Genomic DNA, 54770 nt, shown 5'->3' on the forward strand with positions numbered 1-54770 from the left:
CTGAGATGGGTAAGACATCGCGCACCGTCCTTGTCTCGGGGCCTCCCGACGTCACTACCTACGCGGGCCCCGGGGAACGGTTCGCTCGTGTGACGGTGCCTACTGGAAGTCGCAGCCCGGGTTGGGGGCGTCCTCCGACAGCGGCGCGCCGTGCGGCAAGACGTAGAGCACGTCCAGGACCACCTCGGTACGGCCGAGATTGCGCCCGATGTGCACGTGCTCGGCGCCCGCCGGCTCGAAGACGAAGGAGCCCTTGTGGTAGACCCCGTCGGACTCGCAGTCGGAGTCGAAGTGGCTCAGCGTGCCCTTCTTCACCACCGCGTAGAGGTTGCCGTCGTGTGTGTGCCAGCCGGTGCTCTGACCGGCCGGAAGGTGGATCTCCCGGTAGATGTAGTCCGTCGAGCCGACGGTCTTCTGCCACAGAATCGTCCCGGTCACGCCCGGCCCCGGCGGAGTGGCCTCGGCCGCGGTGCCGATGAGCGAGAACGCCCCGGCCATCGCGAGGATCGCCAGGGTCTTTCCTTTCCAGTTGCGCATATAGCCATCAACGGTCGCGGGGCTTTCCCGTTCACCGAAGGGGGGAAGGTTCTTGCCCTGCCAAGCCGTCCGGCGGCAGCGCAGTATTGCCTCATGACCTCTTCCGAGTTGGGCGCCTTCCTCAAAGCGCGGCGCACCGAGCTGACGCCGCGGGCGGTGGGCCTGCCCGAGTACGACGACCGCCGCCGCGTCAAAGGGCTGCGCCGGGAGGAGGTCGCGGCGCTGGCGGCGATCAGCGTCGACTACTACACCCGGCTCGAGCAGGGCCGGGTCGCCGCCTCCGCCTCGGTGCTGGCCACGCTGGCCCGCGCGTTGCGGCTCGACGACGACCAGGAGGCCTATCTGTACGAGGTCGCCGGCAAGACGGACGCCCGTCCGCGCCGCCGGCGGCCGGCCCAGAAGCTGCGGCCCGCGATGCGGCGGCTGCTCGACCAGCTCGGCGAGTCGCCGGCGATCGTCCTCGGCAAGCGGATGGACGTGCTCGCGTGGAACCGCGCGGCCGTGGCCCTGTTCACCGACTTCGCCGCCGTCCCCGAGCGGAACCGCAACTACGTGCGGCTGCTCTTCACCGACCCGGGGATGCGGGCCCTGCACGCCGACTGGGCGCACGACGCGCGGGACGCCGTCGCCGCCCTGCGCACGCGGGCCGCGGCCGACCCGGACGACCCCGAGCTGGCCCGGCTGGTCGGGGAGCTCGCGGTGCACGACCCCGATTTCCGGACGTGGTGGGCCGAGCACCGCGTCAACGGCGCCGGCTACGGCACCAAGCACTACCGCCACCCGGTCGTCGGCGACCTCACCCTCGACTGCGACGTCTGGGCCAGCCCCGACGGCAGCGGCCAGGAACTGATGATCGTCACGGCCGAGCCCGGCACCCCGTCCCACGATGCCCTGCGCATCCTGTCGTCCTGGACGGCAGTCCCCCAGCGGTAACCCGTTCCACAGCGGACACACGTGCCTCCCGCCCGGGACGCACGGCGATGCCGCGCGCCTTCCCGCGGTCCCATCAACCGCCGTCCTGCGGTCCTATCAACGAGAAAGGGCGTTTCGCCATGCAGAAGATCGACGTCAAGTTCGACAGTCAGGGCCTCCAGATCGCCGGCCACCTCTACCTGCCCGAGGGCACCGGTCTCCCGGCCGTGGTGGTGGGCCACCCCGGCACCGGGGTGAAGGAGCAGGCCGCCGGCCTGTACGCCCGCAAGCTCGCCGAACGCGGCTACGTCGCCCTCGCCTTCGACGCCGCCTACCAGGGCGAGTCCGAGGGCCTGCCGCGCGGCCTGGAGGACCCGGCCCACCGCATCGAGGACCACAAGGCGGCCGTCAGCTACCTGACCACCCGCGCCGAGGTCGACGCGGAGCGCATCGGCGTGCTCGGCATCTGCGCCTCCGGCGGCTACGTGCTCAACGCCGCCGCGAGCGACCACCGCATCAAGGCGGTGGCCACGGTCAGCGGCGTCGACGTCGCCCGCCAGTTCCGCTTCGGCGCCGACGGCGACCAGGACCCGGCCGTCTTCCAGGGCATGCTGGACGCCGCCGCGGCCGCCCGCACGGCCGAGGCCCGCGGCGCGCAGACGCAGACGTTCAACCTCTTCCCGGCGACCCCCGAGGAGGGCCGGGCGCTGGGCGGCGAGCACGGCTACGAGGGTGTCGAGTACTACTGCACCCCGCGCGCCCAGCACCCCCGTTCCACCAAGGCCCTGCCCTGGGAGAGCATCGACCACCTGGCCCTGTTCGACGCCTGGGCCGCCGTCCCGCTGATCGGCAACCGCCCCCTGCTGTCGGTCATCGGCCGCCGCGCCGTCACCGCGTGGATGGGCATCGAGGCCTTCCAGCGCCACACCGGCCCGAAGCGCATCGTCTGGATCGACGGCGCCAGCCACGTCGACCTCTACGACAAGCCCGAGTACGTCAACCCGGCGGTCGAGGAGCTGGACGCCTTCTTCACCGGCAACCTCGCCCCGAAGGCCGCCCTCGCCGCCGCCTGACGAACCCGCGAGCGCGGCTACCCGTGCGCCGCGTTGTGCCTCGCGACCAGGCCGGGGAGTGCGTCGAGCCCGTCGACGCGGAACAGGCACTCCCCGGCCACGGCGGGCATGTCCAGGATGTGTCCCCACGGGCCACGCCGGATCAGGCACGTCTTCATGCCGGCGCGCCGAGCCGGCAGCGCGTCGTTGTCGGGCCGGTCACCGACGTACAGGATCGTGGAAGGATCGCCGCCGGCCTCGCGCACCACCCGGTCGAAGAAGGCGGGCGACGGCTTCTGGACACCCCAGGCCGCGGACGTGCCGATCACGTCCACGGGAAGGCGGAGACTCCGCAGGACAGCCTCGGCGTGGGCCGGCTGATTGCCGGCCAGCCCCACCAGCAGACCCTGGCCCTTCAGCGCCGTCAGGCACGGTCGCGCGTCGGGATAGAGGTCCTCCTCGCCGAACGACTCCGGCACGCCGGCGGCCGCGCGTTTCGCCTGTTCGGCCGCGAGGTCGAAGTCAGGCCGGAAGACCCGGAAGGTCTCCCGGTAGTCGAGGCCCCGGGCGATCACCGACCCGAACACTGCCGAGAACGTGTGCCGCGGCACCCCGAGCCAGTCGGCCCAGGAGGCGAACTCCCGCGACTCGTCGAGGACCGTGCCACCTACATCGAAGAAGACCGCTTTGATCATCCGCCCATCATGGTCCAGGACTCCGCCGTGTGGGTCTCGCGCAGGCCCCGGAGGGACGATGCGTGCGTCAGCCCGGCCGTGCTGTCAGTTTGGCGGCGCAGCGTGGGCACTGCATCGGGCACGGCGTCAGCGGTGCGGCGCCGGCGAGGCCGCTGCCGTGCAGGACCTCCGCCACGGTGTCCTCGAAGCCGGACGACTCGGGGATGACCCGCTCACCGGGCACGCCGAGCAGGTCGAGCGGCGTGTACCAGGAGCGCATCTGCGCCGCCGTGACCGGGATCGGCTCCGGGCGCTGCTCGTGCCGGCGCAGGGTCTCGTCGAAGGAGACGTCCATCCAGTAGACGCTCGCCTCGTGCTCGGCGATCAGCGGGCGCAGCACGGTCCCGTACGACCTGCTGTGCAGGATGCCCTCCAGAACGACGTGGTATCCGTGCCCAAGCGCCTCACGCACCACCGCCGCGACGAACGACGGCGCGACCGTCGGCGTCTCGTCGCTGCCGTGTTCGCGCAACACCACCCGGCGCAGGTAGTCCTGCTCGATCAGGGCGCATCCCCGGCCGTAGCGCCGCCGCACCTCCCGGGCCACGCTCGTCTTGCCGGACCCACTGTTCCCGCGGATGACGACCAGTCGCACGCCACCATTCAACCCGCGCGACCGTGCTCACCGCGACCTCGACCCGCCACCCCGCCGGCTGCCACCGCGCGGCGGTTTCCTGGCGACTGCCGTTCTCAGCGCCGGCGGGTGGGGTGACGTGGCGGGTGCCGGGGGCGCCGGTCCGACAACGGGGCGAGCCAGTGGCCGAAGGGCTCGTTCGCCGAGACGCTCGATCGTTGTCCCGCTGTCGAAGCTCACCAGTGCGGCTTTGACCAGGCTGCCGACCGGCACCTCGCCGAGGTCCGGCCGTCGCGTCGTTGACGATTGCCGTCGCACGTTTTCACTCGAAGGGGCGACCGGTCGGCGGCTGCTCCGGCCGAACGGCCGGCCAAGTCGAGACGTCCGTGCCGAAAACCGGGACGCCGACGGCGGAACCTGACTTCGCGCCGATCGAGCACTGCGCCGCGCTGCGCCCGCCGGCGTACCCTGCCCCGGACATGAGAACCAGTCTGTACCTGCGCCTCCTCGCCGTTCTTGCCACGTTGCCGGTGACGGCGTGCACCGGTGGCTCCGACCGGCCGCTGCCGGCGCGTCCGCCGTCGATCACGCCCTACATGCCGGACTTCGTGCGGGCGGCGGACGGTGCCAACGCGCAGCAGCCGGGCACCGTCATCGCCGCGGGCGCCCGCCCCACCGTCACCGACCAGGGTGCCGGCGCGGAAGCCCTGACGATCCGCGACCAGGGGCAGGAAGCCTGGGCCGCGGGCACGTACCGGCTCGTCGTCCATTGCGCCGGGCTCTCGGGTGCCCTCCGCGCCTCCTTCACGCTCGGCGCGGCCTCGAGGACGGCCGACGTGTCCTCGTGCACGCCGGGCGTGACGACGCAGGAGGTCGTCCTCCGCCTCGCGACGGGCGCATCGAGCTCCGAGATCGTCATCACCCCGGCGGGAGTCGTCCAGGCCGCCGTCTCCTACCAGGTGCTCCGCGGGTAGCGTGACCGCGCTCACCGGGGACCTGCACCCGTCGTCGTCCCTGGCGCGCCCCGGTCGCGCGGGCGGCGATCGTCGAGGCATGACAGAGACGAAGGTGTGGCTGGTCACCGGCAGTTCCCGCGGCCTGGGCCGCTCGATCGCCGCGGCGGCCGCCAGGAGCGGGGCGCGGGTGGTGGCGACCGCCCGCCGGCCGGAGCAGCTCGACGGTCTGGTGGCGGAGTTTCCCGATGCGGTGCGTGCTGTCGCGCTCGACGTCACCGATCCGGCGGCCGCCGAGGCAGCGGTCGCCGCGGCGGTGGCGGCGTTCGGCCGGCTCGACGTCGTGGTGAACAACGCCGGGTATGCCAACAGCGCGCCCATCGAGGAGATGAGCGCCGAGGACTTCCGAGCCCAGGTCGAGGCGAACCTGTTCGGTGTGGTGAACGTCAGCCGGGCCGCACTGCCGGTCCTGCGCAGGCAGCGGAGCGGCGTCTTCGTGCAGGTCTCGTCGATCGGCGGGCGGGTCGGCGGTACGCCGGGCATGGGCGCCTACCAGACCGCCAAGTACGCGGTCGAGGGCTTCTCCGAGGTGCTGGCCGCCGAGACCGCGCCGTTCGGGGTCAAGGTGATCATCGTGGAGCCGGGCGCGTTCCGTACCGACTGGCAGGGGTCCTCGATGGTGCGGCACGCCGTGGGCGCCGACTACGAGGAGACCGTCGGCCGCTTCCACCAGCTGCGGGAGGCCACCGACGGCCGGCAGCCGGGCGACCCGGACCGGGCGGGCGAGGCCATCGTGCGGATCGTCGGCGAGCCGGAGCCGCCGCGCCGGCTGCCGCTCGGGGCCGCGGCCCTCGCCTCCGCGCTCGAGGCCGGCGCCGCCCGCAACGCCGAGGCCGAGAGGTGGGCGCACGTCAGCCGGTCGACCGACTATGCCCCCGATCACACCGGGGCGGCGTCCCGGTAGGGCCCGGCGGGCCTTGCGGGCAGTCGCCGCTGCCCGTGCGGCCCACCCCTTCGCAAAACGAGTTTGTGCTGCTCGACACCCTTGATCAAGCGCACAGCCGACTTCACGGGCACTACACAGGAGCCGCACAGAAGATGGCCTCATGACGCAGACCCGGGTGGCGCGGCCACCGCTCTCCAGGCGGACCATCGCCCGGCTGGTCCAGGTGGCCGGCCTCCTCGACGTCCTCAGCACCCTCGCCCCGCACCGGCGCGGGCACATGTCGGCGCTCATGGAGTTCGTGCCGGCCTTCGGGGTGCTCTCCGCCCGCGCGGGCACCGTCGTGGTCGGGCTGCTCCTCATCTATCTCGGCGCCGGTCTGCGCCGGGGCAAGCGCCGCGCGTGGCAGGTGGCCGTCGGGCTCTCCGCACTCGCGGTCGCGCTGCACCTGCTGAAGGGCCTCGACTACTACGCCGCCGGGGTCAGCGCCGTCCTGTTCGTGATGCTGCTCGCCACCCAGGACCGGTTCACCGCGCTCGCCGACCGGGCCAACCGGTGGCGGGCCCTGCAAGCCTTCGTGGGCTTCGCCGCGGCCGGGTTCGCCCTCGGCTTCGTCGAGATCGGGATCCGGGTCAACCACCTCGTCGGCACGCCCGGCGTCGCGCAATGGGCCGAGCAGGCCGCGCTGGGCCTCGTCGGCGTCCACGGCCCGCTCGAGTTCCGGCATCGGTTCGGCGGCGACATCGTCGCCTACACCACGGGCGCGTGCGGGCTGCTGGCCGTCGGGGTCGCGCTGGTGGTGCTGCTGCGGCCCGGCTCGCGCCGGCCCGAGCGGGGTGAAGAGGGCGAGGCGCGCCTGCGCGAGCTTCTCGAGCGGTACGGCAAAGCCGACTCCCTCAGCTATTTCGCGACCCGCGCCGACAAGTCCCTGATGTGGTCGGGCAACCGGGCGGCGGTCGTCGCCTACCGGGTGGTGAACGGCGTCAGCCTGGCGGCCGGTGACCCGATCGGCCCGGAGTCGGCGTGGCCCGAGGCGATCGGCGCGTGGCTGGCGGACGCGCAGGCGCACGGCTGGACCCCGGCGGTGCTCGGGTGCGGCAACGCGGCGGGCAAGGCGTACCGGAAGGTGGGTCTGGACGTGGTCGAGCTGGGCGACGAGGCCATTGTGGACACGGCGACGTTCTCGTTGAACGGGCGGCCGATGCGCGGCGTGCGGCAGGCGGTCAACCGGATGCGCCGGGCCGGATACACCTGCCGCGTGGTGCGCCAGCGCGACCTGGGCGAGGCCGAGCTGGCCGAGGCGATCCGGGCGGCGGACGCGTTCCGCGACGGGCCGGTCGAGCGCGGCTTCTCGATGGCCCTGTCCCGGTTGGGTGACCCGCGCGACGGCGACTGCCTGCTGGTGCTCTGCCACGACGAGAGCGGCACGCTGCGCGGGCTCCTCCAGTTCGTGCCGTGGGGCGCCGACGGGCTGTCGCTCGACCTGATGCGCGGCGACCGCAGCGCCGACAACGGGCTCACCGAGCTGATGGTGGTCACGGTTCTCGAGGAGGCGCCCGCGCTGGGCGTACGGCGGGTGTCGCTGAACTTCGCCGTGCTGCGCTCGGTCTTCGCGCGGGCCGAGGAGCTCGGCGCCGGCCCGGTGCTGCGGCTCTGGTCGCGGCTGCTGCGGATCGCGTCGAGGCTGTGGCAGATCGAGTCGCTCTACCGGTCGAACGCGAAGTACCTGCCGTCCTGGTCGCCGCGCTACCTGTGCTTCCCGACGGCCCGCGACCTGCCCCGGATCGCGGTCGCGGCGATGCGCGCCGAGGCGTTTCTGCCCGAGCCGCGGCTGCGCCGTGCGCCGCGCCGGAAGCCGGCCGAGGTGACGGTGTGAGCCTGACGGGCGTGCCGCTGCTCCTGCTGGCCGCGGCCGCGACGATCGCGACCGGCGCGGTCACGGTGCTGTTCTGGTCGCGTGGCGGCAGGCTGCGCCCGGTCACGCGCACGCTCGGCATCCTGCTGCTGGAGGCGCTGGTCGTGCTCACCGCGGGCCTGGAGGTCAACCGGCGCGAGCAGTTCTACCCGTCCTGGCAGGCGCTGCGCGGCGACACGGGCACGGCCGCGGTCACCGGCGAGGTGCGCGCCGGGCTGCTCGACGGCCGTGTCCGGTCGGGTTCGTTCGAGTGGCGGCCGCCGGGGCTCGCCGCGTGGCATCTCGCCCACGCCCCGGCGGTCAGCGTCCCGGCCGACTACCTGAGCCGGCCGGACGTGGCGTTCCCCGTGGTGCTGGCGCTGGTCGCGCCGGGCACACCGACCCGGCGCACGCCCGGAGCCGTGACCGTGACCCTCGCACCCACCGCGGCCACGACGGCCACCGCGTTGCGCACCCTGCCCGCGGAGCTCGAGCGGGACCTGCGCGTCGCCGCGACCGGCTGGGACGTGCTCGGCAACGGGCCCCTCGGGGCGGCCTTCGTCAGGTCCGTGCCCGCCGGGCTCGCGGTGCTCGACCGGCCCACCGACGCCCTGCCGCCGGCGCTCAAGGCACCGCAGACGTTGCCCTCGCTCAGGAACACACGCTCATGACTCTCTGGCTCGCCCTCGCCGCGGTGCTCGTCACGGCCGCCGCGCTCGCCGTCCTCTGGAACAGGCTGCGCGCGCTCGGGCGCGGCCTCCTGTCGCTCGCGGCCGTGCTGAGCGTCGTCGCCGCCGTGGGCGTGGAGCTCAACCAGCTCACCGAGACGTTCCCGTCGGCGGCGGCCGCCGTGCCGGTGGCGGCCGGCACCGGAGGCAGCCAGATGCTGGCCGTCACGGTGCCGGGCGAGGCGAGCAAGCTCAGGCTGCCGATGTACGTGTACCTGCCCGCCGCCTACCGCTTGTCGGCCGAGCGCTTGCCGGTCGTCGAGGCGTTCCACGGCGTACCGGGGACCCCGCAGTTCTGGCTGCACAAGCTGAACGTGCAGTCCACACTGGACAGGGAGATCGCGGCCGGGCGGATGGCGCCGACCGTGGTGCTCTTCCCGCAGCAGACGCCCAACCCGACGCTCGACACCGAGTGCACCAACCTGCGCGGCGGGCCGCAGACCGAGACGTTCCTGACCGTGGACGTGCCCGCGTACGCCAAGGCGCACTACCGGATCCGCGCCGACCGCGCGGCCTGGGGCCTCACCGGCTATTCGGCCGGGGCCTTCTGCGCCGTCAACCTCACCCTGAAGCACCCCGACAAGTTCGCGGCCGGCGCCAGCCTGTCGGGATACGCGTCGGCCGGCATCACCATCGGCGACGGCTCGGAACACACGACGAACAACCCGTTCTGGCGGCTCCAGCACCTGCCGCAGCCCGCGGTCGCGCTCTGGCTCGGCTGGGCCGCCGACGACAAGCAGCCGGCGCGCGACTCGCGCCTGCTGGCCGCCGAGGCCCGGGCACCGCTGGCGGTGACCACCGCGGTCGTCGCGCACGGCGGCCACAGCAGCGCGGTCTGGCGGCAGATGGAGGCGCCGGCGTTCGACTGGCTCTCCGCCCACCTGGCGGGACCGTTGCCGTGAGACGCGCGGCCGCCGTCCTTCTCCTGCTGTGCCTGGGGGCGTGCGCCCCGTCGACCCCCACGGTGGTGACGCTGGGCGACTCGGTCCCGGCCGGTGCCGCGTGCGCCTGCCGGCCCTTCCCCCAGCTGTACGCTGCCGCGCAGCACGCGAGAAACGTGAACCTCGCCCGGTCCGGCGCCACCGCCGCCGACGTGCTGTCCCAAGTGGACGGCGAGAGACCGGTCCTCACCTCGGCCACCGAGGTGATCATCATGATCGGCGCGAACGACATGGCCGGCGACTTCCGGCAGCCCGCGAGATACGCCACCGTGGCCGCGGGCGTGCGGGACGACGTGGCGTCGACCGTCGCGGCGATCGAGCGGATCCATCGCGTACGGGTGGTGCTGCTGGGCTATTGGAACGTGGTGCTCGACGGCCAGGTCGCCGAGAAGCAATACGGCACCGCCGCCGTCCGCGACTCGGTGGCCGCCACCGCAGCGGTGAACGACGCCTTGCGGGCGGCCGCCCAGCGGACCGGCGCCGTCTATGTGCCGACCGGCGCGGCCTTCCACGGCCCCGACGGCACACGCGACCCGACCGGCCTGCTCGCCGCCGACGGCGACCACCCGAACGCGGCGGGCCAGGCGGCCATCGCCGCGCTGATCCCGCCCCTGCCCTCGTAGCCCGCTCCCGCCGACGTCTCCTACGGCAGGATCGCGTCGACGTAGCCGCCGTCCACCCGCAGCGCCCCGCCCGTGGTCGCCGACGCGAACGGCGACGCCAGGTAGACCACCATGTTGGCGATCTCCTCCGGCTCGATGAGCCGCTGGAGCAGCGACTGCGGCCGGTGCTTGAGCATGAACTCGTGCTGCGCCTCGTCCCACGGCAGGTCGTCACCGACCATCTGCCGCACGAAGTCCTCCACGCCGCCGGTATGCGTCGGCCCCGCGATCACGCTGTTCACCGTCACCCCCGAACCCGCGGCCTCCTTGGCGAACCCCCGCGACACCGCCAGCAGCGCCGTCTTCGACATGCCGTAGTGGATCATCTCGGCCGGGATCACCACCGCCGAGTCGCTGGCGATGTACTGCACCCGGCCGAACCCGCGCGCCCGCATCCCCGGCAGATAGGCCCGCGTGAGCCGGATCGCCGCCAGCACGTTGACCTCGAAGTACCGCCGCCAGTCATCGTCACTGATCTCCAGCGCCGGCTGCGCCCCGAAGATCCCCAGGTTGTTGACGAGAATGTCGACGTCCGGCAGAACGCCGAGCACGGACGCGGCCCCCGCCTCGGTGGCCACGTCCGCCGGCACCCCCACGAAATCCCCGTCACCCAGCTCCGCGATCGCCCGCTCCACGGACTTGCCCGACCGCCCGTTCACCCCGACCCGGGCACCGGCCGCCGCCAGCCCCGCCGCGATGGCCAGCCCGATCCCCTGCGTCGACCCGGTGACCAGAGCCGTCTTCCCCGAAAGATCAATCCGCATGGACCCATTCTGCGCCGCCCTTGATCACCGCGCAGCGCCCAGCGCCGGGGAGACCCGTCCCGTGAGGGCCGGTCAGGAGGCCACCCAGTCGTGCCTCGAGAGGCTGCCGGTGGTTCGGAGCACCGAAGCCCGCAGGTGGTCGCGCGGCTCGGGAGCCTCGGGAAGTGCGCACCAGCAGCGTGACCTCGATCGCGCAGGTGACCGACGCGACCTCCCGGTTGCATGTGCTGCCGTTCAGCGATGGCGAGGCTCGCGGGAACTACTCGCGATTGTCTTCGGTGGCCCGCTGCCGGAGTCACCCGTGACGTGCCTGCCCGCACCGTAATCGCGGGCATCCCCGCCCGAGCGATCGAGAGCATCGCGTGCGACGCACGATTGGTTGATGCCGTGCCGGATCGGGTTCGCCCACGCCGCCGCGGTCCTACGGTGAGGAGAGAGGATCCGTGAGGGCGGGAGGTGTCATGGCGGCCGGGACCAAGGACGATCCGTGGGTGCTGAGGACGCCGCCCGGCTCGTCGGAGTACACGGCGTACCGCGACGAGGCCGCGGATCCGCCCGCGCTGGTCTGTCAGGTCGGGTCGACGCGGCTGTCCTATCGGCTGCGTGCCGTCGAGGACCTGCACGCCTGGCTGCGTGACCGGGGCGACTGGGTGCCGCTCGGCGCGGCCGACGAGAACAAGGCCGCGGCGGACGGCACGGTCGAGGCCTGGGGCCGCTCGGCGGACAATCCGGTCGGTGGCTGGTATGGGCTGCGCAAGGGCTACCGCGGCCGGTTCGGCATGTATCTGCCGCCGCTGCTGGAGGAGCTCGGGCTGGCCGAGCTGACCCACGACGCCCGCAACAATCGCATGCGCGCCGTCTGAGCTAGCTCTCCAGGATCCGTTTGAGCCGGGCCAGGTCCTTCTCGTTGGCCCGGCGCATCGCCGCCGCCATGACCGGTGCGGCGACCTTGCCGAAGCCGGCCGGCTCGCCCTGGTTGCGCAATGTCATGCGGGTGCGGCCGGGGTCGACCGGCTGCCAGGTGTAGGTGGTCCGCATCGGGAACGGGCCCTGGGCCGTGCGCATGACCAGGCGCTCGCCGGGCACCAGCTCGACGACCTCGTAGGTGTAGGCGAGCCGGCGGCCCAGGAAGCGGGCGACGAAGTCCATCGCCGAGCCGGCCCGCACGGGCGGCGCCGTCCGCCACTCGACCGACTCGATGTTGGCGTACCACTCGGTGGCGTTCGACGGGTCGCCCGCGTAGCCGGCGACCACCGGGCACGGGCGGTCGATCACGATCTCGGTGAGCACGTCGACGGCCACACCTCGGATGGTAAGCCCGGCGCCGGGCTTCCGAGCCCGCCGTCAGGCGGCGTCCTCCGTGTGGGTGGTCGCGGACGGCAGGGACGGGCCGCGGGCCGGGATCGTGTCGGCGCGGGCCGGGTCGATGCGCCACAGGGAGCCGTCGGCGGCGCCCTGCACGGTGGCGAGCATCGAGACGTAGGCGGTGCGGATCTGGAACTCGGCCTGGTCCTCGGGCAGCTCGGAGAGCTCGACCAGCAGGCTGGCGCTGCCCAGGATGCCGTACGCGTTGCGGGCGATGCCCTCGTAGTCGCCGCCGGGGTAGCGGGTGACGTTCGCGCCGGCGAGCTTCGTCATGGCGTCGTAGTTGCGCACGGCCAGCTGGCGTGACGTCGTCGTGTCGGTGACCAGGGGGCTCGTCGGCCACAGGATCGAGGCGGTCGTCTCGCGGCCGTCGGGCTGCACGTAGCGGCCCTGCATGTGGTAGTCGACGACGATCCGGGGACGGGTGGCGTGCCACAGCCGCAGGATCGCGCGGGACTCCGGCACCGGGTTGTCAGCGATCGGGGTCAGGGGGTTGTGGAAGCGGTTGATGTCGTAGCCGACGCCCGGCTCGGCGTAGTCGCCGGTGGCGCTCGGGTCGTGGTTGTAGCGCTGGTTGCGGACCGCGCCGTCCGGGTTGGCCTGCACGACCACGTCGAGCGTGACCCGCTTGAGCAGCGCTCGCTGCCAGGGGGTGTCCGGCACCCCGAGGGTCCACAGCGCGCGAATCGCGGCCGGCGTGCCGAGCGGCTCGTCGCCGTGCTGCTGGGTCACGAAGAGCAGCCGCAGCGGGCCGTGCCCGACGCTGGCGAGGCGCAGCGGCCGCCCCTCGTTGCTGCGGCCGATCGCGCCGAGCCGCACCCGGCCGTCGCTCGCCCGGGCGATCTTCACGAGCGCCCGCTGCACCTCGGCGGGACTGGGCCGTGACGACACGAGCCGTTCACTCGTGCCGGCCCGGGCCGCCGCGAGGAGGTCGTCCCCGGCGGTCAGCTGCGCCCGCGCGGTCCCCGGCGAGGCCAGCAGCGACCCGGTCAGCAGTGTCGCAGTGAGAATGGCGGCTACCTTCGTCCTCATCCCGCGGCCCTTTCGCTAGACATCGACGTCCGACGATCAGAATAGGGTCCGGCGCCGCGGTCCGCCCGGTTCGCCGCGTGCGCGAGATCGGTCACGTCGTGAACGCCGGGTCCGGCGGCGCGTCGAACAGGGGATGACGCAAACTCTGACCACGTACGAGATCGGCGTGGGCGGGATCGCGCAGCGGTTCCACGTCGCGGGGCGCGGGCCGGTCTGTGTGATGCATCCGGGCGGGCCCGGGGTGGACTGGTCCTATCTGCGGATGCCGCTGGTCGAGGAGTTCGTGACCGCCGTCTACGTCGAACCGGTCGGCACGGGGGAGTCGGGCCGCCTGGCGTCCCACCCGCACGGGTACACCGTGCAGGCGTACGTCCCGTTCGTGCACGCCGTCGTGCAGCACGTCGGGGCGAAGTTCCTGCTCGGGCACTCGCACGGGGGCCTGGTGGCGCAGCAGTACGCGCTCACCCACCCGACGCGGCTGGCCGGGATGGCTCTCTACGCCACCGCGCCCTGCAACGGGCCGGACCTGGACGCGGTCTCCGGCCGCAACGCCGAGCGGATCGGGCGGCGGCCGCGCATGGGGCCGGTCCTGCAAGCCCTGCACGCGCCATGGCCGGAGACCGACGAGGGCGCCACCGCCAACCTGCGCGCGATCCTCCCGCTCTACTTCGACGACTACTGGGGCCACGAGGCCCGGTACGCGGCGCTGCGGGAGGCGGTCCGCTGCTGGCACGTCTCGCAGGACGGCGAGGTCTTCGACGTCCGCGACCGCCTCGGGCGCATCACCACCCCGGCGCTGGCGATCGCCGGCGCGCACGACTGGATCTGCGAGCCGTCCTGGTCGCGGCGGCTGGCCGAGGGCATCCCGGGCAGCTCGTACGTGGAGCAGCCGCACAGCGGCCACTTCGGGCACATCGAGGAGCCCGAGGGCTTCGCCGCGGCCCTGGAGAAGTGGATCCTTGCGTCACACGGCTGAATTCCGGGACCGCCGGCACGTCTGAGCCGGTATGACCTCTTCTTCCCGGCTGACCGCCGACCGTGTGCTCGTGACCTCCGCCGCCCTGGCCGACGGCACCGCGGACGCCTTCACCCCGGACGTCTCGCTGCTGGCCGAGGGCGGCGTGATCACTCGTATATGGACCGGCGAGGATCCGCCGTCGGTCGAGGGCGCCACCGTCGTCGACGGGTCGGGCGCGACGCTCGTGCCGGGGCTGGTCGACTCGCACGCGCATGTGTCGCTGCCCGGCGGTGCCAGATGGGTCGAGCACGGCTTCGATCCGCTCGGTGAGCTGCTCGCGGTCGGCGAGGAGAACGGCGAGATGATGGTACGGGCGGGCATCCGCTGGGCGCGTGACGTGGGCTCGCCCCGGCGGGACCGGCGCGCCGCCGCCCTCACGTTGCGCGACCGCTGGCGGGGCAACCCCGAACGGCCGTACCTGCGGGCCGCGGGCACCTGGATCAGCCGGCGCGGCGCGATGCCGCCGGGGCTCACGGTGGAGATCGAGCACGCCGCCGACCTCGTCGCCGCCGTGCGCGGCCAGCTCGACGACGGCGCCGACCTGGTGAAGCTCTACCTGGACGGGCCGGACGCGGACGCCGCGCCGTTCAGCGTGGCCGAGGTCGCCGCCGCGGTCGACGTCGTCCACGCCCGGGGCGCGAAGGTGGCGGCCCACGCCACGGCGCAGGCCGGGACGCGCCTCGCGGCCGCGGCGGGCGTCGACAGCCTGGAGCACGGCAACGAGATCGACGGTGACACGGCCGCCCTGATGGCGTCGAAGGGCGTCACGCTGGTGTCCACGCTGGCCGTCGCGGAGTCGTGGCTCACCTTCGGCCGGGACGGCGCGGCGGAGATGCGCGAGACGATGCGCGCGAGTGTCCGTGCCGCCGACGCGGCCGGGGTGACCATCGCCGCGGGGTCGGACGCGGGCGGCGGGTCGCTGCGCGCCAACCAGCTGGCGTGGGAGGTGCAGTCGCTCATCGAGGCCGGCGTCTCCCCGCGCACGGCGCTGGCGGCCGTCACCTGGCGCGGCGGTGACCTCCTCGGCATCCCCGGGGCCGGGCGCCTGGCGGTGGGCGGCCCGGCGCACTTCAGCCTCGTCCACGGCGACCCGCTGACCGACCCCGCCGCCCTCTGGCGGGTGTGGCTGACCCGCTGACGCCGCGGCCGGCGGGGCCGGCGCGAGCGCAGGACGGGTCAGGCCGCCCGGATGCGGCCCGGGCGCGGGTCGGGCAGGACGCGGGCCAGTTCGCGGCGGTTCGCGATGCCCAGCTTGTTGAAGACCTTGCGCAGGTGCCACTCCACCGTGCGGGCGCTCAGGAACAGCTCGCCGCCGATCTCCGTGTTGGTGCGGCCGTCCCGGGCCAGCCGGGCGATCTGCTGCTCCTGCGGGGTGAGCGCGTCCACCGCCGGGCGGCTCCGGTCGGGGACCGCCGCCTCGCCGCCGGCTAGCAGCTCCCGCCCCGCCCGTTCGGCGAACGCCTGAGCGCCCACGGCGGCGAACATCTCGTGCGCCTTGCGCAGCTCGGCGCGGGCTTCGGTGCGGCGGTCCCGCTGCCGCAGCCATTCGCCGTACACCTGGTGGGCCCGGGCGAGCGGCATCGCGCCGCGGCTGCGGCCGAGCCGGTCGATCGCCTCGCGGAAGTGGGCCTCGGCGGCGGCGGTCGTGGTGATCAGGGCGCGGCAGCGGGCCTCGACGCCGAGGCTCCAGTCCGTCGCGCTCGGGCGGGTGGTCAGGACGAGACGCTCGTACGCCCTCTCGGCCTTCTCCGGCTCGCCCGCGCGGGCCGCGGCCTCGACCAGCTCGGCCAGCGCCCAGGCCGCGAACGCCGACTCCCCCGGATGGGCCGTCGCGAGCTCCGCCGCCGCGACGGCCTGCGGCCAGCGGCCCAGGCCGTTGTGCAGCACGGCGTTGGTGTACTGGATGAGCGTGAGCCCGATGCCCTCGCGCCGGCGCACCACGGTCTCCATGGCGTCCGCGATGAGCGCCGTCGCCACGTCCTCGGCGCCGCGCCAGGCGGCCACCGCCGCGGCGCTGTAGCGGGGCCGGGCGATGCCGGTCGCCTCGCCGACGGCGTCCGACTCGGCCGCCAGCGCCGCCGCCGCGCCGAACTCGCCGGCGTGCAGGTGGGCGTTGACCCGCTGGTTCAGCGCGACCGGCAGCATGACCAGCGCGCCGTTGAGCCGCGCGAGGCGCACGTGGGCCTCCGCGAGTGCCGTCCACGCGTCGTCGTCCCACACCTCGTAGCTGCCGTGGCAGGCGATGGAGAGCCAGCGCAGCGCCTCGGCCGGCGGCAGGTCGGGACGGCGGAACGCGTCCAGGGCCCGGCGAACCGGGGGTACGCCGGCGGCGTGCCCGTCGGTGTGCAGCGCCGCGAGGCCGTCGAGCAGCAGATCCGCGGCCCGCAAGGGCGACGCCGCGGACGGCGCGACGGGCGCGGCGGAAGGGGCGACGGCTGCCCCGGACGGCGCGGCGGAAGGGGCGGCGCGGGCCGCGGCCGCCACCGCCGCCACGTCGGCCTTCTGCGCGAACCGGCCGGCCAGCAGCGCGTAGGTCAGGGCGTCCAGATAGGTCTCGCGGGCCCGGCCGGGGTCCAGCCGCTCGAACTGGCGGGCGGCGCTGAGCAGCAACGCCGGCGCGTCGGCGCTGTCGCCCGAGGCGAACGCGAGGTGCCCGCGCAGGTGGGTGATGTGCGCGTCGCGCAGCGCGTCCGGCCGCCCGTTCGCGGCCCGGTCCACCAGGACCCGGGCGTCGACGAGCGAGCCCGCGTCGTACTTGGCCTGCGCTGCAGCCAGGGCACGGTCGGCGCGCCGCTGCTCGTCGGTGGTGAGCGAGGCCGCCCGTTCCAGGAAGGCGGCGGCCGCCGCGAGCCCGCCGCGCGCCTGCGCCCGGCTCGCCGACGCCTCCAGCTCCTCGGCGACCGTCTCGTCCTCCGCCGCCGTCGCCTGCGCGAGGTGCCAGGCCCGGCGGTCGGGGTCCGACTCCGGCGACGTCACCTCGGCGAGCGCCCGGTGCGCTCGGCGCCGTTCGGCGGGTGGGGCCGCGCCGTAGACGGCCGAGCGCACCAGCGGGTGCCGGAACGTCATCCGCACGCCGATCCGCAGCAGCCCCGCGCGGACCGCCGTGCCGCCGGCCTCGCGGTCGATGCCGAGCGCGGCGGCCGCGCGCCAGATCGCCGACGCGTCGCCGACCGGATCGGCGGCCACGACCAGGAGCAGGGCCTGGTCCTCGGCGGGCAGCTCGTCGATTCGGCGGCGGAAGCTCTCCTCGATGCGCCCGGACAGCGGCAGCACGTCGAGCAGGCCGTAGCCGCCGGCCAGTGCCGCCGGGGCACGCCCGAGCGGCAGCTCCAGCAGCGCGAGCGGGTTGCCGGCGGCCTCGGCGAGGATCGCGTGGCGGACGCTGTCGTCGAGCGGCCAGCGCACCACCGAGCTCAGCAGGCGGCGGGCGTCGTCGTCGGGCAGGCCGGCCACGGGCAGCAGCGGCAGGTCGCGCATGCCGGGCAGGTCGTGCCGGGTCGCGAAGACCATCAGCACCGCCTCGGCCTGGAGGCGGCGGGCGACGAACATGAGGACCTGGGCCGACGCGGCGTCGAGCCACTGGGCGTCGTCCACCACGCACAGCACCGGCGCGTCCTGCGCGGCCTCGGCGAGGAGGTTGAGCACGCCGAGACCGACGAGGAACGGGGTGGGTGGCGGGCCCGTACGCAGGCCGAACGTGGTGGCCACCGCCTCGGCCTGCGGCTCGGGCAGGCGGTCGACGCGGTCGAGCAGCGGCAGGCAGAGCTGGTGCAGCGCCGCGTACGGCAGCTCCATCTCGCTCTCGACGCCCGCCACCCGCACGATCCGCAGGCCCGCGGCGGCGGTGCTCAGATAGTCGAGCAGCGCGGACTTGCCGACACCCGGATCACCCCGCATGACGAGTACGGTGCTGTCGCCCTTACGCACCGTAGCGAGGGCTTCGTCCAGTCTCCGGCACTCCGCGGCCCGGCCCAGCAGCACTTGATCACCTTCCCGCAGGTGATCGTATGCGAGCCCGCTACTCGGAGCCCACCAGGAGGCAGAAGGGGTGTCCCGCCGGATCGGCGAGGACGTAGAGCGGCTCCTCGGCGTCACCGGTGCGGTCGAGCAGCAGCGTGGCCCCGAGCTCCTCGGCCCGCCTGCGGTGCCGCTCCAGCTCGGCGGCCGAGGGCACGCGGAAGTCCAGGTGCATCTGCTTGGGCACCTCGTGCCGCGGCCAGTCGGGCCGGGCCAGCTCGGGCACCCACTGGAAGGCGAGCACCCGCCGCCCGTCGCCGTCGACGAGCACGAGCCAGTCCTCGCCCTCGACCGGCGTCTCGTCGCCGGGGCGGTAGCGCACGCCCAGCAGCTCTCGGTAGAACTCGGCCAGCCCGCGGACGTCGGTGGCGTCGAGCGCGGTGTGCATCAGCACGGGATGGGACGACATCGCGCCATCACATCACGCGGCGCGCCGGCTCGCCGTCCCGCTCGGCGGGGCGCATGCCGAACAGCAAGCGCGTGACGCGCGTGCGCCGGACCAGCAGGTCGTGGACGGCGAACATGATCGCGTAGGTGAGGACGACGATGGCCAGGTACTTGACGGCCATCGGCAGCTCCCAGGCGACCACGAGGAAGGCGACCACCACCAGGATCGGCTGGTGCAGGATGTAGAGCGGCAGCGCCGCCTCGGCCAGGTAGCGGGTCCTCGCGGACGGCCGGGCCCCGGGGGCGGCGGGCGGCCGGTCGCGGTCGAGCAGGCCGAGGATGGCGACCAGCCAGAACCAGCCGGCCAGGCCGAAGAGGGTGCGTGCCAGGATCGCGGGGCCGGTCAGGGCGGTGAAGGCGTCGTCGCCGGCCGTGCTCAGGGCCGCCCCGGCGGCACCGAACAGCAGAAGGCCGATCACGGCGGCCGGCTTGGCGTCGCGCCGCATGGCAGCGCGGAAGCGGTCGTCGCCGGCGAGCAGGAAGCCGAGCAGGAAGAAGAGCAGGTACGCCCAGCGGCTCCAGCCCGCGTACGGCTCCTCCATGCCGTGCAGCGCCACGACCAGCGCGATCGGCACGGCGGGCAGGAACACCACCCCGCGATGCCGCATCGGGCCGCCGATCGGCGGGAGCCGGGCCGCGACCAGGGCCAGCATCAGCGAGAACGTCAGCAGCAGCACCACGAACCAGAGGTGGCCGGTCTCGAAGAGGTCGCCCCGCACGACGAACGGGAAGTTCGACAGTCCCAGGTGGACGTCGAAGTAGCGGCGCAGGAACTCGAGATAGGGCTCGTCGGCGCCCGCACGGATCCACTGCGGGACCGGGATGATGGTCAGCGACGCGAACACGAGCGGCACGCCGAGGCGCAGCAGGCGCTCGCCGACGAAGCCGCGCGTGCCGCGCCGCCGGATCGAGTGCCACGAGCCCAGGCCGGCGATGAGGAACAGGGCGGGCATCGCCCACACCACGCCCAGTCCGGCGACCCAGGTGATGGCCTCGGTCGTCTCGTCGTTCTTCACGTAGTAGTCGTCGCGCGTGTCGAAGACCAGCGAGGCGTGGAAGAAGACCAGCCCGAGCACGACCACCAGGCGGATGGCGTCGAGCTCGGGCCGCCGGCCGGCCCGCGTCGCGGGAGGGGACACCTCATGCACCCGCCCAGGATCTCAGCGGAGCGCCCGCCGGGGAACCCGTGCGTGCGCGGCGGTGTCGTACGGACATGAGGGCGATCGCCGTTCTTCTTCTCCTGCCGCTGGCCGGTTGCTCGCAGCCCGAGCCCTCATGCGGTTCGCCGGTGAGCACGGCGGCGCTGCCCGAGTGGGGACGGGCCGGGTTCAGCGGGGACGGCAGCGGCGTGCCGCACGTGCTCGGCGAGAAGGGCGACATGCTGGCCGTGCTGTTCGGCTCGCCGTTGCGGAGCCCGCCCGGCGAGGACCGGGCCAACAAGATCCTCTGGGTGCCGCGGGAGCCGGCCGGGGCGGGTGCCGAGCTGCGCATCGTGGCGCGGCTGGACGGCACCGAGGTCCGCGCCGAGCGGACGGTCGACACCGGGCCCTCGATCGTCGACCTGCCGCGGGCCGGCTGCTGGCACCTGACGCTGAGCTGGCCGGGCCGCACCGACACGATGGACCTGATCTACGAGTAGGAATAGATTGAGATCCATGGTGGTGGAGCTGTTTCCGACGAAGCATCTGCCCGCCCCCGAGGTGCGCGAGCTGCCGGAGCCGCCCACGAGCTTCCGCCGCGTGATCGGGCCGGGCGTCGTCGCCGCGGGTGTCGGGCTGGCCAGCGGCGAGTTCATCCTGTTCCCCTACATCGCCTCGCAGGTGGGGCTCGTCTTCGTCTGGGCCGCCTTCGTGGGCCTGGCCACGCAGTACTTCCTCAACATGGAGATCGAGCGGTACACGCTCGCGACCGGCGAGACCGCGCTGACCGGCTTCAGCCGCTACTGGCGGCACTGGGGGCTGTTCTTCGCGATCCTCGCCTACTTCGCCAACATCTGGCCGGGCTGGGCGACGAGCTCGGCCACCCTGATCACCTATCTGGCCGGCGGCAGCGCCACGCCGATCGCCATCGGCATCCTGCTGCTGATCGGCGTCATCCTCACCCTGGCGCCCGTCGTCTACCAGGCGCTCGAAAAGATCCAGATGGTCAAGGTCGCCGCGGTGGTGCTGCTGTTCGTGGTCGGCGCCTTCGCCGCGATCGGCGCCTCGGCCTGGTCCGACGCGCCCCAGATCATCACCCAGGCCGGCGTGCCGTACGAGGAGCTCGGCTTCGCCCTGCTGCTCGGTGCGCTCGCGTTCGCCGGGGCGGGCGGCGGGCAGAACCTGTGCCAGAGCAACTGGATCCGCGACAAGGGCTTCGGCATGGGCGCCTACGTGCCACGGATCGTCAGCCCGGTCACCGGTCAGCTCGAGGCGGCCCCGTCGACCGGCTACGTCTTCGAGCCCACCGACGAGAACATGAGCCGGTGGCGGCGCTGGTGGCGGTTCGCCAACATCGAGCAGCTGAGCACGTTCGTGCTGATCAGCTTCCTCACCATCTTCTTCACCTCGATGCTCGCCTACGCGACCGTCTTCGGCGACGAGGGCCTGACCAACAACATCTCGTTCCTCAAGGCCGAGGGGGAGGCGCTCAACGACGCCGTCGGCGGCTGGTTCGGCACGTTCTTCTGGATCATCGGGGCGTTCTCGCTCTTCGCCGCCGCGCTCGGCATCGTCGACTACACCAGCCGCCTCGCCGCCGACGTGCTCAAGACCTCGTACCTGAAGAGCTTCCACGAGAGCAAGATCTACTTCACGCTGGTCTGGGGCCTGGTCGCGATCGGCGTGGTCGTGCTGCTCTCCGGCGTCACCCAGCCGCTCGTGCTGCTGGTCATCTCGGCGGTCACCGGCGGGCTGATGATGTTCATCTACTCGGCGCTGCTGCTGCTGGTCAACCGCCGCATGCTGCCACGCGAGATCCGCCCGGGCGCCGGCCGGATCGCCGCTCTCGTCTGGGCGTTCCTGCTGTTCGGCTTCCTGTCCGTGCTGACCTTCAACGAGCAGCTGCGCAAGCTGTTCGAATGACGACCCCGCGCCGCTTCGGCCTCGACCGCGAGTGGGGCGAGCGCGCGGCCGCCTGGTTGCGGCGCCTGGCCGGTCCGGGCGCCCGGCCCTCGTCCGAGGAGCTCGACGCGCTGCGCGACGCCCTGCTGCGGCACGACGAGGCCGCCGCCGCCCTGGTGCGCGACGTGCCCGCCCGCGAGCTGCACCGAGACCTGGCGGCCGGCCCCTCGCCCGGCGCGCCGCCGGCGGTCCGCGCGTTCTTCGAAGCCGCGGGGAAGCGGCCCGGCTGGGTCGACGATCGGCTGCTCGCGCGCGGGGCGCGGGCCTGCCGCGAGTACGGCCTGGACGCGGGCCTGGTGCTCGCGTACGGGTCACTGCTCGGCGGCTATCGCACCGCCGCCGCGCTGGAGCCGCTGGTGCGCACCGGACGGCTGGCCGGCGGCGAGACGCTGCGCCGGGTGCAGGAGACGACGCTGTGGTGGCGCGCCGTGACGGCGCCCGGCGGCCTGGACCCGGACGGCGACGGCTTCCGGATGACGCTGCACGTGCGGGTCATGCACGCGCTGGTCAACGAGCGGCTCGCCGCCGACCCGTCCTGGGACGGCGACCTGCGCGGCACGCCGGTCAACCAGTACGACCAGGCCAGCACGCTCGGCGTCTTCAGCACCAGCTTCCTGCTCCACCTGCGCCTGCTGGGCGTGCGCGTCACGCGCGCCGACGGGCACGCGGTGATGCACCTGTGGTCGTACGTCGGATGGCTCCTCGGCGTGGACGAGCGCTGGCTGCCGTTCACCGAGAAGCGCGGACGGCGGCTGCTCTACCATTTCCTCGCCTACGACCCGCCGCCCGACGGCAACAGTGTGGCGCTGGCGCGGGCGCTGATCGCGATGACCGACCAGGAGGTGGACGGTCACCTGCGGCGCCGGTTCGAGCGGGAGCGCGCGTTGTCGGTCAGCTCGTGGCTGCTCGGCCGCGGCGCGATGCGGGACCTGGGCCTGCCGTACCGCCCGCCCTGGTACGGCCTGAGCCGCGTGGCGGTGAACCTGGTCGTGAGCCAGGGCCTCGGCCGCCTGCCGGGCGGGCGGCGGATGCTGCTGGCGCGCGGCGAGCGGCACGCCCGGCGGCGGTTCGCCCGATGGGGCATTAAAGATCAGTATCAGTCAATGTCAATATGATCTTAGCGGGCGAAATTCTGGCGTTTTCCGCGTTGCGCTCCGTCACGTACGATGAATTTCCGTTCTGAGCAAATGGGGGCTTCGACGTGCCCGATCGGCAGATCTCCCTCGACGACGTCCAGCGACTGCTCGAGGCTCTGCTCGGCCTGCGCGGCCTGCACGACGCCGACGCCCGCAACCGCCATGTCGCCGAGCTCGAGACCCGGCTGGGCCGCACCCTCGACGTGGCCCGCTACGCCGAGACGCGGCACGACCTGTGGGCGGTGCTCGGCGGCGCCCGGGCCCGCTCCGGCGGCCTGCGCACCCTCGTCCGGGTCGTGTACGACGCCTACGGCGACGACCCCGCCGTGCGCCTCGCCGAGCGGATCGTCGCCGAGATGGGCCGCGACGCGACCATCGCGCCGGCCGACCGCGAGATCCTGCGCGAGCTGCTCGCCGCCTCGCCCGCCGAGGAGCTCGTCGCCGCGGCCGAGGCGGCCGGCCGCCGGGCCAGGACCCTCGCGGCCGCCGCCGACGATCCCGCCGAGCTGCTGCGCCGCCTCGAGCTCGCCCCGCACGGCGACGACGGGGTGCCCGCCGTCCTGTCCTACGTGGACCGGCTCGCCCACGTCACCGGCGGCGCGCGCTCGCTCGACCTGCACCGCTGGATCGACCTGGTGGCCGGCGGGCTCGGCATGAGCCAGACGGCCGTGCGCGGCCTCTGCATCACCAGCCGCCGCGCCCTGGCCGGCGACCCCGTGACCACTCCGCCCGCCGTCGAGCCCGAGACCGAGAAGCCCGCCCCCGAGCCGGTCGCGCCGATCCTGCCGCCCCAGGCGGGCGACAGCGCCGACGGCGAGCCGGGGGAGCGCCGCACGATCTGGGGCGGCGTGCCGATCCGCAACCCCGACTTCACCGGCCGCGACCAGCTGCTCGCCGACCTCAACCAGGCGCTGGTCAGCAAGTCGCAGGTCTCCGTGCTCCCGCAGACCCTGCACGGCCTCGGCGGCGTCGGCAAGACCCAGCTCGCCGTCGAGTACGTCTACCGCTACGTCGACCACTACGACCTCATCTGGTGGATCCCCGCCGAGCAGCCCACCGGCGTGCTCACCTCGCTGGCCCGGCTCGGCGCCCGGCTCGGCGTGACGCTCAGCGACGACCTCCAGCAGACGGCCGTCTCGGTGCTCGACGCGCTCGCCGCCACGCCCCTGCGCTGGCTGCTGGTCTACGACAACGCCGACCGGCCCGAGGAGCTGGCCCGCTTCGTGCCCGGCGCCGGCGGCCACGTCGTCATCACCTCACGCAACCAGGAGTGGAACAGGGTCGGCAACGCGGTCGAGGTCGACGTCTTCGAGCGCGGCGAGAGCATCGAGCTGATCCGCAAGCGCGGCCGCGGCATCACCCGCGAGGACGCCGACCGGCTCGCCGAAAAGCTCGGCGACCTGCCGCTCGCGCTCGAGCAGGCGGCCACCTGGCAGTCCGCCACCGGCATGCCCGTCTCCGAATACCTCCAGCTCTTCGACGAGCACGTGCGCGAGCTGCTCTCCGAGGGCAAGCCCGCGTCCTACCCGCTCACCGTCGCGGCCTTCGTCGGCCTGGCCGTGACCAGCCTGCGGCAGTCCGCGCCGGCGGCCGCCCAGCTCTTCGAGATGTTCGCCTACCTCGGCGCCGAGCCGCTGTCCGCGGCGATGCTGCGCGCCGGCCGCGAGGCGCCGATCGCCGAGCCGCTGCGCAGCAGCCTGCGCGAGCCCATCAAGATGAACCGCGCCATCCGTGAGCTGCGCCGGGTCGGCCTGGCCAGCGTCGACCCCAACGGCCAGCTGATCCAGGTGCACCGGCTGATGCAGCTGGTGCTGCGCGAGAGCCTCGACGACGAGCAGCGCGAGCGCAGCCGGTCCGGGGCCCAGCGCCTGCTGGCGTACGCGAACCCGGGCGACCCCGACGAGCAGCAGGCCTGGGCCATGCACGCCGAGATCGGCCCGCACATCCTGCCGGCCGGGCTGGTCACCGCCGAGCTGCCCGAGGCGCGCCAGGTCGTCATCGACCAGATGCGCTACCTCTACCTGGTGGGCGACTACGAGGGCAGCCGCCGGCTCGCCGAGGCCGCGCTGCCCGTCTGGCGCGCGGCGACCGGCGAGGACGTCGGGCCCGACGGCGCGCTCACCCTGCTGACCATCCGGCACCTCGCCAACGCGCTGCGCTCGCTCGGCGAGAGCCGCCGGGCCCGCGAGCTCGACCAGGAGGCCTACGACGGGTTCCACGGCGCGCCGCACTTCGGTCCCGACCACGAATACACCCTGATCACGGCGAACGGTGTGGCGCTGGGCCTGCGCATCCTCGGCGACTACAAGGCCGCGCTCGAGGTCGACAAGGACAACCTGCGCCGGCACCGCGAGGTGTTCGGCGAGAACGACCTCTACACGCTGCGGGTGCGCTCCAACGTCGCCGTCGACCTGCGGATGCTCGGCGACCTCGACACGGCGTACGAGATCGACACCGACCTGGTGCGCCAGTGGAGCCGCACCCTGGGCCCCGGCCAGTTCCGCACCCTCCAGTGCCAGGCCAACGTGGCCCGCGACCTGCTGGCGATGGGCCGCCACCAGGAGGCCCACGACCTGCTCAGCCGCGTCGTGCCGGCGCTGCGCGACGAGTTCGGCCCCCGCCACGTCGACGTCCTGCTGGCGTCCCGCTCCCAGGCGATCGCCATGCTGCGCCTGGGCGACTTCCGCGGCGCGGTCGCCGCCGCCCGCGAGACCCACACGGCCACCCGGCTGAGGCTGGGCGACAACCACGAATACACGCTGGCCGCCGCCATGACCCTGGCCAACACGCTGCGCGCGGTCGGCGCCACCGGCGAGGCCCGGTTGCTCGCCGAGGACGCGGTCCCGCGCTACCGCCGCGACTTCGGCCCCACCCACCCGTTCACCCTGGCCGCCGAGATCAACCTGGGCCTGCTGCTGCGCACGGCCGGCGAGATCGACCGCGCCCTCGAGCTCGACGAGCACGCCGAGCAGGGCTTCAAGGACAGGTTCGGCCCCCACCACACCTACACGCTGCGCGCCGGCAGCAACCTGGCCAACGACCTGGCCCTCAGCGGCGACGCCGAGGCCGCCCGCCGCCTCTCCGAGCCCACCTACGAATCGATGCGCCGCCAGCGCGGCGAGGAGCACCCGCACACCCTCGCCTGCGCCGGCAACCTGGCCTTCGACCTGCTGTCCACCGGCGACACCGAGGCGGGCCGCGTCCTGCTCGACCGCACCCTGGACGCCATGTCGCGCGTCCTCGGCCCCGAACACCCCGACACCGTCGACCGGGCCCGCGGCCGCCGGGCCGAGTGCGACCTCGAGCCCTCCCCGACGTGACGCGCGCCCCGGCACGGCGCACGGTGGCGATCGTCGTCGTGGCGCTGATCGTCGTCGCCGGCCTGGGAGTGCTCGCGCTCTGGTCGGTGCCGATCCTGCTCACGCGCCACCCCGAGACGTCCGGCGCCGACCGGCACCAGGCCATCGCCGACGCGAGGACGGGCTGCCTCGCGTTCCTGGCTCTGGTGGGCGCCGCGGTGAGTGCCGTCTACGCCGTGCGGACGTACGAGCTCTCCCGCCGGGGCCAGATCGCCGACCGGTACACCAAGGCCGTCGACCAGTTGGGTGACGAGTCGCCGGACAAGTGCATCGGCGGCATCTACGCGCTCGGCCGCATCATGCGCGACTCCGGCGACGAGCGTGAGGCGGTGGTCGACGTCCTCGCCGCCTTCGTCCGCCGGCGCGCCATGCGCAGGCCGGACGGCCGGGTGCCGTGGCCCGCCGCCGAGGCCGCCGCCGACGAGATTAAGCCGCCCGCTCGCGTCCAGGCCGCGCTGAAGGTGCTCGCCCGGCGCACCGGACGTCCGGGGCCGGCGCCCGACCTGCGGGACACCGACCTGCGCGGCGCGCGGTTGGAGGACGGGTCGCTGGCCCGGGCCACGTTCCGGCGTGCGGCGCTCTACCGCGCACATCTGGAGCGGACGGACTTCACGGGCGCGACCTTCATCGACGCGGATCTGCGTGGCGCCTACCTGCGCGGGGCCACCTTCGCGGGCGCGGACTTCCGGGGCGCGACGGTCACCCGGGGCGGGCTGAGCGCGGAGCAGCTCCGGGTCGTGAGGAACGCGGGGCAGATCGCCTGGACGTCCGAGGAGAGGCCGCCGGAGGTGCGCCGGGCACGGTGGTGGCGGCTCTCGCCCGACAGGGCGTGAGCGACAGTCTCGGACGCCGCGGCAGACTCCCGTGGCGGTGGGGCGCGGCTGTGTGGTTGTGAGGGCGTGAAGGCGTACGAAATAGTTGTGTTAATCGGGCATTATCGGGGGAGCGGATCCGATCAATTGCGGCCCCCGGAATTGGCATCTGGGGATGACGCTCTGGTGCCGATGGCTTATCCGTGGAACGCTGTCTGACATAACTTGACGGTTGTTGACGCGGCATCTGGAGCGTGGCTGTGCCGGTTACCATTCCTGGGCAAGATCGATTACCGTCCGGTCCTCTGCGCGATCTGGTCACCGCTCTGCACGAGCTCTACGGCGACGCCGGCAAGCCGGGGGTGCGGGTGATCAGCAGCGACATCCGGAAGCGCCCGAGTCTGCGTGACACGGTGAGCCACGAGACGATCAGCGCGATGCTGCGCGGCGACGGGCTGCCGCGCTGGGACAAGGTCGAGGGCGTCGTGCGGGTGCTGGCGGCGCGCTCGGTGACGCCGCGCGACGAGGACGGGGAGGTCCGGCGCTTCCACGCGCTGTGGCTGCGGGTCTCCGACGCGCCGCAGCCGGCCACTCGCGCGGCCGATTTCGTGACGCCGCTCGAGACCGTCGACGAGCCGGCGCGGGCGGTGCAGCTGCCCCGCATCTCCGGCGGCATCCCGGAGCGCAACCGCAGCTTCACCGGGCGCGACCTGATCCTCGACGAGATGCGCCGCCGGCTCAACTCCGGCGCCACCTTCCCGATCGTGCTGCACGGCCTCGGCGGCACCGGCAAGACGCAGGTGGCTGTCGAATACCTCTACCGGCACGCGATGGCCGACCGCGAGGCGATCTGGTGGGTGCCCGCCGAGGACCCGATGGTCGCGCGCGCCTCGCTGGCGGCGCTGGGCGAGCGGCTCGGCCTGCCCGCGACCGGCGAGCTCCAGCAGACCGTGCGGGCCGTCATCAGCGAGCTGGAGCGCGGCCGGGTGCCGTGGCTGCTGGTCCTCGACAACGCCGAGCTCTCCGACGACCTGCTGTCGCTGCTGCCGGCGGTCGGCGGCCAGGTGCTGCTCACCTCGCGCGACCCGGGCTGGGCCAGCGTCGGCACCGCGATCGAGGTGCCGCCGTTCGACCGGGCCGAGAGCATCCAGTTCCTGCGCCGCCGCGGCCGCGACATCTCCGGCGCGGACGCCGAGGTGCTCGCCGAGCGGCTGGGTGACCTGCCCCTCGCGCTCGAGCAGGTGGCCGCCGCCCAGTCCGCCACCGGCATGCCGGTCACCGAATACCTCCAGCTCTTCGACGAGCACCTGCAGGAGCTGCTCGCCGCGGGCCAGCCCCGGCACTACCCGGCCACTGTGGTCGCGCTCGTGCGCATCGCGGTCGACCGGCTGCGCGCGGTCTCGCCCACCGCCGCTCAGATGATCGAGCTCTTCGCCCACCTGGGCGCCGAGCCGGTCTCGGTGACGCTGTTGCGCAGCGGCCAGGACGCGCCGGTCACCGCGCCGCTGAAACGCACGCTGGGCAACCCGATCGAGATGGGGCGCGCGATCCAGGCGCTGCGCCGCTACGGCATCGCAAAGGTCGACCAGGAGACCCAGCGCCTCGAGGTGCACCGGCTCGTGCAGCTCGCCCTGCGCGAGGCGCTCGACGAGACGGCCCGCGAGCGCGGCCGCGCCAACCTGGCCTACCTGCTCGCCGCGGCCAATCCAGGATCACCCGACGACGTGCGGACGTGGTCGCTGCACGCCGAGATCGCGCCGCACGTGCTGCCCGCCGGCCTGATCGACAGCCCGTACCCGCCGGCCCGCCGCCTCGTCGTCGACCAGGCCCGCTACCTGAGCCGCACCGGCGACTACGCGGGCAGCCGCCGGCTGGCCGAGCTCGCGGTGGCGCGCTGGGGCGAGGAGGGCGCCGACGAGTTCGGCATGCTGGCCACGTTCCAGCTCGTCGACGCGCTGCGCGCGATCGGCGACTACGAGCGCTCCGGCGAGCTGGCGATCGCGACCTGGGGCCGGCTGCGCGAGCACGACGCGTACGGCGAGGATCACCCGCTCACGCTGCACATGGCGAGCTCGGTGAGCCTGCACCACCGCATCAGGGGCGACTACCGGCGGGCGCTCGAGGTCGACGGCGACACGCTGGCCCGCTGCCAGGCGACGCTGGAGCCCGGCGACCCGCAGCTGCTGCGCAGCATGAACAACCTCGCGGTCAACATGCGGCTGCTCGGCGACTTCTGGGGCGCCTTCCAGCTCGACGAGGAGGTGCTGGCCAAGCGCCGGGACGTGTTCGGCGAGTCCGACAACCGCACCCGGCAGTCCGCGCTCAACCTGGCCCGCGACCGGCTCGACCTGGGCGAGTACGACGAGGCGCTGCGGATCCTCGAGGAGTCGCTGCCGCCGCTGCGGGCCCAGGTCGGCCCGCGCCACCAGTACGTGCTGATCGGGGCGCGCACGACGGCGATCGCGCTGCGCAAGACCGGCCGGTTCGCCGAGGCGCTGCGCCTGGCCCGGGAGAACGTCGAGGCGTACCACCAGCACTTCGGCCCGGACCACGAGCACACGCTCGCCGCCACCATCACGCTGGCGAACGCCTGCCACGCGGCCGCGGTCGCCGAGGGCAAGCCGCCGGTGGAGGCCCGCGAGCACGCGACGCTGGCCGCCGCGCGCTACCGCCGCGTCTTCGGCGGGCGCAACCCGGTGACGCTGGCGGCCGAGGTCGACCACGCGATCATCCTGCGCGCGCTGGGCGACCGGAAGGCGCGCGAGATGGACCGGCTGACCCTGGCGGAGTTGCGGCAGACGGTCGGCGAGGACCATCCCTACACCCTGTGCGCCGCCGCGAACTTCGCCAACGACCTGGCTCTGGACGGCGAATTCGGCTCCGCGCGCGATCTGCTGGAGCGTACACTCGCGGCATCCGAACGCGTGCGCGGTAAAGATCATCCCGACTCACTCGCGTGCGCGGTGAACCTCGCCGTCGATCTGCGAATGATGGGCGAGTCCACGGTTGCCCAGCAACTCCTCGACCGTACAATTGGCAACCTCCGGAGGGTTCTTGGGCCCGGCCACCCGGCAACGCTCGCCGCTGCCAGGGGGACCCGCGCGGAATGCGATATCGAGCCACCGCCGACGTGATCGTGATGGGCCCAAGGAGGCACGGATGGACGCCGACCCCGCCGAAAACGGGAGTCCGCTGGTCGATGTCTCCGGCATTCCGTTCGACGAACTGGTCGGCTCCACGAACGAGGCCCTGGCGCGCGCCCTGCGCTCGGTGACGCAGGACGCCACCGACACCACCACGATCCTCGCGGCGTTCCAGAACTTCGCGCCCGATGATCCCGCTCCGCTCTGAGCCCGCCTGGCCCCACCAGCTTCTCGACGTGGCCGGGTTGCGGGCCGAGGGCTGGCGGCCCACGCCCTTCCGCGACTTCGTGCTCAAGGTGCACCAGCGCTGCAATCTCGCCTGCACCTACTGCTACGTCTACGAGATGGCCGACCAGACCTGGCGCGGCCGGCCCATGGTGATGCCCGAGCACGTGGTCGAGGCGGCCGCCGGGCGCATCGGCGAGCACGCCCGCGAGCACCGACTCGATCGGGTGAATCTCATCCTGCACGGCGGTGAGCCCCTGCTGGCGGGCCGGGACCGCTTGCGTTCGGCGGTACGCACGCTGCGCGCCGCCCTGCCGCCCGGCTGCACGGCCTCGGTGGGCCTGCAGACGAACGGCACCCTGGTCGACAAGGCGATCCTCGGCGACTTCCGGGAGCTGGGGGTCTCGGTCGGCGTCAGCCTCGACGGCCCGCCCGCCCTCCACGACAGACACCGGCGGTACGCGAACGGGCGCGGCAGCTTCGCCGAGGTGCACCGAGCGCTCACCCTGCTGGCCGAGCCCGCCCGCCGGGACGTCTATGCCGGCCTGCTGTGCACGATCGACCCCCAGACCGATCCGGTCGCCTGCTACGAGACGCTGCTGTCCTACGCCCCGCCGGCCATCGACTTCCTGCTGCCGCACGCCAACTGGGAGGAGCCGCCGCGCCGCGGCCCGGGCGCGACGCCGTACGCGGACTGGCTGATCGAGATCTTCGACCGGTGGTACAAGGCGTCCCCGCAGCCGGTGCGCATCCGCCTCTTCGAGTCGCTGCTGCACCTCGCGGTGGGCGGCAGCAGCCGCAGCGAACAGGTCGGCCTCAGCCCGGTCGCGCTCGCGGTCATCGAGACCGACGGCGCCATCGAGCAGGTCGATTCCCTCAAGTCGGCGTACGAGGGCGCGTGCGCCACCGGATACAGCGTGCTCACCGATCCGCTCGGTGCGGCGCTCGGCCATCCGGGCATCGTGGCGCGCCAGATCGGCATGCGGGCGCTGGCCGACGCGTGCCAGGCCTGCCCGGTGGGCGCGGCGTGCGGCGGGGGCCACTACGCCCACCGTTACCGCCGTGCCGACGGCTTCCGCAACCCGTCCGTCTACTGTGCTGACCTGATGCGGCTGATCCGGCACGTGGACACCCAGGTCCGGGCGGACCTGGCCGAGCTCTCCGAGGCGTACGCCCGATGATCCGACGGCACGACGTCACGCCCGCCCAGTTCGCCGCCCTGGCGGCCGGCTACGGCGGACCGGAGACGATCGAGGCGCTGGCCCGGGCCCAGCTGAGCAAGCACCTGCTGCTCATCAAGTTCATCGCCGAGGCGTGGGTGGGCGCGCGCGCCCACCGTGACGCGGCCGTCGAGACGCTGACCCGCGCGCAGGCGGCCGCGCCCGCCGAGGTCGCCGAGCTGCTCGGCTCGCCGCTGGTCGGCGCGTGGGCGGCGGACTGCACCCGGCGCCTGCGGGGCGGCCTGCGGGCCGAGATCCCGCTCGACGCGGAGTGCAACCACCTGTCGGCGATCGCCGCGGCGGCGGCCGCCCTGGCCGGGGTGGAAGCCCGGCTGGAGGTGCCGAGCTTCGGCGGGCGGGTGGCCGTGCCCGGCTTCGGCTTGACGAAACTTGACGGGGCGGCGGTCGCCACCGTCGCGTGTGGCCGCGTGACCGTGGCCGGTGCCGCGCAGTGGCTGGCGCCGCGCACCCTGTCAGCCACGTCCCACGGGCGCTCGATCCGGGTGACGCTCGACGACGTCGACCCGTACCGCGGGGGCCACCACGTGCCGCCGACCGGCCGCCTCACCTCGGTGGACGGCTGGCAGGCGGTCTTCGCCGAGGCGTGGGACCTGCTCGCCACCCACGCGCCGGCGCGGGCGGACGAGCTGGCGGCGGGCCTGCGCACGCTCATCCCGCTGCAGCAGGTCGACAGCCACTCGGCGCGCAGCGCAACCATCCGCGACGCGTTCGGCGCGTTCGGGCTGACCATGCCGTCGCGGGCCACCGACCTCGCGGTGACGCTGGTGCACGAGTTCCAGCACTCCAAGCTGAGCGGGCTGCTCGACGTGACCCGGCTGTCCGACCCCGGCGCCACCGAGCTGCACTTCGCGCCGTGGCGCATCGACCCGCGCCCGGTGAGCGGGCTGCTCCAGGGGGTGTACGCCTTCCTCGGCATCGCCGACCTCTGGCGCCGGCTCCTGCCGGTCGTCGCGGAGGCGCCCCAGGAATACGCGGTGGTGCGCGAACAGGTCCGCTGGGGGCTGACGAGCCTCGAAGGCTCCGGCGCGCTGACCGAGGCCGGGCGGCGCTTCACGAGCGGCATGCGCGCGGTCTTCGACGACATGGCCGCCGACAGGGTGCCGCCCGAGCTGGTCCGGCGGGCGGAGCGGAAGCTGCGCGGCACCCACGACGCCTGGCAGCGCCGACACCAGACCACGGACAGCCCGGCGCGGCCCTGACCCGGTCAGACCGTGGGGTCGGGCTCTCCCGGGTCGCCGGCGTAGTTGTCGAAGGCGGACAGGACCTCCTGCGGGCGGTCGATGTCGGCCAGCACGCGGCGCAGCGAGTTGAGCAGGGCGCTGTCGCCGCCGGCGAGGATGTGGTCGAGGGGGAGCCGCGTGACGTCGGCCAGACGTTCCGCTTGCGCATCGCCGTGCTCGGCGCTTGGCATCCGCCCTCCACCGGACAGGGGCCGGATCGGCGAGATCGGCCCTGATCATGACACTACCGCTCGTGACGGGGCCGGGTGGCCACTCGCGCCACCGCCGGCACCTTGGTGAGACGGCCACCTTAGCGTCTAGTCGCACGACTAGTACTGTATCAGGCTCCGGAGTAGCCCACGATGACGGGGGTGTAGGTGCCCACCGAGGTCTGACCGTAGGAGTCGTCGACGGTGTAGCGGATCGGCGGCACCGGGCCGGCGGCGCCCCGGGCCGGGATGAAGACCAGGGCGCCACTGGTCTCGATGAGCGTGTCATCGTGGGGCCGGCCGGGCGTGGCGGCGATCGACGAGGCCATCGCGAGCGAGACGCTGCCCTGCGGGAAGTCGGCGGGCTCGCTCTCGGCCAGCCCGAGGGAGCCGCCGGGCGGCAGCGCGAAGATGACGGACTGCGGGGCGCCCCGTCCCCCGGTCGAGGTAAGGCGCGCGGCCGTCGGCGGGGGCGGGCAGGTGACCGTCGCCGCGTAGCGGAGCGTGCGTTCCCGGCCGCCGGGCCCGGTGAGCCGGATGGTGACGGGCGTGGCGGTGCCGACGAAGCGGAGCTTGGGTGTGTAGGTGACGCTGGTCGGCGTGCCCCGCGTGTAGAAGCCCTCGGGCACGAGCACCGTCTCGACGTAGGCCGGGTCGCGGCCGTCGAGCGTCATGCGCCAGCCGGGGGGCACGTCCACGGTGACGGTCTGCTTTCGAAGGCCGGCCGCCGTCGAGGTGAGCAGCTCCGGCGTGGCGGCCGGAGCGGTCACCGATGCGGGGCAGGCCGCGGCTCCCGCCGCACTCGCGGTCGCTGCGCTCGTGCCCGTGGCGGTAGCTCCCATGCTCGCGGCGGCGCCTGGCGCGGTGACGGGGGTCGCGAGTGTGCCCGCGGCCAAGGCGGGTGTCGCCGTCAGCAGCATCGGTGCCGCCGCAGTCAGCATCAGAAGTCTCCGCATGAAGTCATGATAAATCCGGACAAATCTTCGGAGGCATGGGGTAGGGGGTGGCGGCCTGGGCGGCCTGGGCGGGTTGGCGGCGCGTGGGGCTCGGGCGGGTCAGACAGGTTGGCGAGGGCGTGGGGATCGGTGGGTGTGGCATCCGGGCGGGCTGAAGGGAAGGAGCCGGCTGGCTTGGCGGGCACGGGCGGTGAGAGCGGGCGGTGAGAGCGGGCGGTGAGGGCGGGCGGTGAGGGCGGCGCGGAGGGGGCCGGCGGCGAGCAGCGGGCAGGGCGGCGAGGGCGGCGCGCAGTGGGCAGGCGGCCAGGGCGGCGCGCAGTGGGTGGGTGGCGCGGAGTGGGGCGGCGAGGCGGTGTGGGTGGTTTCAGGGCCGTGGGCCGTCGAGGGCACCCGATGGGGAGGGCTCCTTGCGGGGAAGGCCGTCGAGGAGCTGGTCGAGGCGGCGCAGCCGGGGGTCGTCCGCGTCGGGCTCCGGGGTGTCGTGGCCGGTGGTGTCCGGGCCGGAGGGGACGCCGGTGAGGCGGAGCAGGACGGTGAAGACGACCGTGACCAGGAGGTTGACCGCGAGCGCCACCAGTCCGACGTAGATGGTGCGGCCGTCGCCGAGCGACCAGCTGGAGCCGCCGAAGTGGGCCTCGGCCACCCGGCCGGCCGCGTCGAGGCGAGGGATGTTGTAGAGCATCGTGACGCCGACGGCCAGGCCCGTGAGCAGGCCGATGATCAGGGCCTGACGGTGGAACCAGGCGGTCAGCAGGCCCAGCACCACCGCGGGCACGGTTTGCAGGATGACCACGCCGCCGATGAGCTGGAGCTCGACCGAGTACGTGGCGTCGACCAGCAGGATGAACGCCACCGCCCCGAACTTGACCGCCAGTGACGTCCAGCGGCTGACCCTGGCCTCCTCGGCCGGGGACGCGGACGGGCGCAGGTAGGGGCGGTAGATGCTGCGGGTGAAGCAGTTCGCGGCCGCGATCGACATGACGGCGGCCGGGATGAGGGCGGCGATGCTGAGGGCCGCGTACGCGACGCCGGCCGACCACGGCGGGAAGTACTCCTGGATCATGCGGGGGACCACGGTGTTGAGGTCGCCGTCGAGCGGGACGACGCCGCGGGCCAGGGCGAAGAAGCCCAGCAGCGCCATCAGGGCCAGCGCCAGGCAGTAGACGGGCAGCGCGGCGGCGTTGCGGCGGATCGTGGCCACGTCCTTCGCCGCCAGCATGCCGGTCAGCGCGTGCGGATACGCGAAGATGGCCAGCGCCGAGCCGAGCACCAGCGTGAGGAAGCCGAGCTGGCCGTTCTCCGGCAGCAGCAGGCCCTGGGGGAGGCGCTGACCGGCCTGGTGGAACGTCGTGTCCCAGCCGCCGAACATGGCGACCATCAGCACGGCGGTGATCAGCATCCACGCCAGCAGCACGTCCTTGACGATGGAGAGCAGCGCCGGCGCGCGCAGGCCGGAGCGGAACGTGCAGATCGACACGATGGTGACGGCGGCCAGCAGCGGCAGCTCGCCGCCGAGCCCGACCGTGCGCAGCACCGCCTGCAACGACAGGAGCTGCACCGCGATGTACGGCATCGTGGCGAGGATGCCCGTCACGGCGACCAGCGCGCTCAGCGCCGGCGAGCCGAAGCGGGCGCCGGCGAACTCGCCGTGGGTGAGGAAGCCGTGCCGGCGGGCCACCGACCAGATCTTCGTGGTCAGCACGAAGGTGAGCGGGGCGGTGACGATCGCGAACGGCACGGCGAAGAACCCGATCGCCCCGGCGCCGTAGGTCAGGGCGGGCACGGCGATGAAGGTGTACGCGCTGTACATGCTGCCGCCGAGGAGGAACCACGTGGTCCAGTTGCCGAACGCCCGCCCGGCGACGCCCCACTCCTCGAGCGTCTGGCGGTGCCGGGCACGGCGCCGGTGTGCCATGCCGAAGCCGAGCGAGAGGACCGCCGTCATCAGGACGACGAAGACGGCGACGTCGGTCATCGCCCCTCCCCGTGCTTGCCGGGAGCCGTCACGAGGTAGACCGCCGTGATGACCGCGATCGCCAGCAGGGCGCAGAAGAACTGGTACCAGTAGAAGAACGGCACACCCAGGATCACCGGGTCGGTCCGGTTGGTGAACGGGGTCAGCAGGGGCGCGGCCGCCGGCACGGCCAGCAGCCATTGGGCTCGGGGCTTGGGCACGCCGAACGATAAACGTCAGTCGATCTGTGACGCCATGGTCACCGAGGATCGTGCGACAGCCGTCTCAAGATCTCCCGGGCGGCCCGCTCGGCGAGCGCCAGATCGGCGTGCCGGCCGGCGACCAGCTCGCCGTAGAGGGCCGATTCGATGATCCGTACGTAGAGGTAGGCCAGCTCGTCGGTGGGCTCGGGCAGGCCGGCCGCGCGGAAGATCTCGTGCTGGGCGGCGACGATCCGCTCGGTCACGCCGCCCGCGCTCGTCAGCAGCACGCGGGCCGCCACCTCCGGCTCGGCCGTGAGGAACCGGCGGAACGGCTCGGCGGCCATCAGCCGGCCGGTGAACCGGCGGGTGACCTCCAGCACCCCGTCGGTGCCGGTGGCCGTGCACTCCCGGCGCGCCTCGGCCAGCATCCGCTCGGCCAGCCGCCACAGGACGTCGCCGAGCAGCCGGTCGCGGCTGTGCGTGATGCGGTAGAGGGTCGCCCGGCTGACGCACATCTCCTCGGCCAGCCCGTTCATGTCGACGGTGCCGTGCCGCAGGAAGAAGCGGCACCCGGCACGGGTCACCTCGTCGTCGCTCACCACCCGCCGGCTCTCCATCGCAGGCACGCTACGACAAACGGCCGCCGGATGGGGCCGGGGGAGTGAAGTTCCGGATAGCAGGAATGCGCCCGGCCGTCCGTCCTGGCACCCTTCGGGGGTGACATTGCGCTGCCTGCTCGTCGACGACAACCAGCACTTCCTGCTCGCCGCCCGTGACCTGCTCGAACGCGAGGGACTCACGATCGCGGGCACAGCGGAGGACATCGCGGGCGCCCAGGACCGGGCGGCGGAGCTGCGGCCGGACGTCGCGCTCGTCGACATCAACCTGGGCGGCGAGAGCGGCTTCGACCTGGCCGAGCGGCTGGCGCCCGTACCCGTCATCATGATCTCCACGCATTCCGGCGAGGACTACGCCGACCTCATCGCGGCGAGCCCGGCCATCGGCTTCCTCTCGAAGATCGAGCTGTCCGCGGGCGCGGTGCGGGACCTCGTCTCGGGGCGCTGAGATGCCGTCGTTGCTGGGGCGGCGCCGCGAGCAGGAGACGCTCGGCGCCCTGCTGCGCGACCTGCGCTGACATGCGACGGATCGTGGCCGCCCTGCTCGCGGCCTTGGCGGTGGCGGGATGCGACGGGCAGCCCGATCCGCGGCCCGCCGGCTCGGCCTCGCCCGCCGCCTGGAGTGCGCCGCCCGCCGACGGGACCTTCGACTATCAGCTCGGCGGCGCCTACGAGCCCGCCGCCGGCGTCCGGATCGTCGACCGCGACCGGACCGCGGCGGCCGTGCCCGGGGTCTACGGCATCTGCTATGTCAACGCCTTCCAGACCCAGCCGGGCGAGAACGGCTGGTGGCGGCGCGAGCATCCGGACCTGGTCCTGCGCGTGGCGGACCCGGACTGGCCCGGCGAGTTCCTGCTCGACATCTCCACCGCGGCGAAACGGCAGGCGCTGGCGGAGATCGTGGAGGGCTGGTTCGGGGACTGCGCGGCGAAGGGCTTCCGCGCGGTGGAGCCGGACAACCTCGACTCGTACACCCGGTCGGGTGGGCGGCTCGCCGAGGGCGACGCGCTGGCGTACGGCCGCTTGCTCGTCGAGAAGGCGCACACCGCGGGGCTGGCGATCGGGCAGAAGAACGCCGCCGAGGTCGACGGCCGGGCGCTCGGGTTCGACTTCGCGGTCACCGAGGAGTGCGCGGTCCACGACGAATGCGGCGCGTATCTGGACGCGTACGGCAACCAGGTCTACGAGATCGAATACACCGACAACGGCGCGGAAGCCTACCGTCGGGCGTGCCGTGATCACGGTGCGCGCATCGCTGTCATCCTGCGCGATCGCGACGTCGTCCCACGAGGCGAGGCGGGGTATCACTACGAATCTTGCTGACCTATTGTTCCCCTGTGGACCCCGTCGCCTCCGGCATCGACCCCAACGTCGCCCACCCCGCCCGGCGCTACAACTACTGGCTCGGCGGCAAGGACAACTTCGCCGCGGACCGCGCCTCGGGCGACGAGCTCGAGCGCCTCTTCCCCAAGGTGCGCCTCGGTGCCCTCGCCAACCGCGCGATGCTCCAGCGCGCCACCCGGTTCCTGGCCGCCGAGGCCGGCATCCGGCAGTTCCTCGACATCGGCACGGGCCTGCCCACGGCCGACAACACCCACGAGGTCGCGCAGCGGGTCGCCCCCGAGTCGCGGATCGTCTACGTCGACAACGACCCGCTGGTGATGGTGCACGCCCGCGCGCTGCTCAACAGCAGCCCCGAGGGCCGCACGGCGTACATCGAGGCCGACCTCAACGACCCCGAGCGCATCCTCGCCGACCCGGCGCTGGAGGAGACGCTCGACCTGAAGCAGCCGGTCGCCCTGATGCTCATCGCGGTGCTGCACTTCATCCACGGCGACGGCGCCGCCAAGCCCATCGTGACCCGCCTGCTCGACGCCCTGCCGTCCGGCAGCTACCTGGTCGCCACGCACGCCACCTCCGACTTCGGCACCCCCGAGCAGCAGGCCCTCTACCGCCAGCTGATCGAGCAGGGCAAGTCCGACGTCTGGACCCGCCCGCGCGACGAGTTCGCCGCCCTCTTCGACGGCCTCGAGCTGATCGACCCGGGCGTCGTCCCGGCCAGCGAGTGGCGCCCCGACCCGGGCACCGAGATCCCGGCCCGCTCCGACATCAACGTCTGGACCGCCGTCGGCCGCAAGCCGTGACCGGGTTGCCTTGGAGCTCCTGACTCTTCGGGTGGTGGAGGCGGCGTGTTCGGAGCCCAGCCGGCCGCGGTCTCCTGGACTCCGGCCGCTCTTGGGCCGCCCTTGAGCGGCAGATCCACCTTGCCCGCGGCGTGGAGCTCGGCGAGCGGCAGCCGCGGCTCGATGCGGGCCCCGAGGTCGTCGTCGACCGGTTCGAACGTCATAGATCGATGCGTTGCTTCGCCGCCGTGGGGTCGTCGGCCTCGCCGAAGCGCAGCACGACGTGTGCCGGTCTGGCGGGAAAGGCCCGTAGCTCTGGTTCCATCGCGGCGAAGAGACGGCTCGCATCGGGGCCGTAGGCGTAGAGCTCGACTTCGCCGCCACCGAACAGGTTGCCGTCGAACTCTCCGGCGCCGGCGGCTTCGATGGCATTCCGCAGGCGACCCTGGAGTGCATAGATCGCCTTGCGGTCGCTTTCCTCCCCGTACCGATCGTCGGACAAGGCGTAGGTGACGAGGACGGCATGCTCAGGGGAGGTCATGGGCTATTTCATCATGAGCTCACCCCACCGATCACCGCGTTCCCGGCCCGGTGAGAGCCTGGAGCCATGACGAGCGACAAGACGGCCGATCTGGTGGACGAGCACGGTGACGGCATCGGGTCCTGCGACACCCAGTTCGTGCAGTACGGGGGCCGTGCCGCGTTTCGGGGTGTGGCCGTGACGGTGTCGTGCTTCGAGGACAACGCGCTGCTCAAGTCGGTGCTCGGCGAGCCGGGTGAGGGGCGCGTGTTGGTGGTCGACGGCGGCGGCTCGGTGCACCGCGCGCTCATGGGTGACGTCATCGCCGGGCTCGCGGTGGCGAACGGGTGGGCCGGTGTCGTCATCAACGGCGCGGTGCGGGACGTGGCCGCGCTGCGGGAGCTGCCGATCGGCGTCAAGGCACTCGGCTCCAACCCGCGCAAGAGCACCAAGACCGGCGCCGGCGAGCGGGATGTCGTGCTGCGCCTCGGCGGCTGCGAGTTCCGGCCGGGCGACGTGGTGGTCTCCGACGAGGACGGCATCGTGGTCATCCCTGGGGGATGAGGTGGTTGCGGGCCGTTGCCGCGACCGTCGGTGGCGGGACGAGCCCGGAAGGAGACGGCGATGGCAGTCGATATGTTCATGGTGTACGTCGGCGTGTATCCCACCGTCGCGCAGGCGGAGGCCGACTACGACGTGGTCAAGGAGTTGCACCGCAAGGCGGATCTGATCGACGCGTACGACGCCGCGGTGGTCGAGCGGCGCGCCGACGGGAAGTCGAAGATCGTGAAGCGGCACGAGACGCCGACGCGGGTCGGCGGGGTGCTCGGCGGCGGGCTCGGGCTGGCCACCGGGCTGGTCGTGGCGCTGTTCCCGTTCGCCGCCATCGGTGGTGGGCTGCTGGCCGCGACCACCGGCGGCGGGGCGGTCCTCGGCGCGCTGGCCGGGCACGCCGCCGCCGGGATGAGCCGGTCGGACCTCAAGGAGCTCGGCGAGCACCTCGACGAGGGCCAGGCCGGCCTTGTCGTCGTCGCGGTCGCCGACATGGGCGCCAAGGTCGAGCGGGCACTGAAGAACGCCGAGAAGGTCGAGTCGCGCGAGCTGCGGGCCGACACCGCCGAGATCGAGCAGGACGCGAAGGCCGCTACTGCCTGACGACCACGCCGAGCACCTGGGCCAGCGCGGGGGCGACCTCGGCCAGCTGGCCCGGGCCGATGATCGCGCCGCTCAGCGACTCCCAGCCCTCGGCGAGGTCGAGCTCGCGGGCGCCGCGGAAGTCGAGCTTCTTGGCGGTGGCCTTGCCGAACCGGGCCCGGCGCACGGCCGAGCCCGGGAAGGTCACGTTGATCAGGGTGGCGCCGCCGAAGTCCACCTCCGACAGGTCGCAGTCGCGGAACTCGACGTCCTGCAGCTTCGCGCCGCGCAGGTTCAGGCTGTCGAGCTTGCTTGCGCGTACGACGACGCGGCGCCACTGGGAGCCGTACGCCTGCACGCCCGCCACCGCGCTGTCCAGGATCGTCACGTCGAGCAGTTGCGTCTCGGCCCACGAGCCGCCGATCCAGCGGCACCGCGACAGCCACACGTCGTCGAGCCGCACCTTGTCGTACGTGCCGCCGGTGAACGTCACCGCCGTCATCGCGCTCTCCGAGAAGCGGGAGCCGGCGGCCGCCACCTCGGCGAGCTCGACGCCGTCGAGGTGGACCTCGCTGTGGTCCCCGTCGTGGTCCAGCTCCTCGTCGAGCGGGCGCAGGTATTTCGCGTACGGCAGGGAGGCGAGATCCTCGATCAGCGGCATGCGAGCATCCTGCCCTGTCCGGCGTGGCGGCGCTGCCGCGGGAGGGCCCTGTCCGGCATGGCGGCGCTGCCGCGGGAGGGCCTGTCAGGCGTGGCGGCGCTGCTGCGGGATGGCCGGTCGCAGGGCGCCGTCGCGGGCCAGGCCGGTGAGCACGCGGTTGAGGTCGTCGACGTGCCGCTCGGTGTGCGCGGCGGTGAGCTGCACCCGGAAGCCGATCTCGTCGCGCGGCACGCCGGGGTAGGGCGCGAGCGTCACGTACTGCCCGGCCCGCCACAGCCGCTCGGACACGTCGATCAGGTCGTGCTCGGGCGAGATGGGGATCTCCACGACGGGCGTGTCGTCGACGTTGAGGGTGTGCACCCCCATGCCGCGTACGTGGGTGAGCAGCTTCGCCGTCAGCCGGTGCAGGTGGCCGCGCAGGTCGTCGCCGCGCTTGTCGTTGACGTCGAGCCCGGCCCACACCGTGGCGAGCGAGGCCACCGGCGACGGCCCGGAGTAGAGGTACGTCGGCGCGGCCACCTTCAGCTGGTTCTTGACCGCGGTGGGCAGCGCCAGGAAGGCCAGCAGCGACGAGTACGCCTTCGAGAACCCGCCGACCAGGATGATGTTGTCGTACGTCTCGCCGCAGTGCTTGACGATCGCGTTGCCGCGCATGCCGTACGGGGAGGTCTCCTCCGCGCCCCGCTCGCCGATGACGCCCATGCCGTGCGCGTCGTCGACGTACAGGATCGCGTCGTGCTCGCGGCACAGCTTCGCGTAGACCTGAAGGTCCGGGATGTCGCCGGTCATGCTGTTGACGCCGTCCATGCAGACCATCACCGGCCGCGCGGTGGCCTCCTTCAGCAGGCGGGCCAGCTCGTCGACGTCGCCGCTGCGGAAGCGCTTCATCGTGGCGCCCTGCCCGCGGGCGAAGACGCAGCCGTCGTAGATGGTGCGGTGCGCGCGGCTCTCCATGATGACCGTGCCCTGCCCGATCAGCGCCGGGATGACGCCGAGGTGGATCTGCGAGATGGTCGGCAGCAGCAGCACGTCCTCGGCGCCGAGCAGCTCGGTCAGCCGGTCCTCCAGGTCCGGATAGATCTGCGGGCTGCCCAGCATGCGCGACCAGCTCGGGTGGGTGCCCCAGCGGCGCAGCTGCGGCTCGACCGCCTCGATGACCTCCTCGTCGAGGTCGAAGCCCAGGTAGTTGCAGGACGCCCAGTCGACCAGCCAGTCGTCGCCGATCCTGATGCGGCGCCCGTCGATCTCCTCGATGACGGCGTCGTACATGCGGCTGTTCCGCCGAAGGTCCTCGATGTCATGAGTCGCGGCCGGCACAGTGAACCCCTCTCACATTTTCGGATCACTCTGGCACCTACCCGGGCGATCGTCGATCAACCGAAAAACGTCTGACCGAAGCGTGGCGGGGACATGGCGAAGGGCGCCCCCGGGACGGCCGGGAGCGCCCTTCGCGTGCGGTCAGGTCACCAGATGCGGGTGCGGGCCGTCCCCGAGCCGAGGCCGGAGAGCGGGCCGGCCGCCGCGGGGGAGCCGGCCGGGCGCCGGTCGCCGAGCAGGTCGACGTCGATGACCGCCGGCGAGCCGTCCGGCTCCTCGAAGTCGGCGTCGGCGAACCGGACGCGCTCGAGGTCGCGGCCGCCGACCGCCACGAAGCCGGCCTGCCCGAACGCCTCGGGCAGCTCCGTCTCGAGGTAGACCTCGTCGCCCTCCTCGACGATCCGGAAGGTCGCGTCGCCGATGGCGTGCGGGCCGCTCTCGCCGGCGAACGGCTGGGCGCCGTTGGCATAGACGTTGCCGCGGGCGTACACGGCCTGGAGCACGTCGAGGTAGCGCTGGTGGTCGCCCGGGGGCTGCTCCTCGATGCGCTGCAGGTACTCGGCGAACGAGGCCGGGTGCGCGTCGTAGCCCGCGAGGCCGTACGAGGGGATCGCCTTGCCGTCGCCGCCGTGCCCGTACGCCTGGGCGACGTCGCCGCCGAGGAAGATGTTGCCGATGTAGCGGTCGTCGCCGCCGCGGATGTACGCGTAGCCGGCCACCTGGGTGCTGTGCGGCTGGTGGTACGGGGTAGCCCGGTCCATGACGGCTTCGAGGCGCACGGTGCCGGCGAACAGGTTGCCGACGAAGGCGCCGCCCTGGCTGAACGACTCGTACGACGCGCGCGAGCCGAGCACGTTGTGGTCGACCAGGAACGGGCCGTGGCTGACCTCGATGAACAGATCGCGGTTGTTGTTGTAGAACACGTTGCGGGTGACCCGGGTGCCCTGCGTCTGCCAGTCGAGCCAGATGCCCAGCGACGTGTCGTGGATGCGGTTGTGCCGGATCTGCACGTCGATCGCGGCGTGCAGCTTGATGCCGCCGATCTCGTAGCCGTAGTACTCGCGCTTGAGGGCGATGTTGTAGATGTGGTTGTCCTCGATGGTCGAGAACACGCAGCCGAGGTGGCCGACGACGCCGTTCTGGCCGCAGTCGTAGATGGTGTTGCGGCGCACGATGTGCGAGCCGATGTGCTCCTTGTCCCAGCCGATCTGCCGCGCCGAGAAGACGGACTCCAGCTGGTACTGATATCCGGGCTTGTCGCGGCGCTCGGTGGCGTAGTTGTGGCCGGTCGTGGCCTCCTTGCCGAGCGAGATCGCCGAGGTCTTGGCGTCGTGGATGACGTTGTCCTCGATGATCCAGCCCTTGGCCCAGTTGGGGCCGATCAGGCCGGGCTGGTCGGCGGTGGGCGGGGTCCACGGGGTGGCGGCGTGGGCCAGCTCGAAGCCGCGCACGGTGATGTAGTCGAGGTGGTGCTCCACCGGGTAGAACACCGAGCGGCGTACGTTGATCTCGACGAGCTCGGCGTTGGGGTCGGCGCCCTGGAAGTTGGCCCAGATGGTCGTCGTGTCCGCGCCCACCTCGGCGTACCAGACGAGCTGGGTCTGGTCGGGGTTGCGCACGGTGTCGTCGAGGGCGGTCCAGTTGTCGAGGACCTTCTCACGGCGCGGCGGGTCGTTGAGCTCGGCGCGGCTGCCGGCCTCGTAGAAGCTCAGGCCGTTGAGGTAGACGTCGCCGAGGTGCTTGCGGGGCGCGCCGGCCGGGTAGACGATCCAGTCGCCGGCGATCTCCTCGGCGTACGGGTTGAAATTTCCGAACAGCGAGTTGGGAATCTCGGCGCGCCACACGCCGTCGCTCTCGGCTTCCCAGGTCGTGATCCGCTCCGAGCCCTTGATCACCACGTGCTCGCCCTCGGCGGCGGTGTAGGTGATGCGGCGGGCGTCGCTGAGGCCGCCGCGGCGCGGGATCACCCACTCGCGGTATTCGCCGGCGTGCACGACGACGGTGTCGCCGGGGCGGGCGAGCTCGGCGGCGCGGTTGATCGTCCGGAGGGGCTGCTTCTCCGAGCCCTCGGCGTCATCGGATCCGGTGGTCGCCACATGGAGGAGCGTCATGTCGGGCCTTTCTCAATGAGGATCGGCCCTCAACGTAACTTTGCGAAACATTATGAGTCAATGCTCGAAACTTTCGAGATTTCGGCCGGTCGACTTCCGGATGATCAGCTCGGCGGCCAGCTCCACGCGGGGCGAGTCGAGCGGCGCCCCGCCGGCCAGCCGCAGCAGCCGGCGCATGGCGACGCTGCCCATCTCGGCGAACGGCTGCCGCACGGTGGTCAGCGGGGGAGCGGACCACTGCGACACCGGCATGTCGTCGAAGCCCACCACGCTGACGTCCTCGGGGATGCGCAGCCCGAGCGTGCGGGCCGCCTCGATGGCGCCGAGCGCGAGCGTGTCGTTGCAGGCGAACAGGGCGGTCGGCCGGTCCGGGCGGGAGAGCAGATCGGCCGCGGCGGTGAACCCGGCGTCGAAGGTGAACGGGCCGGCGCGCACCAGCTCGGGGTCGGGCGCGATGCCGGCCCGCGAGAGCGCGGCCTGGTAGCCGTGCAGCCGGGCGATGCTGACCCCGCGTTCCGGCGGCCCCTCGATGAAGCCGACGCGCCGGTGCCCGAGGCCGGTGAGGTGGGCGGTCGCCTCCATGCCGCCGTGGAAGTTGGTGGCGCCGACGCTCGGAATTTCCGGTGATGGGACGTCGACCGGATCGATGGTGACGATCGGGATGCCGCGCTCCACGAAGTGCTGCCACTGCTTCGACGTGATGCTCGAGGTGACCAGGACGATGCCCTCGCGGTGCGCGGAGGCGGTGCGCCGCGCCCAGGCCGCGCCGCGCGGATCCTCCGGCACGAGCCCGACGACGACGTCCACGTCCTCCGCCGCGGCCGCCGCCAGGGCGCCCTTGAGGATCTTCAGATTGTTGGGTGTCTCCATGGCGTCGAAGACCAGGTCGACCGTGCGGACCCCGGTGGGCGCCGCCGTTGCCCGCCCCACGTAACCGTGGCTGGCCAGCAGCGCGCTGATCCGGGCCCGCGTCTGCGGGGCCACGTCGGTGCGCCCGTTCACGACCTTGGACACCGTGGGCACCGAGACGCCCGCCTCCCGCGCGACGGCCGCAAGCGTGGCCCGGCGCTCTGCTCCACTCACTCGAAAATTATCGCAACGTTGCGAAGCGCCCGTCAAAGCCGCGATCAGGGAATCGGGCCGCTGCGCAGCTGCATCGTGACCTCGCTGCCGTACCGGACCGTCCGGCCGCCGGCCGGGGACTGGCTCCGGACCCAGGCGCTCGGGCCGGTCGCGCCGGTGTACCGCGGCACCAGCCCGGCGGCGACCACCCGCTGGTGGGCCGCGCTGCGCCGCATCTCGCGCACGTCCGGCACGATCGCGGGCGTGAACGGCAGCAGCACGCGCCGGATCTGCTGGGCGCAGACGGCGCAGAACTCCTTGTCGATGGCGCGCATCCGGCAGTCGAACTGCGGGCGGAACGCGCCGCAGTGGTAGTAGTGCGCGCCCTCGTACAGCCCGACCGTGGCCGCCGGGAGCGGGTCGGGCTGCGGGTCGCATCGGGTGCAATCGGCGTTGCGGGTGGTCGGGATCGGCGTGGCCTGCGCGACCAGCGACCGCCACTTGAGCGTCGCCCGGTCGGTGTTCACGGTGACGTTCGGCTCCGCCGGCTCGGCCGCGGGGTGGTGATCGCGGTCCGTGTCGATGCCGCAGCCGAGGTACGACTCGTACTCGTCGGCGAGGCCGAACGCGGAGTGGCCGAGCTCGTGCAGGGCGATCAGCTCCGCCCCGGTCGCCAGGGAGTAGGTGGCGACGGCGCCGCCGGAACCTCCGTACACCTGGGAGTTGACGATGACCACCACGGCGTGGAACTGCGGCACCCGCTGAGCGGCGACGGACAGGGCGGTGGCCTGGTTGACCAGCAGGAGCCGGCGCGCGCCGTTGTTGCAGAACGAGGCGTCGAAATAGGTGCGTGCCGTGGTGCCCGGCCCGCCGCAGGCCGCGGGATCGTCGGCGCCGCTGTCGGTGGAGGTCACGTCGACGCGGTAGAGGTTGAGGCCGGCCCAGACGCTGTCGAAGGGCCGGGTGGCCTCCAGCCGCACGCAGAGCCGGGCGGCGTCCTGGGCGTACTGGGTCATCTGGTTGGCGCGGTAGCCGTCGCCGAGGATCACGAGGTTCCAGCGCTCGGCGGGCGGGCCGTGATCGACGACCCGGGTCACGCCGAGCACCTGGCCGTCCGCGGTGGTCATGACTCGGCCCGCAACGGCACCCGCAGGATCTCGCGCACCTGCCTCGTCTCGGGCGGCCCGCCGGCGTCGTCGACCAGCGCCAGGTGGTCGGCCTCCGGCAGGTCGGGCACGAGCACCGTGAACACGCCGGTGCGCCGCTCGGCCGGGACCCGGCGCACGGACGGCTCGCCGTCCACGCCGGGCGCGAAGACCTCGGCGTCGAGCGGGATCCACGGCAGGCCACGCCGGTCGAGGACCCCTCCCTCGGCGGTACGGAGCTCCGCGCGCCACCCGGCCGCGGGCTCGCCGGCCGACGGGATCGTCAGCTCGACGCGTTGCTGGGAGAGCATCCGCACCTCGTCGCCGTCGTACTCGAACACGAGGCGGACCGCCGGCTCAGTCATGCCCGGACCGTACGCCCGCGGGCACCGGTGGGGCAGCGTTTCTGTCGCTGATCGTTCGCTGGGGCGTTTTGTGCCTTTGTGCTGGGAGTACTAGACACAGAGGACTAGCCTTCGCGCCTCCGTGGCGGCGTTGCGACAGTGTGTGATCGGGCTTTTCCGGCGCCTCCGGGGTGACCTGCGAAATTGCATTCCGGCGTGATCCTCGAAAGGCTTCCTGGCTAGTCAGGTTGGTCTATTGACGCTGCGTGCATGATGTTTGGCGTGACGACGGAATCGCGTACGGGACGACGGCGCCGGGCGGTCCCGACGACATATGACAACCGGCCCGTGAATCCGCGCGACTTCATCCCGGCACCCGCCCGGCCGTCGCACGCGGCGCCGGTTTATCCGGCCGATCTCCCGGAGCGCGGCGAGGCCATTCAGGCGCTCACCCGCGACGTGCTGATCCGCCGGTCGCTCGACGTGTCGCCGACCGCCTTCATCACGATCATCAGCATCATCCAGGGTGTCGCGCTGGGCCTGCTGGCGCAGAACACCTTCGCCCGCCCCGGCCTGCTCGTCGGCGTGCAGAGCTTCGCCATGCTCATGGTGCTCGTCTCGGTTTTCTACTACTACCTCACCATGAGCATTCTGCTCCGCTGGGCACCGTCCTTCCTCGACTGTTTCCTTCCTTTCGCGATCGCGAGCCTGGAGATCCCCGGCGCGTTCTTTCTCGGCAACGCCCGCGCGTGGAATCTCTGGCTCGGCGCGTTCTGGTTCGGCACCTTCATCGGTTTGTGGATCACCAAGAAATGGTCCCCGCCCTCGCACTTCGGTGACGAGATCGACGCTCATCGCACGCTGCACGACCTGCTGCACGAGTTGCGGCTGACCGCCGGGCTGGGCGCGATGACCGTGGGCTGGTGCGGCCTGTTCGCCGTGCTGATGCCGTTCCACCAGCTCTTCTGGGGCCTGCTCGGCGCCGGCGTCGTGCTCGCCACGGTCGGGATGGTCGTCGCCCGCACCGAGCTGCGCGCCTCGCAGATCCACGCGCGCTACGGCGTCAATCGGCCACCGTTCAACTGAGACGGAAATCGTGGAATGATCGCGGCATGAGGCGGCGAGCCATTGCCGACGTCATCGGCAAGCGTTACGACGAGTACTTCCGCGACCGTACCCCGGTGCCGTTCGAGGTCGTCGACCGCGACGGCAGCACACAGACCTTCGGCGTCTCCAGCGACGCCGCTCCCAAGTACACGCTGCTCGTGCGCGACGACGAGGGCCGTGACGCGCTGCTCTCGCTCGACCAGTTGCGCGTCGCGCTGGCGTACCTGCGAGGTCATCTCGACGTCGACGGCGACCTGGCCGCGGCGCTGAGCATGCGCCGGTTCTTCTCCGACATCCATCCGGCCGCGTTCCTCGGCCGCTGGGTGCCGTCGCTGTGGCACGGCAAGACCGAGCACGACAACCGCGCGATCTCGCAGCACTACGACGAGGACTCCGAGTTCTTCCTGACCTTCCTCGACACCCGCCACCGCTGCTACACGCAGGGCGTCTTCGCGGCCGACGACGAGCCGCTCGAGGACGCGGTGACCCGCAAGCTCGACATCGCGCTCGACGCCATCCAGGTCAAGCCCGGCGACCGGGTGCTCGAGGTGGGCGGCGGCTGGGGCGCCTTCTCCGAATACGCGGCCCGGCGCGGCATCGACGTCACCACGGTCACCCTCGCCGCCGAGTCGGAGCGCTACCTCAAGGGCCTCTTCGAGCGCGAGCAGCTGCCGGTCACCGTGGTCCGCGAGCACATCCTGCGCTACCACAACGACCGGCCGTTCGACGCCATCGTCAACATGGGCGTCACCGAGCACCTGCCCGACTACCGGGCGACGCTGCGGACGTACGCCCGATTGCTGCGCCCCGAGGGCCGCGTCTATCTCGATGCCCTCGCGATGCGGCGCAAGCACACGGCGTCGACCTTCTTCAAGCAGTACGTCTACCCGGGCCGCTCGGCGCCGCTGCTGCTCCACTCGTACCTGCGGCACGTGGCGCACTCGCCGTTCGAGCTGCTCAACGTCGAGGACGACCGGCACAACTACTTCCTGACCTGCCGCGCGTGGGCCCAGCGCCTCGACGCCCGCCGCGAGGAGATCGTGGCGCGCTGGGGCGACGAGCTCTACCGCCGCTTCCGCATCTTCCTGTGGGGCTCGGCGTCCGGCTTCGACACCCGGCTCGTGCAGGCGTACCGCTGGACGCTGCGACTCACCTAGTCGATCCGTTCGAGCCGGGTCCACCGAGCCCAGCCACGCTCGCGCATCAGCGCCAGCAGCCGGGTGACGCGTGGGTCCGTCTCGACGGCGAGGGCGTCCAGAAGGTCGAAGGTGGTGTCGTCAGTGGACTCACCGTAGTCCTCCAGGCCGGCCGCGTACGCCTGCTCGGAGAGCGTGGCCAGCAGGTCGGCGAGCTCCGCCAGGCGGGGGTCGTCGTCGCCCTCGTCGTCGTCGAACACTTCGGACAGCAGGCGGTAGAGCCGCACCATGACGGGGTTCTCGAGCTCGGCCAGCTTCGACGGGATCCACTGCTCGATCTCGCCGGGCCAGCGCGCCGACATGAGGATCCACCCGTCCCGTTCGCCCGCCACCAACCGCTCGGACGCGCCGATCTCGCGCAGGCGGTCCAGGTAGCCGACCACCGCCGGCGGCAGCACCAGGCTGTCACCGGCGGCGAGCCGGGCGATCTGCCGGCGGCTGGTCTCGAGCCGTTCGATCTCGCCGCGCAGCCGCTCGTCGATCGACCGGGCCTGTTCGGCGAAGGCCGCCGGGCCGGCGTCGAGCATCCGGCGGATGTGCGAGAGCGGCACGCCGGCGTTCGCGAGGGTGCGGATCTTGATAAGGGCGACGACGGCCTTGGCGCCGTACCGGCGGTAGCCCGACGCGTCCCGTTCCGGCTCGGGCAGGAGCCCGACCTGGTGGTAGTGCCGCACCGCGCGCACCGTGACGCCGGCGTACGCCGCCAGCTGGCCGATCGTCAGCATGCCCTCACCTCTGGCGATGGTAGACCCGCAGCGCGACGGCGTACGCGACCACGAGAATGCCGGCGCACCAGGCGAGGGCGGTCCAGATGCCGGAGCCGACCGGTTGCTGCGCGAACAGGTCGCGGAGGGCGTCGACGATCGAGGTCACCGGCTGGTTCTCGGCGAAGGCCCGCACCGGCCCCGGCATGGTGCCGGTCGGCACGAAGGCCGAGCTGATGAAAGGCAGGAAGATCAGGGGGTACGCGAACGCGCTCGCGCCGTCGACGCTCTTCGCGGTGAGCCCGGGAATCACCGCGAGCCAGGTCAGCGCCAGGGTGAAGAAGACCAGGATGCCGGTGACCGCGAGCCAGGCGCCCAGCCCGGCGCCGGTGCGGAAGCCCATGACGAGGGCGACCCCGACGACGAGCACCACCGAGATCATGTTGGCGAGCAACGAGGTCAGCACGTGCGCCCACAGCACGCCCGACCGGGCGATGGGCATCGACTGGAACCGTTCGAAGATCCCGCTCTGGAGGTCCGAGAAGAGCCGGAACGCGGTGTACGAGATGCCCGACGCGATGGTGATGAGCAGGATGCCGGGGAGCAGGTAGTTCACGTACGAGACCGATCCGGTGTCGATCGCGCCGCCGAAGACGTAGACGAACAGCAGCATGATGGCGACCGGGGTGACCGCTGTGGTGATGATGGTGTCGAAGCTGCGGGTGACGTGGCGCAGGGTTCGCCCGGTGAGCACCAAGGTGTCCGTCATGCGTCGCTCCCCTTCCCGCTCACGACCGCGAGGAACACGTCCTCCAGCGTGGGCTGTTTCTCGACGTACTCGACCTTGGCCGGCGGCAGCAGCTGCCTGAGCTCCGCCAGGGTGCCGTCGACGATGATCCGGCCCTCGTGCAGGATCGCGATCCGGTCCGCGAGCTGCTCGGCCTCGTCCAAATACTGCGTGGTCAGCAGCACGGTCGTGCCGCCCTCGGCGAGCCGGCGGACGGCCTGCCACACCTCGATGCGCGCCTCCGGGTCGAGCCCGGTGGTCGGCTCGTCGAGGAAGACGACCGGCGGGCTGCCGATGAGGCTCATCGCGATGTCGAGGCGGCGGCGCATGCCCCCGGAGTACGTCGCCACGCGGCGCCCGCCGGCCTCGGTCAGCCCGAAACGCGCCAACAGCTCGCCGGCGATCGTGCCGGAGTCCTTCAGGTGCCGCAGGCGGGCGACCAGGACGAGGTTCTCCCGCCCGGTGAGGATCTCGTCGACGGCCGCGAACTGCCCGGTCAGGCTGATGGACCGGCGGACGTCGGCGGCCCGGGTGGCGACGTCGAAGCCGTTGACCCGCGCGCTGCCCGCGTCCGCCTTCAGCAGTGTCGAGAGGATCCGTACGACCGTGGTCTTGCCGGCCCCGTTCGAGCCGAGCAGGGCGTAGATGCTGCCCCGCGCCACCGCCAGGTCCACGCCGCGCAACACGTGCAGTTCCCCGTACGACTTCTCCAGGCCCTGTATCTCGATTGCCATGCTCATGTGCGGCAGTGTCGAGGGTTGACGCTGCGTCAGGGTCAAGCCTTCAGCCGGGTACGAAGAGCGCCGGCGATCTCGGCGGCCGCGCCGATCTGCTCGGGCGTGAGCGCGTCGACGAAAAGCTCGCGGATGGCCCTCAGGTGCGGGACGGTGGCCGCCTCGAAGGCTTCGCGTCCCCGGGGGGTGAGCCTCACCTGGGAGCCGCGGTTGTCCGTCGCGCAGTCCTCGCGGCTGATCAGGCCGCGCCGTTCCATCCGGCCGAGGTGGTGGGACAGCCGGCTGCGCTCCCAGCCGATGTGCGCGGCCAGGTCCGACGAGCGCATCTCGGGCTGCTCGCTCAGCGCCAGCATCACCGAGTAGTCGCCGGGGGAGAGGCCGGTCTCGTCGTGCAAGCGGCCGCCGATGCGGGAGCGCAGCAGCTCGGTGGTCTCGATGAAGGCGCGCCACGCGGCGAGTTGGTCGCGTGTCGGAAGTCGCCGGGTCCCGGGCATAAATCTCGGCCTCCCATAGTTGACGTGTCCATCATAGCGATTGACACGTCAATTACCTGGAGGCGGCCATGATCCTCGGCCTGGACAATTTCGGCGACGTGCCGGCCGGCACGACGCACGCCGCGGCGATCCGGCAGGTCGTCGACGAGGCCGTGATGGCCGACGAGCTGGGCGTGGACGCCATCGCGCTCGGCGAGCACCACCGGCCCGAATACTCCATCTCCACCCCGGAGACCGTGCTCGCCGGCATCGCCGGCAAGACGTCGCGCATCACGCTGGGCTCCGGCGTGACGGTGCTGAGCTCGGACGACCCGGTGCGCGTCTTCCAGCGCTTCGCCACCGTCGACGCGCTCTCCGGCGGCCGCGCCGAGGTGATCCTGGGCCGCGGCTCGTTCACCGAGTCGTTCCCGCTCTTCGGCTACGACCTGAGCGACTACGACCTGCTCTTCGAGGAGAAGCTCGACCTGTTCGTGCGGCTGCTCGACGAGAAGCCCGTCACCTGGAGCGGGAAGACCCGGGCGCCGCTGGTCGACGCCGACGTCTTCCCCAAGACGGAGTCCGGCCGGCTCAGCGTGTGGGTCGGCGTCGGCGGCTCCCCGCAGTCGGTCGTGCGCACCGCCCGGCACGGGCTGCCGCTCATGCTGGCCATCATCGGCGGGCAGCCGGAGCGCTTCGCCCCGTACGTCGACCTCTACCGCCGCGCCGCCGAGCAGCTCGGCACCGTCGCGCACCCGGTCGGCATGCACTCGCCCGGCTTCGTCGCCGACACCGACGAGGAGGCGAAGGAGAAGTTCTACCCGTACTACAAGGAGCAGCGCGACCGGATCGGCGCGCTCCGCGGCTGGCCGCCCCTGCGCCGCGCCGAGTTCGACGCGGAAGTGAACCACGGTTCGCTCTACGTCGGCTCGCCGGATACCGTTGCCCGCAAGATCGCCCGCGCGGCGAAGGCCCTCGACGTGGGACGCTTCGACCTGATCTACACGGTCGGGGCTCAGCCGGTGAGCGACCGTTCGCGCGCCGTCGAGCTGTTCGGCTCGAAGGTGGCGCCCATGGTCCGCGACATGATGACGGAGAACTGATGACCACCGTTGGCATCCTCGGCGCCGGCAAGCTCGGCACGGTCCTGGCCCGGCTCGCCGTGGCGCACGGCTACGACGTCCTCGTGGCCGGCTCCGGCGACCCCGCCAAGATCTCGCTGATCGTGCGCATCATCACGCCGGGCGCGGTCGCGGTCAGCGCGGCCGAGGCGGCGGAGCGGGCGGACATCGTGGTGCTCGCCCTGCCCCTGGGCAAGTACCCGACCCTGCCGGTCGCCGCGCTGCGCGGCAAGACGGTCATCGACGCCATGAACTACTGGTGGGAGGTGGACGGCATCCGCGACGACCTGACCGACCCGCGCACCTCCTCCAGCGAGATCGTGCAGGCGTTCCTGCCCGGGTCGCGCGTGGTGAAGGCCTTCAACCACATGGGCTACCACGACGTCGAGGGCGAGTCGCGCCCGGCGGGCACCCCCGGCCGCAAGGCCATCGCCCTGGCCGGCGACGACCCGGGCGCCGTGGCGGAGGTCGCGGCCCTCATCGACACCCTCGGCTTCGACCCGGTCGTGGCGGGCCCGCTGGCCGAGGGGGTGCGCATGGAGCCCGGCACGGAGCTCTTCGGCGCCAACACCGACGCCGCGTCGGTGCGCGCCATGCTCGACCGCTTCCCGGAGTCCGAGCGCGGCCGCGCCGTCACCTCGGCACGAGCCGCCACGTCGTAACCGGCCCGGCGGGCCGGCGGCCGACGGTGCCGGCGGACTCCAAGTGGTGCAGGTGGGCGAGCGTCTCCGCCAAGGCCATGCGGCGCATCATGCCGCGCAGGCTCGCCCACCCCCGCGACCACGTCAGCCCCGCCGCGATCGCCCAGGCGCTCGGCGCCCCGAGCCCGCCGACGACGTCCACAATCTCCCGATTACGGTCGGCGTGGTGGCGGATCAGCGCCGCCGCCCGCTCGTCGATGCCCCGGAACCGGTATTCGTGCGCCGGCAGCGCCTCCTCCGCCGCGTACTTCCCGGTCAGCTCCAGCGACTGCAGGTACGACGTGAGCGGATCACCGTCGTTGCCCGGATGAACGCTGACGGTCGGGCTGATCCGCGGCAACAGATGGTCGCCGGTGAGCAGCGCCCCCGCCGTCGCGTCGTGCAGGCAGAGGTGCCCCGGCGTGTGCCCCGGCGTCCACACCGCCCGCACCTCGTGGCGGCGCAGCGGCAGCAGATCCCCGTCCTCGATCTCCCGATCCGGCTCGGCCATCGCGAGGAGCCCGCGCATCCGTTCCGGCGCCACGGCCACGACCGCGATGTCGTCCTCCGGCACCCCGTTCCCTCGCAGCCAGGCCCGATCCTGCTCCGGCCGCCGATCACTCCACAAGCGACGCGGCAGCGCCCGCGACTCCGCCGGGTGCATCCCGATCCACGCCCCGCTGCGGTCCCGCACCCACCCGCTGAGACCGTGATGATCCGGGTGTACGTGCGTGAGCACCACCCCGCCGACGTCGTCGAGGGTCGCGCCCGCCCGCGCCAGCCCGTCGCTCAGCGCCGTCCGCCC

General features: G+C 72.8%; 56 protein-coding genes (2 of these 56 only partly in view). 29 read left to right on the top strand and 27 right to left on the bottom strand.

Annotated elements, in window-relative coordinates:
* On the bottom strand, window positions 1-18 hold the start of the coding sequence (locus tag Ade02nite_RS15480; protein ID WP_203762768.1) for a 2-dehydropantoate 2-reductase. It extends 891 nt beyond the left edge of the window; the window shows 18 of its 909 coding nt (coding positions 1-18); the start codon lies at window positions 16-18; the stop codon falls past the left edge of the window.
* Between the two features lie 81 nt (window positions 19-99).
* Window positions 100-537 (bottom strand): cupin domain-containing protein, encoded by a 438-nt coding sequence (locus Ade02nite_RS15485; RefSeq protein ID WP_239168778.1) that lies wholly within the window; start codon window positions 535-537, stop codon window positions 100-102.
* Window positions 538-630: 93 nt separating this feature from the next.
* On the opposite strand from Ade02nite_RS15485, the gene Ade02nite_RS15490 reads away from it, so the two are divergent.
* Both Ade02nite_RS15490 and Ade02nite_RS15495 read left to right on the top strand, forming a co-directional pair.
* Window positions 631-1470: a helix-turn-helix domain-containing protein gene (locus Ade02nite_RS15490; RefSeq protein WP_203762771.1), complete on the top strand. Its 840-nt coding sequence runs from the start codon at window positions 631-633 to the stop codon at window positions 1468-1470.
* 47 nt (window positions 1471-1517) lie between these two features.
* Window positions 1518-2522, top strand: coding sequence for an alpha/beta hydrolase (locus Ade02nite_RS15495; protein ID WP_438870981.1), 1005 nt, complete (start codon window positions 1518-1520; stop codon window positions 2520-2522).
* Window positions 2523-2539: 17 nt separating this feature from the next.
* Here the strand turns inward: Ade02nite_RS15495 and Ade02nite_RS15500 are convergent, their stop codons facing one another.
* Entirely contained in the window at window positions 2540-3196 is a 657-nt protein-coding gene (locus tag Ade02nite_RS15500) for an HAD family hydrolase (RefSeq protein ID WP_203762776.1), read from the bottom strand.
* Between the two features lie 67 nt (window positions 3197-3263).
* A complete protein-coding gene (locus tag Ade02nite_RS15505; RefSeq protein WP_239168779.1) occupies window positions 3264-3830 on the bottom strand; it encodes an AAA family ATPase in 567 nt (188 codons plus the stop codon).
* Between the two features lie 458 nt (window positions 3831-4288).
* On the opposite strand from Ade02nite_RS15505, the gene Ade02nite_RS15510 reads away from it, so the two are divergent.
* The 6 genes from Ade02nite_RS15510 to Ade02nite_RS15535 all read left to right on the top strand — a co-directional run bounded on the left by Ade02nite_RS15510 (window position 4289) and on the right by Ade02nite_RS15535 (window position 9891).
* Window positions 4289-4783, top strand: coding sequence for a hypothetical protein (locus Ade02nite_RS15510; protein ID WP_203762783.1), 495 nt, complete (start codon window positions 4289-4291; stop codon window positions 4781-4783).
* 79 nt (window positions 4784-4862) lie between these two features.
* Window positions 4863-5726, top strand: a complete 864-nt coding sequence (locus Ade02nite_RS15515; RefSeq protein WP_203762786.1) for an oxidoreductase — start codon at window positions 4863-4865, stop codon at window positions 5724-5726.
* 142 nt (window positions 5727-5868) lie between these two features.
* Window positions 5869-7581 carry a phosphatidylglycerol lysyltransferase domain-containing protein gene (locus tag Ade02nite_RS15520; RefSeq protein WP_203762789.1) on the top strand — a complete coding sequence of 571 codons (1713 nt, stop codon included), beginning with the start codon at window positions 5869-5871 and terminating at the stop codon, window positions 7579-7581.
* Complete coding sequence (locus Ade02nite_RS15525) at window positions 7578-8270, top strand: hypothetical protein (protein ID WP_203762792.1); 693 nt, start codon at window positions 7578-7580, stop codon at window positions 8268-8270. The genes Ade02nite_RS15520 and Ade02nite_RS15525 overlap by 4 nt, the downstream gene beginning before the upstream one ends.
* Window positions 8267-9229 (top strand): alpha/beta hydrolase, encoded by a 963-nt coding sequence (locus Ade02nite_RS15530; protein ID WP_203762795.1) that lies wholly within the window; start codon window positions 8267-8269, stop codon window positions 9227-9229. Before Ade02nite_RS15525 ends, Ade02nite_RS15530 begins: the two co-directional genes overlap by 4 nt.
* Entirely contained in the window at window positions 9226-9891 is a 666-nt protein-coding gene (locus Ade02nite_RS15535) for an SGNH/GDSL hydrolase family protein (protein WP_203762798.1), read from the top strand. The genes Ade02nite_RS15530 and Ade02nite_RS15535 overlap by 4 nt, the downstream gene beginning before the upstream one ends.
* 20 nt (window positions 9892-9911) lie before the next feature.
* Here the strand turns inward: Ade02nite_RS15535 and Ade02nite_RS15540 are convergent, their stop codons facing one another.
* A complete protein-coding gene (locus Ade02nite_RS15540; protein ID WP_203762801.1) occupies window positions 9912-10694 on the bottom strand; it encodes an SDR family NAD(P)-dependent oxidoreductase in 783 nt (260 codons plus the stop codon).
* A 461-nt stretch (window positions 10695-11155) separates the two neighbouring features.
* Here Ade02nite_RS15540 and Ade02nite_RS15545 point away from each other — a divergent pair, with 461 nt between their 5' ends.
* Window positions 11156-11557, top strand: a complete 402-nt coding sequence (locus Ade02nite_RS15545; protein WP_203762804.1) for a DUF6855 family protein — start codon at window positions 11156-11158, stop codon at window positions 11555-11557.
* Between the two features lies 1 nt (window position 11558).
* Here Ade02nite_RS15545 and Ade02nite_RS15550 read toward each other — a convergent pair whose 3' ends face one another.
* Both Ade02nite_RS15550 and Ade02nite_RS15555 read right to left on the bottom strand, forming a co-directional pair.
* Window positions 11559-11996 (bottom strand): SRPBCC family protein, encoded by a 438-nt coding sequence (locus Ade02nite_RS15550; protein WP_203762807.1) that lies wholly within the window; start codon window positions 11994-11996, stop codon window positions 11559-11561.
* A 42-nt stretch (window positions 11997-12038) separates the two neighbouring features.
* Window positions 12039-13091 (bottom strand): M14 family zinc carboxypeptidase, encoded by a 1053-nt coding sequence (locus Ade02nite_RS15555; RefSeq protein ID WP_203762809.1) that lies wholly within the window; start codon window positions 13089-13091, stop codon window positions 12039-12041.
* A gap of 133 nt (window positions 13092-13224) precedes the next feature.
* On the opposite strand from Ade02nite_RS15555, the gene Ade02nite_RS15560 reads away from it, so the two are divergent.
* Both Ade02nite_RS15560 and Ade02nite_RS15565 read left to right on the top strand, forming a co-directional pair.
* Window positions 13225-14067, top strand: coding sequence for an alpha/beta fold hydrolase (locus Ade02nite_RS15560; protein WP_203762811.1), 843 nt, complete (start codon window positions 13225-13227; stop codon window positions 14065-14067).
* 31 nt (window positions 14068-14098) lie between these two features.
* Window positions 14099-15247 (top strand): amidohydrolase family protein, encoded by a 1149-nt coding sequence (locus tag Ade02nite_RS15565; protein WP_203762813.1) that lies wholly within the window; start codon window positions 14099-14101, stop codon window positions 15245-15247.
* A gap of 38 nt (window positions 15248-15285) precedes the next feature.
* On the opposite strand, the gene Ade02nite_RS15570 is transcribed toward Ade02nite_RS15565, so the two are convergent.
* Genes Ade02nite_RS15570 through Ade02nite_RS15580 form a run of 3 tightly spaced genes read right to left on the bottom strand, consistent with a single transcriptional unit; the run spans window position 15286 to window position 19721 of the window.
* A complete protein-coding gene (locus tag Ade02nite_RS15570; RefSeq protein ID WP_275409912.1) occupies window positions 15286-18090 on the bottom strand; it encodes a helix-turn-helix transcriptional regulator in 2805 nt (934 codons plus the stop codon).
* A 37-nt stretch (window positions 18091-18127) separates the two neighbouring features.
* Entirely contained in the window at window positions 18128-18535 is a 408-nt protein-coding gene (locus Ade02nite_RS15575; protein WP_203762815.1) for a VOC family protein, read from the bottom strand.
* Between the two features lie 7 nt (window positions 18536-18542).
* Complete coding sequence (locus tag Ade02nite_RS15580; RefSeq protein WP_203762817.1) at window positions 18543-19721, bottom strand: acyltransferase family protein; 1179 nt, start codon at window positions 19719-19721, stop codon at window positions 18543-18545.
* Between the two features lie 65 nt (window positions 19722-19786).
* Between Ade02nite_RS15580 and Ade02nite_RS15585 the strand changes: the two genes are divergently transcribed.
* The 9 genes from Ade02nite_RS15585 to Ade02nite_RS15625 all read left to right on the top strand — a co-directional run bounded on the left by Ade02nite_RS15585 (window position 19787) and on the right by Ade02nite_RS15625 (window position 32789).
* On the top strand, window positions 19787-20212 hold the full coding sequence (locus tag Ade02nite_RS15585; protein WP_203762819.1) for a hypothetical protein: 426 nt from the start codon (window positions 19787-19789) through the stop codon (window positions 20210-20212).
* Between the two features lie 16 nt (window positions 20213-20228).
* Window positions 20229-21635 carry an Nramp family divalent metal transporter gene (locus Ade02nite_RS15590; protein WP_203762821.1) on the top strand — a complete coding sequence of 469 codons (1407 nt, stop codon included), beginning with the start codon at window positions 20229-20231 and terminating at the stop codon, window positions 21633-21635.
* The gene (locus Ade02nite_RS15595; protein WP_203762823.1) at window positions 21632-22789 is read left to right on the top strand and encodes an oxygenase MpaB family protein; all 1158 of its coding nucleotides are present in this window, start codon (window positions 21632-21634) and stop codon (window positions 22787-22789) included. Before Ade02nite_RS15590 ends, Ade02nite_RS15595 begins: the two co-directional genes overlap by 4 nt.
* An 86-nt stretch (window positions 22790-22875) precedes the next feature.
* Entirely contained in the window at window positions 22876-26130 is a 3255-nt protein-coding gene (gene fxsT, locus Ade02nite_RS15600) for an FxSxx-COOH system tetratricopeptide repeat protein (protein WP_203762825.1), read from the top strand.
* Window positions 26127-27002 (top strand): pentapeptide repeat-containing protein, encoded by an 876-nt coding sequence (locus Ade02nite_RS15605; protein ID WP_203762827.1) that lies wholly within the window; start codon window positions 26127-26129, stop codon window positions 27000-27002. The genes fxsT (Ade02nite_RS15600) and Ade02nite_RS15605 overlap by 4 nt, the downstream gene beginning before the upstream one ends.
* A 233-nt stretch (window positions 27003-27235) precedes the next feature.
* On the top strand, window positions 27236-30115 hold the full coding sequence (gene fxsT, locus Ade02nite_RS15610) for an FxSxx-COOH system tetratricopeptide repeat protein (RefSeq protein ID WP_203762829.1): 2880 nt from the start codon (window positions 27236-27238) through the stop codon (window positions 30113-30115).
* Window positions 30116-30140: 25 nt separating this feature from the next.
* The gene (gene fxsA, locus Ade02nite_RS15615) at window positions 30141-30332 is read left to right on the top strand and encodes an FxSxx-COOH cyclophane-containing RiPP peptide (RefSeq protein ID WP_203762831.1); all 192 of its coding nucleotides are present in this window, start codon (window positions 30141-30143) and stop codon (window positions 30330-30332) included.
* Window positions 30313-31530 (top strand): FxsB family cyclophane-forming radical SAM/SPASM peptide maturase, encoded by a 1218-nt coding sequence (locus Ade02nite_RS15620; RefSeq protein ID WP_203762833.1) that lies wholly within the window; start codon window positions 30313-30315, stop codon window positions 31528-31530. The genes fxsA (Ade02nite_RS15615) and Ade02nite_RS15620 overlap by 20 nt, the downstream gene beginning before the upstream one ends.
* On the top strand, window positions 31527-32789 hold the full coding sequence (locus Ade02nite_RS15625) for an HEXXH motif domain-containing protein (protein WP_203762835.1): 1263 nt from the start codon (window positions 31527-31529) through the stop codon (window positions 32787-32789). Before Ade02nite_RS15620 ends, Ade02nite_RS15625 begins: the two co-directional genes overlap by 4 nt.
* A 5-nt stretch (window positions 32790-32794) precedes the next feature.
* Here Ade02nite_RS15625 and fxsA (Ade02nite_RS15630) read toward each other — a convergent pair whose 3' ends face one another.
* The 5 genes from fxsA (Ade02nite_RS15630) to Ade02nite_RS15650 all read right to left on the bottom strand — a co-directional run bounded on the left by fxsA (Ade02nite_RS15630) (window position 32795) and on the right by Ade02nite_RS15650 (window position 36749).
* Window positions 32795-33001 carry an FxSxx-COOH cyclophane-containing RiPP peptide gene (gene fxsA / locus Ade02nite_RS15630; RefSeq protein WP_203762837.1) on the bottom strand — a complete coding sequence of 69 codons (207 nt, stop codon included), beginning with the start codon at window positions 32999-33001 and terminating at the stop codon, window positions 32795-32797.
* Between the two features lie 149 nt (window positions 33002-33150).
* Window positions 33151-33975, bottom strand: a complete 825-nt coding sequence (locus Ade02nite_RS15635; RefSeq protein ID WP_203762839.1) for a hypothetical protein — start codon at window positions 33973-33975, stop codon at window positions 33151-33153.
* A 364-nt stretch (window positions 33976-34339) separates the two neighbouring features.
* Window positions 34340-35950 carry a sodium:solute symporter family protein gene (locus Ade02nite_RS15640; RefSeq protein WP_203762841.1) on the bottom strand — a complete coding sequence of 537 codons (1611 nt, stop codon included), beginning with the start codon at window positions 35948-35950 and terminating at the stop codon, window positions 34340-34342.
* The gene (locus Ade02nite_RS15645) at window positions 35947-36150 is read right to left on the bottom strand and encodes a DUF3311 domain-containing protein (RefSeq protein ID WP_203762843.1); all 204 of its coding nucleotides are present in this window, start codon (window positions 36148-36150) and stop codon (window positions 35947-35949) included. The genes Ade02nite_RS15640 and Ade02nite_RS15645 overlap by 4 nt, the downstream gene beginning before the upstream one ends.
* A 38-nt stretch (window positions 36151-36188) precedes the next feature.
* A complete protein-coding gene (locus tag Ade02nite_RS15650) occupies window positions 36189-36749 on the bottom strand; it encodes a QsdR family transcriptional regulator (RefSeq protein WP_203762845.1) in 561 nt (186 codons plus the stop codon).
* 100 nt (window positions 36750-36849) lie between these two features.
* On the opposite strand from Ade02nite_RS15650, the gene Ade02nite_RS15655 reads away from it, so the two are divergent.
* The 3 genes from Ade02nite_RS15655 to Ade02nite_RS15665 all read left to right on the top strand — a co-directional run bounded on the left by Ade02nite_RS15655 (window position 36850) and on the right by Ade02nite_RS15665 (window position 38893).
* On the top strand, window positions 36850-37197 hold the full coding sequence (locus Ade02nite_RS15655; protein ID WP_203762848.1) for a response regulator: 348 nt from the start codon (window positions 36850-36852) through the stop codon (window positions 37195-37197).
* 71 nt (window positions 37198-37268) lie between these two features.
* The gene (locus Ade02nite_RS15660; protein ID WP_203762851.1) at window positions 37269-38072 is read left to right on the top strand and encodes an endo alpha-1,4 polygalactosaminidase; all 804 of its coding nucleotides are present in this window, start codon (window positions 37269-37271) and stop codon (window positions 38070-38072) included.
* Window positions 38073-38086: 14 nt separating this feature from the next.
* A complete protein-coding gene (locus tag Ade02nite_RS15665) occupies window positions 38087-38893 on the top strand; it encodes an SAM-dependent methyltransferase (RefSeq protein WP_239168780.1) in 807 nt (268 codons plus the stop codon).
* A gap of 199 nt (window positions 38894-39092) precedes the next feature.
* Here the strand turns inward: Ade02nite_RS15665 and Ade02nite_RS15670 are convergent, their stop codons facing one another.
* On the bottom strand, window positions 39093-39413 hold the full coding sequence (locus tag Ade02nite_RS15670) for a hypothetical protein (RefSeq protein ID WP_203762854.1): 321 nt from the start codon (window positions 39411-39413) through the stop codon (window positions 39093-39095).
* A 66-nt stretch (window positions 39414-39479) separates the two neighbouring features.
* On the opposite strand from Ade02nite_RS15670, the gene rraA reads away from it, so the two are divergent.
* Both rraA and Ade02nite_RS15680 read left to right on the top strand, forming a co-directional pair.
* Window positions 39480-39956, top strand: a complete 477-nt coding sequence (gene rraA, locus Ade02nite_RS15675; protein ID WP_203762857.1) for a ribonuclease E activity regulator RraA — start codon at window positions 39480-39482, stop codon at window positions 39954-39956.
* 60 nt (window positions 39957-40016) lie between these two features.
* Window positions 40017-40547: a DUF1269 domain-containing protein gene (locus Ade02nite_RS15680; protein WP_239168781.1), complete on the top strand. Its 531-nt coding sequence runs from the start codon at window positions 40017-40019 to the stop codon at window positions 40545-40547.
* Here Ade02nite_RS15680 and Ade02nite_RS15685 read toward each other — a convergent pair.
* The 6 genes from Ade02nite_RS15685 to Ade02nite_RS15710 all read right to left on the bottom strand — a co-directional run bounded on the left by Ade02nite_RS15685 (window position 40537) and on the right by Ade02nite_RS15710 (window position 47187).
* Window positions 40537-41187, bottom strand: coding sequence for a pentapeptide repeat-containing protein (locus Ade02nite_RS15685; protein ID WP_203762860.1), 651 nt, complete (start codon window positions 41185-41187; stop codon window positions 40537-40539). The genes Ade02nite_RS15680 and Ade02nite_RS15685 overlap by 11 nt on opposite strands.
* A gap of 84 nt (window positions 41188-41271) precedes the next feature.
* Window positions 41272-42456, bottom strand: a complete 1185-nt coding sequence (locus Ade02nite_RS15690; protein ID WP_203762862.1) for an aminotransferase class I/II-fold pyridoxal phosphate-dependent enzyme — start codon at window positions 42454-42456, stop codon at window positions 41272-41274.
* Window positions 42457-42650: 194 nt separating this feature from the next.
* Window positions 42651-44615 carry a right-handed parallel beta-helix repeat-containing protein gene (locus Ade02nite_RS15695; protein ID WP_203762864.1) on the bottom strand — a complete coding sequence of 655 codons (1965 nt, stop codon included), beginning with the start codon at window positions 44613-44615 and terminating at the stop codon, window positions 42651-42653.
* Window positions 44616-44672: 57 nt separating this feature from the next.
* Window positions 44673-45698 (bottom strand): LacI family DNA-binding transcriptional regulator, encoded by a 1026-nt coding sequence (locus tag Ade02nite_RS15700; RefSeq protein WP_203762866.1) that lies wholly within the window; start codon window positions 45696-45698, stop codon window positions 44673-44675.
* 44 nt (window positions 45699-45742) lie between these two features.
* Window positions 45743-46804, bottom strand: coding sequence for a M64 family metallopeptidase (locus tag Ade02nite_RS15705; protein WP_203762868.1), 1062 nt, complete (start codon window positions 46802-46804; stop codon window positions 45743-45745).
* Window positions 46801-47187: a hypothetical protein gene (locus Ade02nite_RS15710; protein ID WP_203762870.1), complete on the bottom strand. Its 387-nt coding sequence runs from the start codon at window positions 47185-47187 to the stop codon at window positions 46801-46803. The genes Ade02nite_RS15705 and Ade02nite_RS15710 overlap by 4 nt, the downstream gene beginning before the upstream one ends.
* Before the next feature lie 261 nt (window positions 47188-47448).
* Between Ade02nite_RS15710 and Ade02nite_RS15715 the strand changes: the two genes are divergently transcribed.
* The gene (locus tag Ade02nite_RS15715) at window positions 47449-48252 is read left to right on the top strand and encodes a hypothetical protein (protein WP_203762872.1); all 804 of its coding nucleotides are present in this window, start codon (window positions 47449-47451) and stop codon (window positions 48250-48252) included.
* Between the two features lie 26 nt (window positions 48253-48278).
* A complete protein-coding gene (locus tag Ade02nite_RS15720; RefSeq protein WP_203762874.1) occupies window positions 48279-49430 on the top strand; it encodes a class I SAM-dependent methyltransferase in 1152 nt (383 codons plus the stop codon).
* Here Ade02nite_RS15720 and Ade02nite_RS15725 read toward each other — a convergent pair.
* Genes Ade02nite_RS15725 through Ade02nite_RS15740 form a run of 4 tightly spaced genes read right to left on the bottom strand, consistent with a single transcriptional unit; the run spans window position 49427 to window position 52188 of the window.
* On the bottom strand, window positions 49427-50194 hold the full coding sequence (locus Ade02nite_RS15725; RefSeq protein WP_203762877.1) for a MerR family transcriptional regulator: 768 nt from the start codon (window positions 50192-50194) through the stop codon (window positions 49427-49429). The genes Ade02nite_RS15720 and Ade02nite_RS15725 overlap by 4 nt on opposite strands.
* A 4-nt stretch (window positions 50195-50198) precedes the next feature.
* The gene (locus tag Ade02nite_RS15730; RefSeq protein ID WP_203762879.1) at window positions 50199-50942 is read right to left on the bottom strand and encodes an ABC transporter permease; all 744 of its coding nucleotides are present in this window, start codon (window positions 50940-50942) and stop codon (window positions 50199-50201) included.
* On the bottom strand, window positions 50939-51700 hold the full coding sequence (locus tag Ade02nite_RS15735) for an ABC transporter ATP-binding protein (protein ID WP_203762881.1): 762 nt from the start codon (window positions 51698-51700) through the stop codon (window positions 50939-50941). The genes Ade02nite_RS15730 and Ade02nite_RS15735 overlap by 4 nt, the downstream gene beginning before the upstream one ends.
* A gap of 35 nt (window positions 51701-51735) precedes the next feature.
* The gene (locus Ade02nite_RS15740; RefSeq protein ID WP_203762883.1) at window positions 51736-52188 is read right to left on the bottom strand and encodes a MarR family winged helix-turn-helix transcriptional regulator; all 453 of its coding nucleotides are present in this window, start codon (window positions 52186-52188) and stop codon (window positions 51736-51738) included.
* 68 nt (window positions 52189-52256) lie between these two features.
* Between Ade02nite_RS15740 and Ade02nite_RS15745 the strand changes: the two genes are divergently transcribed.
* Together Ade02nite_RS15745 and Ade02nite_RS15750 are read left to right on the top strand one after the other, a co-directional pair.
* The gene (locus tag Ade02nite_RS15745) at window positions 52257-53267 is read left to right on the top strand and encodes an LLM class flavin-dependent oxidoreductase (protein ID WP_203762885.1); all 1011 of its coding nucleotides are present in this window, start codon (window positions 52257-52259) and stop codon (window positions 53265-53267) included.
* Window positions 53267-53947: an NADPH-dependent F420 reductase gene (locus Ade02nite_RS15750; RefSeq protein ID WP_203762887.1), complete on the top strand. Its 681-nt coding sequence runs from the start codon at window positions 53267-53269 to the stop codon at window positions 53945-53947. Before Ade02nite_RS15745 ends, Ade02nite_RS15750 begins: the two co-directional genes overlap by 1 nt.
* On the opposite strand, the gene Ade02nite_RS15755 is transcribed toward Ade02nite_RS15750, so the two are convergent.
* On the bottom strand, window positions 53919-54770 hold the 3' portion of the coding sequence (locus Ade02nite_RS15755; protein WP_203762889.1) for an MBL fold metallo-hydrolase. The gene runs 192 nt beyond the window's last position; 852 of the gene's 1044 nt are visible here — the last part of the coding sequence; the start codon falls outside the window, past its right edge; its stop codon occupies window positions 53919-53921. The genes Ade02nite_RS15750 and Ade02nite_RS15755 overlap by 29 nt on opposite strands.

This window comes from Paractinoplanes deccanensis, from assembly GCF_016862115.1.
Lineage (GTDB): Bacteria > Actinomycetota > Actinomycetes > Mycobacteriales > Micromonosporaceae > Actinoplanes > Actinoplanes deccanensis.

Coding starts and splice junctions, on each gene's coding strand:
- Ade02nite_RS15635 (WP_203762839.1), bottom strand. CDS start 33,975: ATGCGGAGACTTCTGATGCTGACTGCGGCGGCACCGATGCTGCTGACG.
- fxsA (WP_203762837.1), bottom strand. CDS start 33,001: ATGCCAAGCGCCGAGCACGGCGATGCGCAAGCGGAACGTCTGGCCGAC.
- Ade02nite_RS15620 (WP_203762833.1), top strand. CDS start 30,313: ATGATCCCGCTCCGCTCTGAGCCCGCCTGGCCCCACCAGCTTCTCGAC.
- Ade02nite_RS15500 (WP_203762776.1), bottom strand. CDS start 3,196: ATGATCAAAGCGGTCTTCTTCGATGTAGGTGGCACGGTCCTCGACGAG.
- Ade02nite_RS15490 (WP_203762771.1), top strand. CDS start 631: ATGACCTCTTCCGAGTTGGGCGCCTTCCTCAAAGCGCGGCGCACCGAG.
- Ade02nite_RS15590 (WP_203762821.1), top strand. CDS start 20,229: ATGGTGGTGGAGCTGTTTCCGACGAAGCATCTGCCCGCCCCCGAGGTG.
- Ade02nite_RS15650 (WP_203762845.1), bottom strand. CDS start 36,749: ATGGAGAGCCGGCGGGTGGTGAGCGACGACGAGGTGACCCGTGCCGGG.
- Ade02nite_RS15720 (WP_203762874.1), top strand. CDS start 48,279: ATGAGGCGGCGAGCCATTGCCGACGTCATCGGCAAGCGTTACGACGAG.
- Ade02nite_RS15540 (WP_203762801.1), bottom strand. CDS start 10,694: ATGCGGATTGATCTTTCGGGGAAGACGGCTCTGGTCACCGGGTCGACG.
- Ade02nite_RS15595 (WP_203762823.1), top strand. CDS start 21,632: ATGACGACCCCGCGCCGCTTCGGCCTCGACCGCGAGTGGGGCGAGCGC.
- Ade02nite_RS15750 (WP_203762887.1), top strand. CDS start 53,267: ATGACCACCGTTGGCATCCTCGGCGCCGGCAAGCTCGGCACGGTCCTG.
- rraA (WP_203762857.1), top strand. CDS start 39,480: ATGACGAGCGACAAGACGGCCGATCTGGTGGACGAGCACGGTGACGGC.
- Ade02nite_RS15560 (WP_203762811.1), top strand. CDS start 13,225: ATGACGCAAACTCTGACCACGTACGAGATCGGCGTGGGCGGGATCGCG.
- Ade02nite_RS15660 (WP_203762851.1), top strand. CDS start 37,269: ATGCGACGGATCGTGGCCGCCCTGCTCGCGGCCTTGGCGGTGGCGGGA.
- Ade02nite_RS15530 (WP_203762795.1), top strand. CDS start 8,267: ATGACTCTCTGGCTCGCCCTCGCCGCGGTGCTCGTCACGGCCGCCGCG.
- Ade02nite_RS15510 (WP_203762783.1), top strand. CDS start 4,289: ATGAGAACCAGTCTGTACCTGCGCCTCCTCGCCGTTCTTGCCACGTTG.
- Ade02nite_RS15585 (WP_203762819.1), top strand. CDS start 19,787: ATGAGGGCGATCGCCGTTCTTCTTCTCCTGCCGCTGGCCGGTTGCTCG.
- Ade02nite_RS15515 (WP_203762786.1), top strand. CDS start 4,863: ATGACAGAGACGAAGGTGTGGCTGGTCACCGGCAGTTCCCGCGGCCTG.
- Ade02nite_RS15710 (WP_203762870.1), bottom strand. CDS start 47,187: ATGACTGAGCCGGCGGTCCGCCTCGTGTTCGAGTACGACGGCGACGAG.
- Ade02nite_RS15685 (WP_203762860.1), bottom strand. CDS start 41,187: ATGCCGCTGATCGAGGATCTCGCCTCCCTGCCGTACGCGAAATACCTG.
- Ade02nite_RS15740 (WP_203762883.1), bottom strand. CDS start 52,188: ATGCCCGGGACCCGGCGACTTCCGACACGCGACCAACTCGCCGCGTGG.
- Ade02nite_RS15555 (WP_203762809.1), bottom strand. CDS start 13,091: ATGAGGACGAAGGTAGCCGCCATTCTCACTGCGACACTGCTGACCGGG.
- Ade02nite_RS15705 (WP_203762868.1), bottom strand. CDS start 46,804: ATGACCACCGCGGACGGCCAGGTGCTCGGCGTGACCCGGGTCGTCGAT.
- Ade02nite_RS15640 (WP_203762841.1), bottom strand. CDS start 35,950: ATGACCGACGTCGCCGTCTTCGTCGTCCTGATGACGGCGGTCCTCTCG.
- Ade02nite_RS15680 (WP_239168781.1), top strand. CDS start 40,017: ATGGCAGTCGATATGTTCATGGTGTACGTCGGCGTGTATCCCACCGTC.
- Ade02nite_RS15690 (WP_203762862.1), bottom strand. CDS start 42,456: ATGTACGACGCCGTCATCGAGGAGATCGACGGGCGCCGCATCAGGATC.
- Ade02nite_RS15575 (WP_203762815.1), bottom strand. CDS start 18,535: ATGTCGTCCCATCCCGTGCTGATGCACACCGCGCTCGACGCCACCGAC.
- Ade02nite_RS15545 (WP_203762804.1), top strand. CDS start 11,156: ATGGCGGCCGGGACCAAGGACGATCCGTGGGTGCTGAGGACGCCGCCC.
- Ade02nite_RS15520 (WP_203762789.1), top strand. CDS start 5,869: ATGACGCAGACCCGGGTGGCGCGGCCACCGCTCTCCAGGCGGACCATC.
- Ade02nite_RS15670 (WP_203762854.1), bottom strand. CDS start 39,413: ATGACCTCCCCTGAGCATGCCGTCCTCGTCACCTACGCCTTGTCCGAC.
- Ade02nite_RS15725 (WP_203762877.1), bottom strand. CDS start 50,194: ATGCTGACGATCGGCCAGCTGGCGGCGTACGCCGGCGTCACGGTGCGC.
- Ade02nite_RS15495 (WP_438870981.1), top strand. CDS start 1,518: ATGCCGCGCGCCTTCCCGCGGTCCCATCAACCGCCGTCCTGCGGTCCT.
- fxsA (WP_203762831.1), top strand. CDS start 30,141: ATGGACGCCGACCCCGCCGAAAACGGGAGTCCGCTGGTCGATGTCTCC.
- Ade02nite_RS15730 (WP_203762879.1), bottom strand. CDS start 50,942: ATGACGGACACCTTGGTGCTCACCGGGCGAACCCTGCGCCACGTCACC.
- Ade02nite_RS15735 (WP_203762881.1), bottom strand. CDS start 51,700: ATGAGCATGGCAATCGAGATACAGGGCCTGGAGAAGTCGTACGGGGAA.
- Ade02nite_RS15695 (WP_203762864.1), bottom strand. CDS start 44,615: ATGACGCTCCTCCATGTGGCGACCACCGGATCCGATGACGCCGAGGGC.
- Ade02nite_RS15745 (WP_203762885.1), top strand. CDS start 52,257: ATGATCCTCGGCCTGGACAATTTCGGCGACGTGCCGGCCGGCACGACG.
- Ade02nite_RS15565 (WP_203762813.1), top strand. CDS start 14,099: ATGACCTCTTCTTCCCGGCTGACCGCCGACCGTGTGCTCGTGACCTCC.
- Ade02nite_RS15625 (WP_203762835.1), top strand. CDS start 31,527: ATGATCCGACGGCACGACGTCACGCCCGCCCAGTTCGCCGCCCTGGCG.
- Ade02nite_RS15485 (WP_239168778.1), bottom strand. CDS start 537: ATGCGCAACTGGAAAGGAAAGACCCTGGCGATCCTCGCGATGGCCGGG.